This is a genomic window from Arthrobacter sp. NPDC093125, from assembly GCF_044754225.1.
GTDB lineage: Bacteria > Actinomycetota > Actinomycetes > Actinomycetales > Micrococcaceae > Arthrobacter.
In genome coordinates this window covers 1-57,671 of record NZ_JBIVOQ010000012.1, presented here as the reverse complement: position 1 = coordinate 57,671, position 57,671 = coordinate 1, and the positions used below count along the sequence as shown (strand labels likewise).

General features: G+C 65.2%; 51 protein-coding genes (1 of these 51 running past the window's edge). 35 read left to right on the top strand and 16 right to left on the bottom strand.

Features of this window, described 5'->3' with window-relative positions; translation table 11 throughout:
* Positions 1-418: the final stretch of an acyl-CoA dehydrogenase family protein gene (locus tag ACIP9X_RS17640; protein WP_400481054.1), read on the top strand. The gene continues 743 nt to the left of window position 1, outside the view; only the last 418 of its 1,161 coding nucleotides appear in the window; its start codon lies off the left edge, out of view; it ends in the stop codon at positions 416-418.
* Between the two features lie 6 nt (positions 419-424).
* Here ACIP9X_RS17640 and ACIP9X_RS17635 read toward each other — a convergent pair whose 3' ends face one another.
* Positions 425-658, bottom strand: coding sequence for a DUF5703 family protein (locus ACIP9X_RS17635; protein WP_400481053.1), 234 nt, complete (start codon positions 656-658; stop codon positions 425-427).
* Positions 659-696: 38 nt separating this feature from the next.
* Here ACIP9X_RS17635 and ACIP9X_RS17630 point away from each other — a divergent pair, with 38 nt between their 5' ends.
* Positions 697-963, top strand: a complete 267-nt coding sequence (locus ACIP9X_RS17630; RefSeq protein WP_400481052.1) for a hypothetical protein — start codon at positions 697-699, stop codon at positions 961-963.
* Positions 964-1,021: 58 nt separating this feature from the next.
* Here ACIP9X_RS17630 and ACIP9X_RS17625 read toward each other — a convergent pair whose 3' ends face one another.
* Positions 1,022-1,960, bottom strand: coding sequence for an aldo/keto reductase (locus ACIP9X_RS17625; protein ID WP_400481051.1), 939 nt, complete (start codon positions 1,958-1,960; stop codon positions 1,022-1,024).
* A gap of 50 nt (positions 1,961-2,010) precedes the next feature.
* Between ACIP9X_RS17625 and ACIP9X_RS17620 the strand changes: the two genes are divergently transcribed.
* Both ACIP9X_RS17620 and mshC read left to right on the top strand, forming a co-directional pair.
* Positions 2,011-2,844 (top strand): undecaprenyl-diphosphate phosphatase, encoded by an 834-nt coding sequence (locus ACIP9X_RS17620; protein WP_400481050.1) that lies wholly within the window; start codon positions 2,011-2,013, stop codon positions 2,842-2,844.
* 15 nt (positions 2,845-2,859) lie between these two features.
* Positions 2,860-4,137 carry a cysteine--1-D-myo-inosityl 2-amino-2-deoxy-alpha-D-glucopyranoside ligase gene (gene mshC, locus ACIP9X_RS17615; protein ID WP_400481049.1) on the top strand — a complete coding sequence of 426 codons (1,278 nt, stop codon included), beginning with the start codon at positions 2,860-2,862 and terminating at the stop codon, positions 4,135-4,137.
* 55 nt (positions 4,138-4,192) lie between these two features.
* On the opposite strand, the gene ACIP9X_RS17610 is transcribed toward mshC, so the two are convergent.
* A complete protein-coding gene (locus ACIP9X_RS17610) occupies positions 4,193-5,104 on the bottom strand; it encodes a PAC2 family protein (protein WP_400481048.1) in 912 nt (303 codons plus the stop codon).
* Between the two features lie 139 nt (positions 5,105-5,243).
* Here ACIP9X_RS17610 and ACIP9X_RS17605 point away from each other — a divergent pair, with 139 nt between their 5' ends.
* The 18 genes from ACIP9X_RS17605 to ACIP9X_RS17520 all read left to right on the top strand — a co-directional run bounded on the left by ACIP9X_RS17605 (position 5,244) and on the right by ACIP9X_RS17520 (position 26,164).
* Complete coding sequence (locus ACIP9X_RS17605) at positions 5,244-5,969, top strand: HAD family hydrolase (RefSeq protein ID WP_400481047.1); 726 nt, start codon at positions 5,244-5,246, stop codon at positions 5,967-5,969.
* Positions 5,959-7,125, top strand: coding sequence for a site-2 protease family protein (locus tag ACIP9X_RS17600; protein WP_400481046.1), 1,167 nt, complete (start codon positions 5,959-5,961; stop codon positions 7,123-7,125). The genes ACIP9X_RS17605 and ACIP9X_RS17600 overlap by 11 nt, the downstream gene beginning before the upstream one ends.
* A gap of 102 nt (positions 7,126-7,227) precedes the next feature.
* A complete protein-coding gene (locus ACIP9X_RS17595; RefSeq protein WP_400481045.1) occupies positions 7,228-8,301 on the top strand; it encodes a tRNA (adenine-N1)-methyltransferase in 1,074 nt (357 codons plus the stop codon).
* Between the two features lie 82 nt (positions 8,302-8,383).
* Positions 8,384-10,135 carry a proteasome ATPase gene (arc, locus tag ACIP9X_RS17590; RefSeq protein WP_400481044.1) on the top strand — a complete coding sequence of 584 codons (1,752 nt, stop codon included), beginning with the start codon at positions 8,384-8,386 and terminating at the stop codon, positions 10,133-10,135.
* A 50-nt stretch (positions 10,136-10,185) separates the two neighbouring features.
* Complete coding sequence (gene dop / locus ACIP9X_RS17585; protein ID WP_400481043.1) at positions 10,186-11,805, top strand: depupylase/deamidase Dop; 1,620 nt, start codon at positions 10,186-10,188, stop codon at positions 11,803-11,805.
* A gap of 86 nt (positions 11,806-11,891) precedes the next feature.
* A complete protein-coding gene (locus tag ACIP9X_RS17580; RefSeq protein ID WP_400481042.1) occupies positions 11,892-12,092 on the top strand; it encodes a ubiquitin-like protein Pup in 201 nt (66 codons plus the stop codon).
* 83 nt (positions 12,093-12,175) lie between these two features.
* Positions 12,176-12,997 carry a proteasome subunit beta gene (gene prcB / locus ACIP9X_RS17575; RefSeq protein ID WP_400481041.1) on the top strand — a complete coding sequence of 274 codons (822 nt, stop codon included), beginning with the start codon at positions 12,176-12,178 and terminating at the stop codon, positions 12,995-12,997.
* Between the two features lies 1 nt (position 12,998).
* The gene (gene prcA, locus ACIP9X_RS17570) at positions 12,999-13,706 is read left to right on the top strand and encodes a proteasome subunit alpha (RefSeq protein WP_400481040.1); all 708 of its coding nucleotides are present in this window, start codon (positions 12,999-13,001) and stop codon (positions 13,704-13,706) included.
* A 1-nt stretch (position 13,707) separates the two neighbouring features.
* Complete coding sequence (pafA, locus tag ACIP9X_RS17565; RefSeq protein WP_400481039.1) at positions 13,708-15,072, top strand: Pup--protein ligase; 1,365 nt, start codon at positions 13,708-13,710, stop codon at positions 15,070-15,072.
* Between the two features lie 113 nt (positions 15,073-15,185).
* Complete coding sequence (locus ACIP9X_RS17560; protein ID WP_400481038.1) at positions 15,186-16,112, top strand: FKBP-type peptidyl-prolyl cis-trans isomerase; 927 nt, start codon at positions 15,186-15,188, stop codon at positions 16,110-16,112.
* Between the two features lie 41 nt (positions 16,113-16,153).
* A complete protein-coding gene (locus tag ACIP9X_RS17555) occupies positions 16,154-16,549 on the top strand; it encodes an FKBP-type peptidyl-prolyl cis-trans isomerase (RefSeq protein WP_400481037.1) in 396 nt (131 codons plus the stop codon).
* A 141-nt stretch (positions 16,550-16,690) separates the two neighbouring features.
* Positions 16,691-18,676: a helix-turn-helix transcriptional regulator gene (locus ACIP9X_RS17550; RefSeq protein ID WP_400481036.1), complete on the top strand. Its 1,986-nt coding sequence runs from the start codon at positions 16,691-16,693 to the stop codon at positions 18,674-18,676.
* Positions 18,677-18,686: 10 nt separating this feature from the next.
* Positions 18,687-19,076, top strand: coding sequence for a hypothetical protein (locus ACIP9X_RS17545; protein WP_400481035.1), 390 nt, complete (start codon positions 18,687-18,689; stop codon positions 19,074-19,076).
* A 35-nt stretch (positions 19,077-19,111) separates the two neighbouring features.
* Positions 19,112-19,384 (top strand): Sec-independent protein translocase subunit TatA, encoded by a 273-nt coding sequence (gene tatA, locus ACIP9X_RS17540; RefSeq protein WP_400481034.1) that lies wholly within the window; start codon positions 19,112-19,114, stop codon positions 19,382-19,384.
* 48 nt (positions 19,385-19,432) lie between these two features.
* On the top strand, positions 19,433-20,227 hold the full coding sequence (gene tatC / locus ACIP9X_RS17535; RefSeq protein ID WP_400481110.1) for a twin-arginine translocase subunit TatC: 795 nt from the start codon (positions 19,433-19,435) through the stop codon (positions 20,225-20,227).
* Between the two features lie 24 nt (positions 20,228-20,251).
* On the top strand, positions 20,252-23,152 hold the full coding sequence (locus tag ACIP9X_RS17530; protein ID WP_400481033.1) for a DEAD/DEAH box helicase: 2,901 nt from the start codon (positions 20,252-20,254) through the stop codon (positions 23,150-23,152).
* 54 nt (positions 23,153-23,206) lie between these two features.
* Positions 23,207-24,889 carry an amidohydrolase gene (locus tag ACIP9X_RS17525; protein WP_400481032.1) on the top strand — a complete coding sequence of 561 codons (1,683 nt, stop codon included), beginning with the start codon at positions 23,207-23,209 and terminating at the stop codon, positions 24,887-24,889.
* Positions 24,890-25,417: 528 nt separating this feature from the next.
* A complete protein-coding gene (locus ACIP9X_RS17520; protein ID WP_400481031.1) occupies positions 25,418-26,164 on the top strand; it encodes a polyprenol monophosphomannose synthase in 747 nt (248 codons plus the stop codon).
* A gap of 113 nt (positions 26,165-26,277) precedes the next feature.
* On the opposite strand, the gene ACIP9X_RS17515 is transcribed toward ACIP9X_RS17520, so the two are convergent.
* The 4 genes from ACIP9X_RS17515 to ACIP9X_RS17500 form a co-directional block, all read right to left on the bottom strand.
* Positions 26,278-26,625, bottom strand: a complete 348-nt coding sequence (locus ACIP9X_RS17515; protein ID WP_400481030.1) for an RNA polymerase-binding protein RbpA — start codon at positions 26,623-26,625, stop codon at positions 26,278-26,280.
* A 288-nt stretch (positions 26,626-26,913) separates the two neighbouring features.
* Complete coding sequence (locus ACIP9X_RS17510; RefSeq protein ID WP_400481029.1) at positions 26,914-27,864, bottom strand: SPFH domain-containing protein; 951 nt, start codon at positions 27,862-27,864, stop codon at positions 26,914-26,916.
* Positions 27,865-27,966: 102 nt separating this feature from the next.
* Positions 27,967-28,428 carry an NfeD family protein gene (locus tag ACIP9X_RS17505; RefSeq protein ID WP_400481028.1) on the bottom strand — a complete coding sequence of 154 codons (462 nt, stop codon included), beginning with the start codon at positions 28,426-28,428 and terminating at the stop codon, positions 27,967-27,969.
* A 125-nt stretch (positions 28,429-28,553) separates the two neighbouring features.
* Positions 28,554-29,438, bottom strand: a complete 885-nt coding sequence (locus ACIP9X_RS17500; protein WP_400481027.1) for a methyltransferase domain-containing protein — start codon at positions 29,436-29,438, stop codon at positions 28,554-28,556.
* Between the two features lie 114 nt (positions 29,439-29,552).
* On the opposite strand from ACIP9X_RS17500, the gene ACIP9X_RS17495 reads away from it, so the two are divergent.
* Entirely contained in the window at positions 29,553-31,703 is a 2,151-nt protein-coding gene (locus ACIP9X_RS17495) for a S9 family peptidase (protein WP_400481026.1), read from the top strand.
* Here ACIP9X_RS17495 and ACIP9X_RS17490 read toward each other — a convergent pair.
* The 6 genes from ACIP9X_RS17490 to solA form a co-directional block, all read right to left on the bottom strand.
* The gene (locus ACIP9X_RS17490) at positions 31,700-32,365 is read right to left on the bottom strand and encodes a peptide deformylase (RefSeq protein WP_400481025.1); all 666 of its coding nucleotides are present in this window, start codon (positions 32,363-32,365) and stop codon (positions 31,700-31,702) included. The two genes, ACIP9X_RS17495 and ACIP9X_RS17490, sit on opposite strands and share 4 nt — an antisense overlap.
* 18 nt (positions 32,366-32,383) lie before the next feature.
* The gene (locus ACIP9X_RS17485) at positions 32,384-33,517 is read right to left on the bottom strand and encodes an FAD-dependent oxidoreductase (RefSeq protein WP_400481024.1); all 1,134 of its coding nucleotides are present in this window, start codon (positions 33,515-33,517) and stop codon (positions 32,384-32,386) included.
* On the bottom strand, positions 33,510-34,211 hold the full coding sequence (locus tag ACIP9X_RS17480; RefSeq protein WP_400481023.1) for a class I SAM-dependent methyltransferase: 702 nt from the start codon (positions 34,209-34,211) through the stop codon (positions 33,510-33,512). Before ACIP9X_RS17480 ends, ACIP9X_RS17485 begins: the two co-directional genes overlap by 8 nt.
* A 6-nt stretch (positions 34,212-34,217) precedes the next feature.
* The gene (locus tag ACIP9X_RS17475; RefSeq protein ID WP_400481022.1) at positions 34,218-35,423 is read right to left on the bottom strand and encodes a type III polyketide synthase; all 1,206 of its coding nucleotides are present in this window, start codon (positions 35,421-35,423) and stop codon (positions 34,218-34,220) included.
* Between the two features lie 693 nt (positions 35,424-36,116).
* A complete protein-coding gene (locus ACIP9X_RS17470; RefSeq protein WP_400481021.1) occupies positions 36,117-36,791 on the bottom strand; it encodes a haloacid dehalogenase type II in 675 nt (224 codons plus the stop codon).
* 96 nt (positions 36,792-36,887) lie between these two features.
* Positions 36,888-38,072, bottom strand: coding sequence for an N-methyl-L-tryptophan oxidase (solA, locus tag ACIP9X_RS17465; protein WP_400481020.1), 1,185 nt, complete (start codon positions 38,070-38,072; stop codon positions 36,888-36,890).
* A gap of 168 nt (positions 38,073-38,240) precedes the next feature.
* Here solA and ACIP9X_RS17460 point away from each other — a divergent pair, with 168 nt between their 5' ends.
* The 6 genes from ACIP9X_RS17460 to ACIP9X_RS17435 all read left to right on the top strand — a co-directional run bounded on the left by ACIP9X_RS17460 (position 38,241) and on the right by ACIP9X_RS17435 (position 45,886).
* Complete coding sequence (locus ACIP9X_RS17460; protein ID WP_400481019.1) at positions 38,241-39,143, top strand: LysR substrate-binding domain-containing protein; 903 nt, start codon at positions 38,241-38,243, stop codon at positions 39,141-39,143.
* A gap of 337 nt (positions 39,144-39,480) precedes the next feature.
* Positions 39,481-40,293, top strand: coding sequence for an aspartate/glutamate racemase family protein (locus tag ACIP9X_RS17455; protein ID WP_400481018.1), 813 nt, complete (start codon positions 39,481-39,483; stop codon positions 40,291-40,293).
* Between the two features lie 48 nt (positions 40,294-40,341).
* The gene (gene otnK, locus ACIP9X_RS17450; RefSeq protein WP_400481017.1) at positions 40,342-41,628 is read left to right on the top strand and encodes a 3-oxo-tetronate kinase; all 1,287 of its coding nucleotides are present in this window, start codon (positions 40,342-40,344) and stop codon (positions 41,626-41,628) included.
* A complete protein-coding gene (gene otnC / locus ACIP9X_RS17445; RefSeq protein WP_400481016.1) occupies positions 41,610-42,254 on the top strand; it encodes a 3-oxo-tetronate 4-phosphate decarboxylase in 645 nt (214 codons plus the stop codon). Before otnK ends, otnC begins: the two co-directional genes overlap by 19 nt.
* 168 nt (positions 42,255-42,422) lie before the next feature.
* Positions 42,423-42,980: a hypothetical protein gene (locus ACIP9X_RS17440; RefSeq protein ID WP_400481015.1), complete on the top strand. Its 558-nt coding sequence runs from the start codon at positions 42,423-42,425 to the stop codon at positions 42,978-42,980.
* Positions 42,977-45,886, top strand: a complete 2,910-nt coding sequence (locus ACIP9X_RS17435) for an ATP-binding cassette domain-containing protein (RefSeq protein ID WP_400481014.1) — start codon at positions 42,977-42,979, stop codon at positions 45,884-45,886. The genes ACIP9X_RS17440 and ACIP9X_RS17435 overlap by 4 nt, the downstream gene beginning before the upstream one ends.
* Here the strand turns inward: ACIP9X_RS17435 and metH are convergent.
* Positions 45,876-49,529, bottom strand: coding sequence for a methionine synthase (gene metH, locus ACIP9X_RS17430; protein ID WP_400481013.1), 3,654 nt, complete (start codon positions 49,527-49,529; stop codon positions 45,876-45,878). The two genes, ACIP9X_RS17435 and metH, sit on opposite strands and share 11 nt — an antisense overlap.
* Positions 49,530-49,630: 101 nt before the next feature.
* Positions 49,631-50,593 carry a lipid kinase gene (locus ACIP9X_RS17425; RefSeq protein WP_400481012.1) on the bottom strand — a complete coding sequence of 321 codons (963 nt, stop codon included), beginning with the start codon at positions 50,591-50,593 and terminating at the stop codon, positions 49,631-49,633.
* Between the two features lie 103 nt (positions 50,594-50,696).
* On the opposite strand from ACIP9X_RS17425, the gene ACIP9X_RS17420 reads away from it, so the two are divergent.
* A complete protein-coding gene (locus ACIP9X_RS17420; RefSeq protein WP_400481011.1) occupies positions 50,697-52,208 on the top strand; it encodes an MFS transporter in 1,512 nt (503 codons plus the stop codon).
* Between the two features lie 30 nt (positions 52,209-52,238).
* On the opposite strand, the gene ACIP9X_RS17415 is transcribed toward ACIP9X_RS17420, so the two are convergent.
* Complete coding sequence (locus ACIP9X_RS17415; RefSeq protein WP_400481010.1) at positions 52,239-52,871, bottom strand: dihydrofolate reductase family protein; 633 nt, start codon at positions 52,869-52,871, stop codon at positions 52,239-52,241.
* 147 nt (positions 52,872-53,018) lie between these two features.
* Between ACIP9X_RS17415 and ACIP9X_RS17410 the strand changes: the two genes are divergently transcribed.
* The 5 genes from ACIP9X_RS17410 to ACIP9X_RS17390 form a co-directional block, all read left to right on the top strand.
* Positions 53,019-53,783, top strand: a complete 765-nt coding sequence (locus tag ACIP9X_RS17410; RefSeq protein WP_400481009.1) for an MBL fold metallo-hydrolase — start codon at positions 53,019-53,021, stop codon at positions 53,781-53,783.
* 17 nt (positions 53,784-53,800) lie between these two features.
* Positions 53,801-54,226, top strand: coding sequence for an NAD(+)--rifampin ADP-ribosyltransferase (gene arr / locus ACIP9X_RS17405; protein ID WP_400481008.1), 426 nt, complete (start codon positions 53,801-53,803; stop codon positions 54,224-54,226).
* 255 nt (positions 54,227-54,481) lie between these two features.
* Positions 54,482-56,080: a PucR family transcriptional regulator gene (locus ACIP9X_RS17400; RefSeq protein WP_400481007.1), complete on the top strand. Its 1,599-nt coding sequence runs from the start codon at positions 54,482-54,484 to the stop codon at positions 56,078-56,080.
* Positions 56,077-57,009 carry a glutaminase gene (locus ACIP9X_RS17395; protein WP_400481006.1) on the top strand — a complete coding sequence of 311 codons (933 nt, stop codon included), beginning with the start codon at positions 56,077-56,079 and terminating at the stop codon, positions 57,007-57,009. The genes ACIP9X_RS17400 and ACIP9X_RS17395 overlap by 4 nt, the downstream gene beginning before the upstream one ends.
* Positions 57,010-57,102: 93 nt before the next feature.
* Positions 57,103-57,671, top strand: a 569-nt coding sequence (locus tag ACIP9X_RS17390) for an amino acid permease (RefSeq protein WP_400481005.1), incomplete at its 3' end; no start/stop codon positions are given.

Genomic DNA, 57,671 nt, shown 5'->3' with positions numbered 1-57,671 from the left:
CATCGGGGAGCGGGCCCTCACCCTTGGTGTCGACGCGGCGAAACGCCGAAGGTCGTTCAAGTACGGCGGCCGGAGTTATGCCCAGGACCCGGATATCCGGTGGAAGGTTGCCGAGGCGGCGATGGCCATGGACGCCCTCTACCCCCAGCTGTCCCAGGTGGCGCGGGATGTGGACCAGCTCGCGGACCACGGCAGCCAATGGTTCCCGAAGCTCGTGGGACTCAAGGTGCGTGCAACGGAGACAGCCCGGACGGTGGTGGACCTGGCCATCCGCGTCTCCGGCGGCTCAAGCTACTTCCGCGGGACAGAACTCGAGCGCCTCTACCGCGATGTCCTCGCGGGCATGTTCCATCCGTCGGACGACGAATCGGCCCACAACACGGTTGCCAACGCCTGGCTCGGCCCGCTGGAGACGTAGAGCCTGCTAAACCGTCCGCTGGACCTGCGTGACCCGGCGCCGGAGCCAGAAGCGGCGTCCGCCGCCCACATACAGCCGGCTGCGTTCCAGTTCCCACTTGCCGTATTCAGAATGTTCCACCAGGCGACGGCGTGCTTCGGGCAGCGAGTCGTCAGGACCAACCGTCAATACGAGGTACTCGTACTGCTTCACGTAGTCCCGTTCCCGCAGGACCGAGCTGGTCAGAAAATGTTCCTTCATTGCCTCCATTTTCGTCCTTTTCCCGCTAACGTGAAGTCATGAGCATCGATCCGCGTGTCGCGCTTCAGTCCCTGACCTCCGCCCTGGAAGAACATCTGGTAGCAGCCTCAACGCGAAGGGGGGACGGCGACCCCGCTGTCGAAGCAGCATTCTTCGCCGTTGCAGATGCCTTTGAAGTCTACGAGGACGCGCTCTACGAGGCGTACAACGAGGTCACCCCGCTTCAGGTTTTCGAAGAGGAAGAAGACGAGGGAGACGAAGAGCGCCCGGTGGATGACGACGACCTGGAGATCGTCGAGGACTAGGAAGCCCGATCCGGCTCTTCCCTGCGACAGCCGGTTGCCCAGGAGAGCCCGTTCACCTTCAGGACAGGTTGCTCGATACATCCTCAAGAGCCCTGGCAATCTCCGCAGGCAGCGGCGTCAGCTGTGCGTCGAGGATCTCCTTCAGCTGCACCGGCGTCCTCGGCCCAATGATCGCCGTGGCAACGCCATGCTGCGACAGCAGCCAGCTGAGGGCCACATCAAGCGCGGAACGGCCCAGCCCCCGGCCCGCCATGGCCACGGCCTCCACCACCTGCGCCGCAGACTGCTCCAGGTAAACCTCCACATAGGTGGCCAGGCGGCTGCCGGCCGCCCGGGAGTCGGCAGGGACCTGTCCCCGGTACTTGCCGGTCAGCACGCCCCGGCCCAACGGCGCCCAGGCCATCAGCCCCATCCCCGCATCCTCGATTGCGGGAATCAGCTCTTCTTCGGGCTTGCGCCGGAGCAGAGAGTATTCGGACTGGCTGGCCACGACGGGGAATCCGGCAATGGCGGCCGCCTTCGCCGCCTGCCAGCTGTTGAAGTTGGCAATCCCTGCGTAACGGGCCCGCCCGCTGCGCACTGCCAGTTCAAGCGCGGAGAGCGTCTCGTCCAAGGGAACGTTGCGGTCCCATGCCTGGGCAAACCAGATGTCGACATAGTCGGTCCCGAGCCGCGTCAGGCTGGCGTCCAGGGCTGACAGCATGGCGTTGCGTGAGGTGTCCACCCGTTGCCGCGCGTCCGACGCCGACAGGCCGGCCTTGGTGGAGATCACCACTTCCGAGCGGGAGACGACGTCGCCAAGCATTTCCCCCAGCATGGCCTCGGCCATGCCGTCCGCGTACGACGCGGCGGTGTCCACCAGGGTACCGCCGGCGTCAACGAAGTCGTGCAGCAGTTCTGCGGCGTCCTGTTCATCTGTTTCGCGGGCCCATGACATGGTGCCGAGGGAGAGGGCGGAGGCACGAAGCCCACTGTTGCCGACGTAACGCTGCTGCATAGCAGCAAGCTTACGGGGAAACGACCTGTGGCATGACGTAGGGTCTTAGCGTGAACTGGTTTGAAGTGGCCCTGCTGGGTCTTGTGCAGGGACTGACCGAATTTCTCCCGATTTCATCGAGCGCCCACCTCAGGATTGTGGGCTCATTCCTGCCCAATGCGGCCGACCCGGGCGCAGCGTTCACCGCGATCACCCAACTCGGCACCGAGACCGCTGTGATCGTCTATTTCTGGCGCGACATCGTGCGTATCGCAAAGGCCTGGATCGGTTCGCTGAGAGGCCGCGTCTCCCGCAAGGATCCCGACGTGCGGATGGGATGGCTGGTCATCCTGGGCAGCCTGCCCATCATTGTCCTGGGCCTGCTCTTCCAGGACCAGATCGAATCCGTGCTGCGCAGCCTGTGGATCGTCGCGACCACCCTGATCGTCTTCGGCCTCATCCTGGCGGTAGCGGACGCCGTCGGCAAACAGGACCGGGACCTGGGCCGGCTCACGTACAAGCACGGCATCCTCTACGGGTTCGCCCAGGCCATGGCGCTCATTCCGGGGGTGTCCCGCTCCGGCGGCACCATCACTGCCGGGCTCCTGATGGGTTACACCCGCGAAGCGGCGGCCCGCTATTCTTTCCTGCTGGCCATTCCTGCCGTCTTCGGAAGCGGCCTGTTCCAGCTGTACAAGGTGGTGTCGAAGGAAGGCGTGAGCGGACCCTACGGACTACCCGAGACAGCCCTGGCGACGGCCATCGCGTTCGTTGTGGGGTACGTCATCATCGGCTGGTTCCTGAAGTTCATTTCCACCCGCAGTTACCGGCTCTTCGTCTGGTACCGGATCTTCCTTGGCCTCGCCCTGTACCTGCTGCTCGGTTTCAATGTCATCAGCGCCTAGCACTAGGCTTGGGTTGTGAAGTCCTGGATATCCCGCCCCGTTCCTGAGCTCCCCGGCGAAATGCCCGCCGTTCGCCTGTTCGACACGACAGCGCACGGAGTGGTCAGCCTCCAGGCAGACGGCCGGCAGTCCATGTATGTCTGCGGCATTACGCCGTACGACGCCACCCATATGGGCCACGCGGCAAGCTATGTCGCCTTTGACCTTTTGAACCGCGCCTGGCGCGACGGCGGGCAGCAGGTTTCCTACGTCCAGAACGTCACGGACGTGGATGACCCCCTGCTGGAACGGGCAACCCTCACAGGGGTGGACTGGCGTGAACTGGCGGAGAGCCAGATTGAACTCTTCCGGACGGACATGCGGGCCCTGAATGTCCTCCCTCCCGACCACTACATCGGCGCTGTCGAGGCCATGCCGCTCATCGTCCCGGCCATCGAACGGCTGCTCCACCAGGGCCTTGCCTACCGTGTCAACGGGACACCCGGCGAACCTGACGGGGACGTCTACTACGACGTGGAAGCCGCCGGGAAGCACGCTGTCGACGTCGACGCATGGACGCTCGGTGCCGTGTCCGGCCTCCCCGAACCCGAAATGCTTGAGCTGTTCGCCGAGCGCGGCGGGGATCCCGGCCGCGCCGGAAAGCGGCAGGCCCTCGACCCGCTGCTGTGGCGGGTAGCGCGCGACGGCGAGCCCAGCTGGCCCGGCGGGGAACTGGGGGAGGGGCGCCCCGGCTGGCACATCGAATGTACGGTGATCGCCCAGGAATACCTGCCGGCACCGTTCACGGTGCAGGGCGGCGGCTCGGACCTGGTGTTCCCGCACCACGAAATGGGGGCCGGCCACGCCTACTCGCTCTCCGGCGTCCCGCTCGCAAAGCATTTCGCCCATGCCGGAATGGTCGGCCTCGACGGCGAAAAGATGAGCAAGTCCAAGGGCAACCTTGTCCTTGTCTCGAAGCTCCGGGCCGCAGGCGAGGAGCCAGCTGCCATCCGCCTGGCGATCCTGGCCCACCACTACCGCTCCGACTGGTCCTGGACGGACGAAGGATTCTCGGACGCCAAACAGCGCCTCGGCCGCTGGCGCTCGGCGCTGGCGGCTGCACCGGCTGACTCCGCTGCCCCGCTCCTTAATGACATGCGGTCCGCCCTGGCGAACGACCTTGACGCACCTGCTGCACTGGCCGCCGTCGACCGCTGGGCCGACCAGGCCCTGACGGGCCATGCTGATCCGTCCACAGCCGACCAGGCACTGGTGCGCGACGCCGTCGACGCTCTTCTGGGTATCGAACTCTAAGCCGCCGAGACTTAGGGGCGCGGGACCGTAACGGCGCCGGGCGACCTGAAGCGCCCTACTGCTTGTCTTTGCCCCGACGCTTCAGGTACCGCTCGAACTCCCTGGCGATGGACTCGCCGCTGGCCTCGGGGAGGTCTGCCGTGTCCTTGGCCTCTTCCAGCTGGCGGACGTACGCGGCGATCTCCGGGTCTTCGGTGGCCAGCTCATTGACCCCCCGCTCCCAGGCGTCAGCCTCTTCAGCCAGCTCGTGCGTGTCGAGCGGGACCTGCAGCAGTTCCTCGACGCGGTGCAGCAGCGCGAGCTGCGCCTTGGGCGACGGGGCCTGCGCCACGTAGTGCGGGACCGCGGCCCACAGTGACACCGTTGGAATGCCGGCAAGCAGGGCAACCTCGGAGAGGACCCCCACGATGCCCACGGGCCCTTCGTACTGCGAGGCTTCCAGGTTCAGCCGTTCCCGCAGTGCGCCGTCATCCGTTGACGTGCTCACCGGAATGGGACGGCTATGGGGCACGTCGGCCAGCAGGGCCCCCACCAGCACCACGTAGTCAACATGGAGTGCCTCGGCGTGGACCAGCAGCTCGGCCGTGTACGCCCGCCACTTATAGGAGGGCTCGGTTCCCTGGACGAAAATGACGTCGACATTCGTACCGGGTGCAGTCGCCTTGTAGATCCGCGTGGACGGCCACTTGATCTTGCGTTCGCCGGACGCGGTGCGCCGCACCGTGGGGCGGGTGAACTGGAAGTCGTAGTATTCGTCGGCATCAATGGAGGCGACCTTCTTGCCGCCCCACAGCTTGTTCAGGTACCGCAACGCATCGCTGGCCGCTTCCCCGGCGTCGTTCCAGCCCTCGAAGGCGGCGAGCATCACGGTAATGCGCTGTCCCTCCGGAACGGGCTGCAGCAGCTGCTCCGCCCCGGGCGAGGACGTGGCACCGGGTTCCGTGGTATCTCCGTCGAAGCTATTCATCCCTTCACCCTACGTCCAACACCGTTTCCAGTGCAGTGAATGAACCGCCGCACATCCGCTGCATACGCGGATATTCGCCAACGGCGTACGCGGCGGGCTCCGGAAAGGCGCGCGAAAATCGGCCCGTAGACTGGAAGGCATGCAAACTTCAGCTGCCCAGCCCCTGCTCAAAGCCGCTTTGTGGGACATGGACGGCACCATAGTGGACACCGAACCTTACTGGATCGAGGCGGAGCACGAGCTCGTGGCCGCGCACGGCGGCACCTGGTCCCATGAGCAGGCCATGCAGCTGGTGGGCCAGTCCCTCGTCTTTTCGGCCGGCATCCTCCAGGGCGCAGGAGTGAAACTGGAAGCCCGCGAGATCATCGACACGCTGACGGCCCAGGTCATCAGCCGGGTGCGGCAGAACGTCCCTTGGCGGCCGGGCGCCCGTGAACTGCTCGACGAACTTTTCAACGCCGGCGTGCGTTGTGCACTTGTGACCATGTCCGAGACCCCCCTTGCGCGGGAAGTCGTGGCGAGCCTGCCCAAGCCGTACTTTGAATTCCTCGTCACGGGCGACACCGTCACCAAGGGCAAACCCGACCCGGAGGCCTACCTCAAGGCGGTGGAAATGCTCAGGCGGGAAGACCCGGAGCTCACCGTGGACAACTGTGTGGCCCTTGAGGACTCAGCGCCCGGCGTCGCCGCGGCCGTCGCCTCAGGCGCCGTCACCGTCGCCATTCCCCACATCGTGGCGCTGCCCGAGGACCCGCGCCGGGCCCTCTGGGACACCCTTGAAGGCCGCAGCGTTTCGGACCTGCAGGATCTTGTTGCCGCCCGCCACGGCCTCGCCGCCGCAACGGTGCTGGACAATGCCAACTGAGACCGGCAGCAGCCGCCGCGAAGGCATCCCCCTGGGCAGGATTGCCGGGGTCCCGGTCATCCTTGCCTACTCCTGGTTCATCATTGCTGCCTTCACGGTTGTCGCCTACGGGCCGATCCTGCAGATCAATGACCCGTCCCTCGGTGTGGCGGCGTACTACGTGGCCTTCGCTTACGCGCTGCTGCTGGCCCTTTCGGTACTGGTCCATGAACTCGCCCATGCCCTGACGGCCAAGATGTATGGCTGGCCCAGCGAAAAGATCGTCCTCAACCTGTGGGGCGGCCACACCCAGTTTGAAAGCTTCACCGCCACCCCGGGGCGATCTCTTGTGGTGGCCCTTGCCGGCCCGGCGGCCAACTTCGTGCTTGCCGGGGCCACGTGGCTGGTGATTTCCGCCGCCAGCCCAACGGGCGTCGCGGACACCCTGACCAACATCTTCTTCTGGGCCAACCTCGTGATCGGCATCTTCAATGTATTGCCGGGGCTGCCGCTCGACGGCGGACGGCTGGTTGAATCAGCCGTCTGGAAGGCAACCGGCAGCCACGCCAAGGGCACCATTGCAGCCGGCTGGGGCGGACGCATCATTGTCGCTGCCCTGGTCCTGTGGTTCGTCGTCCGCCCGCTGCTGGCCGGCGGCCGCCCGGACACCAGCATGCTGCTTATCACCGTCCTGGTCTGCGGATTCCTGTGGATGGGCGCCTCGGCGTCAATCCAGCAGGGCAGGCTGCGCAGCCGGCTCCATCTGGTGAGCGCGGCGGCACTTGCGGAGCCCGCCGTCGGCATCGCTGAAACGGCAACCGTCGCCGAAGTCCTGCAAGCCGCCGCTGGCGGAGGGGCCGCCGTCGTGCTGTGCGGGCCCGACGGCAGGCCGGCAAGCGTGGTTGAAGCCTCCGCGCTGGCAGCAGTTCCTGCTCCCGTGGCAGCCGCGACGCCGGCAACTGCCGTTGCCCGTGCCCTCGGTGCCGGCGCCTACGTGCCGGAATGGGCGAAGGGCCAGGAACTGCTCCAGTATCTATCCCAGCTGGAGGGCCAGGATTACGCGGTGATCGACCACAACGGACGTGTGACCGGCCTGCTGCGGCAATCCGCTGTGGTGACAGTCATTACAGGCAAGGCGCCGCGGGAAAACAGGCGTCCCCAGGGCCAGAACCGGTAGAGTTACCTGCCGGTCGTGAAATCGGCGGACGGGTCCCAGCGCGAGCCTGTCCGGGCCGCCATGCAGCACGACGTCACAGCTTTACAGGAGCGAGGAACATTCATGAGCAGCGAATCTGCCGCCATCGGGACCAGCACGGACCCTTCCGTCACGGCACACGGCACTGCAGCCGTCACGGATCAGCCGGTCGGCGCGGCGCGGCGCAGGGGACCCTTCCGCGAGGGCGAGCGGGTGCAGCTGACCGACGAGCGCGGCCGCATGAATACGATCAGCCTTGAGGCCGGCGGGGCCTTTCACACGCATCGCGGCTTCCTTAACCACGACGACATCATCGGTAAGGTGGACGGTTCCGTTGTGGTGAACAACGTGGGGCAGCAGTACCAGACCCTGCGCCCGCTGCTCTCCGACTTTGTCCTCTCCATGCCCCGCGGCGCGGCCGTTGTCTACCCAAAGGACGCCGCGCAGATCGTCACCATGGCCGACATCTTCCCCGGAGCCAGAGTCGTGGAGGCCGGCGTCGGTTCGGGTGCGCTTTCCATTTCGCTGCTCCGCGCAGTGGGGGACCAGGGCTACCTGCACTCCTTCGAGCGCCGCGAGGAATTCGCTGCCATTGCGCGCGGCAACGTTGAGACGATTTTTGGCGGAGCGCACCCCGCCTGGAAGATCTCGCTGGGCGACTTCCAGGATGAGGTGGTCCGCAGCGAAGAGCCCGGATCCATCGACCGCGTGGTCCTGGACATGCTGGCTCCCTGGGAATGCCTCGATGCCGTCGCCACCGTCCTTGCGCCCGGCGGTGTCTGGATCAACTACGTAGCCACCGTCACCCAGCTCTCACGCACCGCCGAGGCCATCCGCGCCGACGGCCGGTTCACCGAACCTGACGCCTGGGAGTCCCTTGTCCGCGGCTGGCACCTGGAAGGCCTTGCCGTGCGCCCGGACCACCGGATGGTGGCCCACACCGGCTTCCTGCTGGTGACGCGGCGGCTGGCGGCCGGTGTCACGGGCATCTCGGTCAAGCGCCGGCCCTCCAAAACCGACTTCAACGAGGAGGACGTGAACGCCTGGACTCCGGGCGCGGTGGGTGAACGGACAGTGTCGGACAAGAAACTGCGGAGGGCAGCCCGCGACGCGATTGCGGGAACCAACGTCAGGGATGACCCGGAGATCACAAACTAGTCCGTATTTCGGATGTCTTCAGCAGTACCTGCCAAGTTGGGGCTATGGTCTTAACAGAAGCGCAGGAAGGGGCTGATGCATCATGGAGACGCCAAACAATGACTCCGTGCCTACTCCGGCCGAGCAGTCGGCAGCCAATGAGCTGTCTGTTGCAGACCGGCAGGTCAACATCCTTCGGGATAAGCTGCGGCATATCGACCGCCAGCTGGCCGCTGCCACACAGAACAATTCCAAGCTCGTGGCGATGCTCGAAACGGCCAAGGCCGAAATCCTCAGGCTGAAAAACGCCCTCGACCAGGAGGGCCAGCCGCCGTACAGCTTCGGCACGATCCTCCAGCTGAACCCGCGGCGGCAACCCACCTCAGGGAGCAGCGGGCAGGCCGCCACCGAAGAATCGGCCGACATTTTCAACGCCGGGCGGAAGATGCGGGTGGGCATCAGCCCGCTCGTAAACATCAACCAGCTGGCGGTCGGCCAGGAGGTGCTCCTCAACGAAGCCCTCCTCGTCGTGGCCGGCCTCGGCTACGAGCGGGCCGGCGAGCTTGTGACGCTCAAGGAATTGCTTGGCCCCGACCGCGCCCTCGTCCTCGGCCGTGCCGATGAGGAACGCGTCATCCGGCTGGCCGGACCACTGCTGTCCGAGAAGCTGCGGGTGGGCGACGCCCTGTCCATCGATTCCCGGACCGGTTACGCCCTGGAGAAAGTCCCGCGGTCCGAGGTGGAGAACCTGGTCCTCGAGGAAGTCCCGGACATCACGTACGAGGACATCGGCGGCCTGGGACCCCAGATCGAGCAGATCCGGGACGCCATCGAACTGCCCTTCCTGCACCCGGACCTGTACCGCGAACACGGCCTCAAGGCACCCAAGGGCATCCTGCTTTACGGCCCTCCCGGCTGCGGCAAGACCCTGATCGCCAAGGCGGTGGCCAACTCCCTTGCAGCCCGCGCCGCGGAGCGCTCGGGCAACATCGACCTGAAGAGCTACTTCCTCAACATCAAGGGCCCCGAACTGCTCGACAAGTACGTCGGCGAGACCGAGCGCCACATCCGCCTCATCTTCTCCCGGGCACGCGAGAAGGCCTCGGACGGCAGCCCGGTGGTCGTGTTCTTCGACGAGATGGATTCCCTGTTCAGGACACGCGGCACGGGCATCTCCTCCGACGTCGAGACAACCATCGTGCCGCAGCTGCTCAGCGAGATCGACGGCGTGGAGCGGCTGGACAACGTGATCGTCATCGGCGCCTCCAACCGCGAAGACATGATCGACCCCGCCATCCTCCGGCCGGGACGCCTTGACGTGAAAGTCAAGATCCAGCGCCCGGACGCCGAGGCGGCGGCCGACATCTTCAGGAAGTACATCACCACGGATCTTCCGTTCCATGAGGATGACCTCGTCGAGCATGACGGGGACGTCCAGGAGACGGTGGACGCCATGATCCAGCGCACCGTGGAGGCCATGTACTCCACGGAGAAGTCCAATGAGTACCTCGAGGTCACCTACGCGAACGGTGACACGGAAATGCTGTACTTCAAGGACTTCAACTCCGGCGCCGTGGTGCAGAACGTCGTTGACCGCGCGAAGAAATACGCGATCAAGGACCTGCTGATGACACACCAGAAGGGCCTGCGCATCGATCACCTGCTCAGGGCTGTGGTGGACGAGTTCCGCGAGCATGAGGACATGCCGAACACCACGAACCCCGATGACTGGGCACGCATCTCCGGCAAGAAGGGCGAACGCATCACTTACATCCGCACCATCGTCCAAGGCAAGGCTGGGCAGGAGCCAGGCAAGTCAATCGAGACGATGCCTAACACGGGCCAGTACCTGTGACCCCGGGCTCCGAGGTGGCGCCCGGGGGAGCTCTCCCCCCGGGCGGCGCCATGCGGGTCATGGGATCGGAAACCGAATACGGAATCCACGCCCCGTCCGCCCCGGGCGCCAATGCCACCATGATGTCCGCCCGGGTGGTGCAGGCCTACGCCCAGGTCACTCGGCTGCGCGCAGCCGGGGGTGCAGAAACGCGGTGGGACTACACGGACGAGGAACCGCTGCATGACGCCCGCGGCTGGACGCTTGAACGCGGACAGGCCCACCCGAGCCAGCTCACCGACCAGCCCCCGGTGCTCGACGCCGAGGCCGTCGCCCTCGCCTATGGGCGTGAAGAGCTGGAGCTGGAGGGTGAGGACGAGTCGGGCTCGCTGCTGATGAACATGGTCCTGGGCAACGGCGCGAGGCTGTACGTCGACCACGCTCATCCGGAATACTCCAGCCCCGAAGTGACCAACCCGTCCGACGCGGTGGTCTGGGACACTGCCGGCGACCTCGTGGCGCTGGCGGCCGTCCGGCGGCTGGCAGGGGATCCCGAGCTCCCGCCCATCAATCTCTACAAGAACAACACGGACAACAAGGCGGTCTCCTACGGGTCGCACGAGAACTACCTGATGCCGCGGTCCGTCCCTTTCAGCGACATTGTCCGCGGGCTGACACCGTTCTTCGTGACACGCCAGATCATCTGCGGCTCCGGCCGCGTGGGGATTGGCCAGGACAGCTCGCGCCCCGGCTTCCAGATCAGCCAGCGCGCGGACTTCTTCGAGGCCGAGGTCGGCCTCGAAACCACCATCCGCCGCCCCATCATCAACACCCGCGATGAGCCGCACGCCACGGCGGACAAGTACCGCAGGCTCCATGTGATCATCGGCGACGCGAACCTGAGCCAGGCCTCCAACTACCTCAAGTTCGGAACCACCGCCATGGTGCTGAGCCTCATCGAGGCGGGACTGGCGCCGCGGATTGAGGTCCACGAGCCTGTAGCGGCGCTGCAAAGCATCAGCCATGACACGTCGCTGACGGCGAAAATCCGGCTGGCGGACGGCCGCCGGGTGACGGCCTTGGACGTCCAGTGGATGTACCACGAGGCCGCAGCCAAGCTCGCCCAGGACACCGGCGTCGCCGACGTCGTGGACGGGGACGGCCACACGCATGCCGTGCTCGAGCGGTGGGCCAGCACCCTGACCCAGCTGGACAGCGACCGCGCCGCCGCGGCCTCGTCCGTTGAGTGGCTTGCCAAGCTCTCCATCCTTGAGGGCTACAGGCAGCGCGACGGCCTCGACTGGGGCGACGCCCGCCTTGGGCTCGTGGACCTGCAATGGGCCGACATCCGGCCGGAAAAAGGGCTCTACTACCGCCTGCTCTCGCGGGAGCGCATGCAGCGCATAGTGAACGACGCCGACATCGCCGCCGCGGTGACGGAACCGCCGTCGGACACCAGAGCCTACTTCCGCGGGCGCTGCGTGAGCAGCTTCAGCAAGGACGTGGTCGGGGCGAGCTGGGACTCTGTCATTTTCGATGTTCCCGGCTACGGAAGGCTGCAGCGGGTGCCCACCAGGGAGCCGCTGCGGGGCACAAAAGCCCTCACCGGCCCGTTGTTTGCGCGGCACCGCGAGGCGGGTCCGTTCCTCGCCGAACTGCTCGGATCAACACCTGCTCCGCCACCGGCATAAAGACCCCCGAAGAACCCCTTGGCGTGGCAATATGGGCATACAGGATGTCCTGCCGGAACCGGCAGGACTGACAGAAGGAGATGAACATGGCAGGGCAGGAGCAGCAGCAGCCGCAGCCACGCGACAGCGAGGTTGAAGAAGAGGTCCCCGCGCCGCCCGCACCGGCGGAGGGACAGGCATCTGAATCCACGCAGGGTGTCGATGACCTTCTGGACGAAATCGACGGCGTCTTGGAATCCAACGCCGAGGAGTTCGTCCGGGCATTCGTGCAAAAGGGCGGACAGTAACCCGGCAGCGCCCTACCCCGCACGGGCACGGAGGCAAAGAGGTACCGGATCGCCGCTGAATTACACGTTGAAGGAGTGCATCAGTGCAGGAGACAACAGCCAACAAGGTAGCCGCCAACGCGACATCGTCGTTCACTGAGCATCTCCAACGCGACCGTCCTGACCTGCTTCCATACAACAGGACGCCGGCCGACAGCCAGCCGGCCGGCACGCACCTGCAGGTGCCGCACGCCACCACGATTGTGGCCATGACGTATGCAGGCGGCATCGTCATGGCCGGTGACCGCCGCGCCACCATGGGCAACATCATTGCCAGCCGGCACATCGAGAAGGTCTTTCCCGCGGACCAGTACTCTGTTCTCGGCATCGCCGGGACGGCCGGCATCGCGATAGACCTTACCCGGCTGTTCCAGGTCGAGCTGGAGCACTACGAAAAAATTGAAGGCACGCTGCTGAGCCTTGACGGTAAAGCCAACAGGCTCGGCGCGATGATCCGCGGCAACCTCCCCATGGCCATGCAGGGGCTGGCCGTCGTTCCGCTGTTTGCAGGCTTCGACACCGCGGCGGGTGTGGGGAGGCTGTTTTCCTACGACGTGACCGGCGGCCGCTATGAGGAGCAGGAGCATCACGCTGTCGGCTCCGGCTCCATGTTCGCCCGCGGCGCTTTGAAGAAGCTGTGGCGCCCCAACCTCACCGAAGACGAAGCCGTCTCCGTGGCGGTGGAATCCCTGTACGACGCCGCCGATGACGATTCCGCCACCGGCGGCCCGGACCCAATCCGTCAGCTGTGGCCGGTGGTCTATAGAGTCAACCGCGCGGGCGCCCGGCGCGTCCCGGAGCAGGAGCTGGCCACCATCGCCGGGAACATCATCGAATCCAGGGCTGCCGCCCGGCGGGAGGCCTGAGATGACCCAGCAGTTTTATGTTTCGCCCGAACAGCTGATGAAGGACCGTGCGGATTTCGCACGGAAGGGCATCGCCCGCGGACGGTCCGTGGTGGTGATCAGCTGCGAGGACGGCATCGCCCTGGTGGCGGAGAACCCCTCTCCGTCGCTGCACAAGATCGGCGAGATTTACGACAAAATTGCCTTCGCCGCCGTGGGCAAGTACAACGAGTTTGAAAGCCTCCGCCAGGCCGGCGTGCGCTACGCGGATGTCCGCGGATACTCCTACGACCGGGAGGACGTCACCGCACGCGGGCTCGCGAGCGTCTATGCCCAGAGCCTCGGCGCCGTCTTTACCGCAGAGCAGAAGCCCTTCGAGGTGGAACTTGCCGTTACGGAGGTGGGGCCGTCCCAGGACCGGGACCATCTCTACCGGCTCACGTTCGACGGCTCCATCGCCGACGAACACGGTTTCATCGTGATGGGCGGGCAGGCCGACAAAGTCTCCGGCGCCGTCGAAACCGGATGGCAGCGCGACCTTTCCTTCGCCGCCGCAATACGCCTTGCCGTCAAGGGGCTTGTGACGGATGATGAATCCCCCGATCTTCCCGCCAAAGCCCTGGAAGTTGCAGTGCTCGACCGGGGATCGGAAAGCAGCCGGGGTACCAGGCGCGCTTTCCGCAGGTTGTCCGACACCGACGTCATGGACCTGCTGGCTAAGGAGAGCTGAGATGGACAAGAGGATTTTCGGGATCGAGACCGAATTCGGCATTTCTTATTCGAGCCCCGATTCACGCCCGCTGGCGCCCGAGGAGGTGGCCCGGTACCTCTTCCGCAAAGTGGTGAGCTGGGGCCGGTCATCGAACGTCTTCCTGACCAACGGTTCACGCCTGTACCTCGACGTGGGCTCGCACCCGGAGTACGCCACGGCCGAGTGCGACGACCTCGCGCAGCTGATCGCCCACGACCGGGCCGGGGAACTTATCCTCGATGACCTCGTGGACGAAGCCCAGTCACGGCTGGCCGCGGAGGGCTTCAACGGCACGGTGTACCTGTTCAAGAACAACACCGATTCTGCGGGCAATTCCTACGGCAGCCATGAGAACTACCTGATTCCCCGCCGCGGGGAGTTCACCCGGCTCGCGGAAATCCTCATCCCCTTCCTGGTGACCCGGCAGCTGATTGCCGGCGCCGGGAAGATCCTGAAGACACCGCACGGCGCCACGTACGCTTTCTCCCAGCGTGCCGACCACATCTGGGAGGGCGTTTCCTCCGCGACCACCAGGTCCCGGCCCATCATCAACACCCGGGACGAACCGCATGCGGATGCCGAGTTCTACCGCCGGCTCCACGTCATCGTGGGTGACTCGAACATGTCCGAGACCACCGCGCTGCTCAAGGTGGGCACCGTTGACCTGATCCTGCGGATGATCGAGGCCGGCGTGATCATGCGGGACATGCGGATGGAGAACCCCATCCGCAGCATCCGCGAGATCTCCCATGACCTGAGCGGCCGCGCACTGGTCCGGCTGGCCAACGGCCGGCAGCTGACCGCCTTGGAGATTCAGCAGGAGTACCTGAACAAGGTCACGGCCTTCGTTCAGGAGAACGGCGCGCACAACCCGCACGTCCCGCTGATCCTGGATCTGTGGGGGAGGACCCTGCAGGCCATCGAAAGCGGCGACACCAGCACCATCGACACCGAAATCGACTGGGCGATCAAGAAGAAGCTCATGGACGGTTACCGGAACCGCCACGGCCTGGGGCTCGACTCGCCGCGCATTGCGCAGCTGGACCTGACCTACCACGACATTTCCCGCAGCCGCGGCCTGTACTACCTCCTGCAGTCACGCGGCGCAGTCCGCCGGGTCACTGAGGAAACCACAATCAAGGACGCCGTCGATGCCCCGCCGCAGACCACGAGGGCGAAACTGCGCGGTGACTTTGTCCGCCGGGCGCAGGAGCTCGGTCGCGATTACACCGTGGACTGGGTTCACCTGAAGCTAAATGACCGGGCGCACCAGACCATCCTGTGCAAGGATCCGTTTCGCAGCGTCGATGAGCGGGTGGATGCTCTTCTGGACTCTATGGGCTGATATTCAGGTTCAGGCGTTACTCTGGAATAGGCCGTTTTGCGGCCGGAAGTGCTCGGCCGGAGGCACCCGATGCTCCGGCACGGCATCCATCTTGCCCCGACGAAAGTTCTTACGTGCGCCGACTACTTGCAATTCTCATTCCCGGACTGCTTCTGCTGACCGCTTGCGCCGGGGAGCCTGCAGCCCCGGAACCGACCAGCCAGTCCGCAGGTGAGACAGCAAAGCTGGACTCCCTGAAGCTGACTGAAAACGGAGACAAGAAGGCTCCCAAAGTCGAATTCACCAAACCCCTGGACGTCGCCGAGCCCACGGTGAAGGTGGTGACCGAAGGCGGCGGGGACCGGGTCAAAGCCAACCAGATCGCCGAAGTTTCCGTCCTCGCCCTGAATGGCAAAGACGGATCCACCCTTGATGACGGCTTCCCCAAGGAACCGCAGCCCGTGGAGCTGAACGACCAGCTCAAGACCCAGAGCCCCATCATCTACAACGCTTTTGTGGGCGCGAAGATCGGTTCGCAGCTGGCCCTGGTAGCGCCGGGCAAGGCCGCCGCGGAGGGCGTCCCGGCCCAGCCGTCGCAGCTGCTCATCATCAAGGTCGTGTCCGCCAAGGACGCGCCGAAGGTTCTGGACAAGCCTGAAGGCGACGCCGTCACGCCGCCTGCCGGCCTGCCGAAGGTCACGGAGAAGGACGGCGTGCCCGAACTGGACGTCAAGGGAGTCGCCGCCCCCAAGAAGCTCATCGCCCAGGACCTGATCAAGGGCAAGGGCCCTGAGGTGAAGGCCACGGACACGCTGACCGTGAACTACGTGGGTGTCGCCCTGGCCAGCGGCAAGAAGTTCGATTCAAGCTTCGACCGCAAGGAGAAGGCTTCCTTCCCCTTGAACGGCGTCATCAAGGGCTGGACCCAGGGCCTGACCGGCAAGACCGTCGGCTCCCGTGTCCTCCTCGTCATCCCCAAGGACCTCGCCTATGGCGATGCGGGCCAGGGTGAAGCGAAGGGCGACCTCGTGTTTGTCGTCGACATCCTCGGCGTCAAGTAAGTTCTTTACAGTAGTTCCGTTACCAAACAGAAGGAGCATCCATGTCATTTGGCCAGCGCAACATTGACCGCGAGAAGCCCGAAATCGACTTCCCCGAGGGCCCGGTCCCCACCGAACTCGTCATCACCGACCTCATCGAGGGCGACGGCCCCGAGGCGAAAGCCGGCGACACCGTCTCCACCCACTACGTCGGCGTGGCCTGGTCCACCGGCGAAGAGTTTGACGCATCGTGGGGCCGCGGCGCTCCGCTGGACTTCCGCGTCGGCGTCGGCCAGGTCATCCAGGGATGGGACCAGGGTCTCCTCGGCATGAAGGTCGGCGGCCGCCGCCGCCTGGAAATCCCTTCCGAGCTGGCCTACGGCTCCCGCGGCGCCGGTGGAGCCATTGGCCCTAACGAAGCCCTGATCTTCGTCGTGGACCTCGTTGGCGTCCGCTGACCCACTCACTTCCTGCTGCACCCCTGGTCCCTGACCGGCACCGGGGCACAGCTGAAGGCGCGGTAACAATCGGAAGGCAATTTCCGAAGTGTTGCCGCGCTTTCGCGTTTTTCAGAGACCGGCTTTAGTAACGTAACCAGAGTGTCCGCACAACGTACAGAACGCCTGCTGAACCTCCTGATCGCCCTGCTGAACTCCCGGTACGGGCTGCGCCGCAGTGAGCTTCGGGAGAAGATCTACGACGCCGCTGCCAGCGACGCGGCCTTCAGCCGGATGTTCGAGCGGGACAAGAACGACCTGCGGGACTTCGGCTTTGAAGTGGAAACTGTCACCGATCTCGGCTGGAGCTCCGACGATCCGGCCACCACCCGATACCGGATCGGTAAGGAATCGAACCGCCTTCCGGACGTAGAACTCACCCGGGACGAATGGACGGTGCTGCTGCTGGCCTCCCAGCTGTGGGAGCAGGCCGCGCTGGGTCCTGCCGCCACCAACGCCATGCGCAAGCTGCAGGCTTCCGGCAGCCTTGCCGACGTGGAACTTCCCGCCGGGCTGCAGCCCCGGATCAAGCCGGCGGGACAGGCGTTCGAGGACCTCGTGGCGGCCATGCACAGCCAGCATGCCGTCCAGTTCAGGTACCTGGCCGGCAGTACCGGCAGGGAAGAGGAACGCACGGTAGAACCTTGGGGCTTGGGCAGCCGGTTCGGTCAGTGGTACCTGGTGGGCTTTGACCGGGGCCGCGGCGCGCAGCGGTTCTTCCGGCTCTCCCGCTTCACATCGGCAGTTTCGGTGCTCACCAAGGAAACCTTCACGCCGCCCGCGGGCTTTAACGTCCGGGCCGAACTGGACAGCCTCCCCGAGCTCCCGCTCCAGTCCGCCGTCGTCGACGTCCGGAAGGACCGCCTGCTGGGGCTGCGGAAGCGGGCCGCGCCGGTTTTGGATTCTCCCGACGGCGGAACCCCCGACGGCGGGTGGGACCGGCTGTCTGTCCCGTACCGGGACGCCGAGCTGCTCGGCGAGGAACTGGCGTCCTACGGCCCGAACGCCAGGGTGGTGTCCCCCGAGGACCTCGCCACTGCAGTGCAGCGCCGGCTTGAGGCCGCCGCTGCCTTCCTGGCCGCGCCTGCGCCCTCCTATATGTTCTCGGACGGCAGCTCAGGAAAGCGGGCCCGCACACGGACCTCGGAGGACCAGCTGAAGCGCATGCTCCAGCTGGTGCCCTTCCTAGTCCACAACCAGGGACTCCACATCCAGGACGTGGCCGACAGGTTCGGAATTACGCGGCGTGAGCTCGAAGCCGACCTGCTGATCCTCATCTGTTCCGGACTTCCACAGGGCTACCCCGATGAGCTCCTGGATATCCAGTGGGAGGATGACCACGTCTTCATCACCCAGTCGCTGGAGCTCAACAAGCCTGTCCGGTTCACGGTGGACGAGGCCTGCGCCCTGCTGACAGGCCTAGAGACACTCAACGGCCTGCCCGGCGTCGCCGAAGGTGGGGCCTTAGAGTCCGTCACCCTCAAGCTCATGGCGGCCGCCGGTGAGGAAGGGCTGCGTGCGGCCTCTCTGTCCGGTCCCGAAGTGAGCCCCGCCAACACCGCCAGCCTCGAGACGATCCGCGGTGCCATCGCCGCCGGAGAGCAGCTCCACCTCGTCTACTTCTCTGCCCAGAAGGATTCCCTTTCAGAACGCGACGTGGACCCCCTGCGGCTCTACTCCATGGACAACACCTGGTACTTCGAGGCCTACTGCCACTCCGCGGCCGGCGTGAGGAACTTCAGGCTCGACCGTATTGAGGATCTTCAGCCGACCGGGAAGCCTGTCTCACCGCCGGTACTTCCCGACGGCGGATTTCCGGCCAAGCTCTTCACCCCGAACGACGACGACACCCTGGTGACCGTTCAGCTCACCGCCCGCGGCGCCGGCCTGGCGGACGACTACTACGCTGAGCGGACTGCTGCCTTGCCCGACGGCGGCCTGGTGGCAGAGATCCGGTTCGGCAGCACCGCATGGCTGCCGATGTTCGTGGCCCAGCATGGCGGGGCGGTGCGTATTCTGGAGCCTTCGGTGCTGGCCGACGCCTCGCGGGATTGGATCGAAGCAGCCCTGGCCCGGGACGCCGGATAGACTACTCAGCATGCCTTGGTGGTCATGGATCCTGATCTGGATAGCGCTGATAGCGCTTTCCCTGCTTTTCTATCTGTTGCTGGGAATCCGGCTGTTCCGGAAATTCATGGTGACCGTGCGGGAACTGGGTGCTGCCGGAGAGAAGCTGGGCCATCTGCCGGACGCCAGCCCCGTTCCCGGTAACCCCGGTGCCTCCGACCCCGCGGATGACCCAGACGGCGACGCCGCGTTCCGGCCGCACCTGGCGCCGGGAGCTGCAGTCTTTGCCTCACCGCACCGGATGCGCCATGATTACCACGCATCCAAAGCTTCCCGGGCCGAGGCCCGGCGGCAGCGCCGGATCCGGCGCAAGGCCGGCCGCGGACAGCCCCAGAGGCTGCGCGACATCGAATTGGGATAAACGTAGGATGTACTTAAACGAAAGGACCACCCGCCATGAGGCTTGAAGGCTGGCATCTCATCATCATCATCGTTCTGGCATTGGTGCTTTTCGCTGCACCGAAGCTTCCCGGCATGGCCCGGAGCCTCGGGCAGTCAATGCGGATTTTCAAGTCGGAAGTCCGCGAAATGAAGAAGGACGACACCGCCGCCGGCACCCAGGAGGGTACGGGACCGGTTGAAGGCCGCGTCGTGAACCACCCGCGCTCCACCACGCCGGACAGCAATCCGTCTGACGGTAATGAAACCCAGCCGCCCAACCGCGCCTAAGTAAATATGGCAGTAACCATGAGTCGTCGATCAAATCCTGAGGGACGGATGGCTCTGCTTGACCATCTGAAAGAGCTCAGGAACCGGCTGTTCAAATGCGCCATCGCGGTAATCCTTGCCACTGTCGCGGGATTCCTGGTCTATCAGCCCATGCTTGCGGCCCTGATCAAGCCGATCGACGACCTCAACCGGAATGAGGGCCGCCAGGCGAGCCTCAACTTTGATGGCGTGGCCAGCTCGTTCGACCTCATGATCCAGGTGTCAGTCTTCCTGGGCCTGATCATCGCCAGCCCCGTATGGCTCTACCAGCTGTGGGCCTTTATCGTGCCTGGCCTCCACAAAAAGGAACGCCGGCTCGCGTTGTCGTTTGTAGCGGCGGCCGTGCCACTGTTCGTCGGCGGTGTCACCCTCGCATGGCTGGTACTGCCGAACGCTGTCCGTGTCCTGACTGACTTCACGCCCACCGGCGGATCCAACTTCATCAGCGCCCAGGTCTACCTGTCGTTTGTGCTGCGGCTGCTGCTGGCCTTCGGTGTGGCCTTCTTGCTGCCTGTTGTCCTTTTTGGATTGAACCTGGCGGGAATCCTCCGCGGCGAACAGCTCGTCAAGAGCTGGCGCATCACTGTCTTCCTCGTATGCCTGTTCGCAGCGATGGCAGCTCCCGGAGCGGACGCCATGAGCATGTTCTATCTTGCAGGTCCCATGCTTGCGCTGTTCTTCGCCGCCATCGGGCTGTGCGTGCTCAATGACCGCCGGCGCGACCGCAGGGCCGCGAAGCAGGCGGCGGAGACAGAAGCCACAGCCGATGTCGGAACTCCGGGCAGCGAGCTGAAGAATCTCTAGGCCGCACCCCGCTAGGCTTGAGACATGTCCATATCACCGGATTCACTGTCGCCAGCCGAACGATACAGGGCCAGCGCTGAACGGATGGCGGAATCCAAAACCCATATCGGATCATTCGCCCGCACCCTGGGCTTCGAACTGGACGACTTCCAGCGACAGGCATGCCGTTCCCTTCAGGAGGGCAAGGGAGTCCTCGTGGCCGCGCCCACCGGCGCCGGCAAGACCATTGTTGGTGAATTCGCCGTCTACCTGGCGCTGCAACGGGGGCTGAAAGCTTTCTACACCACGCCCATCAAGGCCCTTAGCAATCAGAAATACACCGAGCTGGCCGAGAAGTACGGCCAGGACAACGTCGGGCTGCTGACGGGCGATACCAGCATCAACGGCGACGCTCCCGTTGTGGTGATGACAACCGAGGTCCTGCGGAACATGCTGTACGCCGACTCCGCCACCCTGGACGATCTTGGCTTCGTGGTCATGGACGAGGTCCACTACCTTGCCGACCGCTTCCGCGGTGCCGTGTGGGAGGAAGTCATCATCCACCTCCCCAGTGAGGTCCAGGTGGCTTCGCTGAGCGCCACCGTATCCAACGCCGAAGAATTCGGTGCGTGGCTGGACACCGTCAGGGGCGACACGGACGTCATCGTCTCCGAGCACCGCCCCGTGCCTCTTTGGCAACACGTCATGGTCGGCAGGGAAATAGTCGACCTGTTCGCCGGAGAAACCACCTTCGACGAGATTGCTCCGGCGGGCAACCCCGGGGTGGTCTCTGCCGTGCCCGAGGCGCCTTCCCCGGACGACGCCGGCCGCCGCGGCTTCGAAGTCAATCCGGAGCTGCTGACGCTATCCAGGGCCGAAAGCCAGCTGAACTTCCAGGGCCGTTTCGGCCATGGCGGACGTAGCCAGCGGCGGCAGCAGCGCCAGCGCAATGACGACAGGCCCCAGCAGGAGAGCAGGGGCACCGTGCGCAGGGCAAGCAGGCCCCAGGTGATCGCAAGCCTGGACCGGCAGGACCTTTTGCCGGCGATCACGTTCATTTTTTCGCGCGCAGGCTGTGACGCGGCCGTTTCCCAATGCGTGGCCGCCGGCCTGTGGCTCACCACGGAGAAGGAACAGCGCATAATCGCCCAGCGCGTCGATGAGGCAGGCCAGGACATTCCCACCGATGACCTGGAAGTGCTGGGCTTCTGGAACTGGCGCGAGGGCCTGCTCAAGGGCATTGCAGCCCACCATGCGGGGATGCTGCCGACGTTCAAGGAGGTCGTGGAGAAACTCTTCGCCGACGGCCTGGTGAAAGCCGTCTTCGCCACGGAAACCCTGGCGCTTGGCGTGAACATGCCGGCCCGCTCGGTGGTCCTCGAAAAGCTGGACAAGTTCAACGGCGAGGCACACGTGGACATCACGGCCGGTGAATACACCCAGCTCACCGGACGGGCAGGGCGGCGGGGCATCGACGTCGAAGGTCATGCCGTGGTCCTTTGGCAGCCCGGCACCGACCCGGCGGCGGTTGCGGGTCTCGCTTCGCGGCGGACCTATCCGCTGAACTCCAGCTTCAGGCCCACCTACAACATGAGCATTAACCTTCTCGCCCAGTTCGGCCGGCCACGGGCCCGGGAGATCCTCGAGTCCTCGTTTGCCCAGTTCCAGGCCGACCGGTCCGTGGTTGGCCTGGCAAAGCAGGTGCGGAGCCGCGAGGAATCGCTGGCGGGGTATGCCAAGTCCATGACGTGCCATCTCGGCGACTTCACGGAGTACGCCCGTTTGCGGCGTGAGCTTTCCGACGCCGAGAACTTTGCCTCGCGCGGCAAATCCAGGGCGCGGAGGGCGCTGAATGAGGATTCGCTGAGCCGGCTTCTGCCCGGTGATGTTGTGGATGTCCCTGCTGGCCGCGCTCCGGGATATGCGGTGGTGTTGAGCTCGGACCACACCTCGCGCGAACCGCGGCCCGCCGTGCTCACCCTGGAGAGCCAGCTGCGCCGGATCGGCGTCGATGATCTTGAGGGTCCCATCGTCCCGCTCACCAGGATCCGGATTCCCAAGTCTTTCAACGCGAAAGTTCCCAAGTCACGCCGCGATCTTGCTTCGTCCGTCCGCAACGCCCTGCGGGAGAACCGGCCGCCTACCCGGGGCAGCAGCCGGAACACGGACTTCGGCCTCGGCTCCGCGGTCCAGAACCAGGAAAAGAAGATCGCCGAACTCCGGCGCGCCCTGCGCGCGCACCCCTGCCACGGCTGCAGCGAACGCGAGGACCACGCGCGCTGGTCGGAGCGCTGGTGGAAACTGCGGAAGGAAACGGACGGCCTGGTCCGCCAGATCCAGGGCCGGACCAACACGATCGCCAAGACCTTTGACCGGGTCTGCGACGTCCTGTCGGCCTACGGCTATCTGGAGTCTCCGGAGCCGGGCACGCACACAATCAGCCCGGACGGCCAGCGGCTGCGCCGGATCTACGGTGAGAAGGACCTGCTGATTTCGCAGTCCCTGCGCCAGGGCGCCTTTGATGACCTCGACGCCGTGGAGGTGGCCGCCCTTGCCAGCGTGCTGGTGTACCAGGCCAAGCGTGAGGACCGCGGCCTGCGCCCCCGTATGCCCAGCGTCTCGCTGGAGACATCTGTGGACATCGTGGTCCGCGAGTGGTCTGCGCTGGAGGATATTGAGGAACAGAACAAGCTGCCCCTCACCGGTGAGCCGGAGCTCGGTCTGGTCTGGCCGATTTACAAGTGGGCCCGCGGCCGGCATCTCCAGGACGTGCTCAGCGGCACGGACCTCGCCGCCGGCGACTTCGTGCGCTGGGTGAAGCAGGTGATTGACCTGCTCGACCAGCTGGCCAAGATACCGGGCCTGGAGCCCCGCCTGGCGAGGCTGTGCGGCGACGCCATCAAGATGATCAGGCGGGGAGTGGTGGCCTACTCAACGGTCGCCTGACCTGGCTTCCTGATCCGCACACCAAAAACCAACAAGCAAGGAGTCCCGCCCCGCATGACCGATGCACCCTCCAGCGGAACGGCCGGCACACGCCGCGCCGCAACGCTGTACCGCAATGGTTCCGTCTACACCGCCGCCGATCCTTTCGCCACCGCCATGGTGGTGGACGGGGACACCGTGGCGTGGGTCGGGTCCGAACAGGCAGCCACGTCGATTGCCGACAGTTCAATGGAGGTTATTGACCTCCGCGGCGCCCTCGTGGCCCCCGGATTCGTTGATTCCCACGTGCATCTCACGGACACCGGCATTGCGTTGGAGTCCCTCGAACTCGGAAGCGTCCGTTCCGCCCGGGAACTCCTGGACGCCGTGGCGGGGGCAGCAGCCGGAGGCTCGGGGCCCCTCCTTGGTCACGGCTGGGACGAATCCCTGTGGACCGATCCAACTCTCCCGGGGCAGGCCGAGCTGGAGCGGGCCGCCGGCGGCCGCCCGGTCTACCTCTCGCGTGTGGACGTGCACTCCGCCCTCATTTCGCCGTCACTCGCCGCGGCGGTCCGGGCCGAAGAGTTTGACGGCTACTCCGACGACGGGCTGGTCAAGCGCCAGGCGCATGCGGCCGCGCGGCTGGCTGCCCGGGACCTCCCCGAGGAGACACTCAGGGCCTTCCAGAAGCGGGCCCTGGAAGAGGCTGCGGCCAACGGCTACGTAGCCGTTGCCGAAATGGGCGCGCCCCAGATCGGCAGCATGCTCGACCTGCAGCTCGCGGCGGGTTGGAACGCCACCGGGGATACAGCGGCTGGAGACACGATAAAGACCCGGCCGGAGATCCTGCCCTACTGGGGACAGCTGGTCGCGTCGGTCGCAGAGGCCGAGACGGTGCTCGCGGAACTGGGCGTACCGGTGCGCGGCCTGGCCGGTGACCTGAACATCGACGGTTCGATCGGTTCCCGGACAGCCGCCCTCAGGGCCCCTTACGCCGATGCACCGGGGGAGCGGGGCGCGACTTACCTTTCCACGGACGAGGCCGCCGCACACCTGGCTGCCTGCTCGCTCCTGGGAATCCAGGGCGGCTTCCACGTTATCGGCGATGCCGGTCTGGATGCCGCCCTCGATGCCCTGGATCTGGCTGCCGCCGAAGTCGGGGAGCAGCGCATCCGCGCCGCGGGTCACCGCTTTGAGCATGTCGAACTGGCTGATGCCGACGCGATTGAGAGGCTCGCCAAGTACTCCATCACTGTGAGCGTCCAGCCTGGTTTTGATGCTGCCTGGGGCGGCCCCGGCCGGCTGTACGAGCAGCGGCTCGGCAGCAGGGCTGCTGACATGAATCCCTTTGCCTCGTTCTACTCTGCCGGTGTTCCCATCTGCTTCGGCAGCGACAGCCCGGTGACGCCGCTGCGTCCATGGGCAGCTGTGCGGGCATGCTTGGAGCACAGCAACCCGGCTCAGCGGATTTCCGCCCGGGCCGCCTTCCTCGGGCACACCCGGGCCGGCTGGCGTGCGGCCCGGCAGGCCAATCCGATGGCGGGGCAGCTCGTGCCGGGTGCGCCGGCGTCGTTTGCCGTGTGGGACGTCGAGGAGCTCATGGTCCAGGTTGCCGACGGGCGGGTGCAGTCCTGGAGCACAGATCCACGCGCACGCACCCCGCTGCTGCCGGCCCTCGACACCGGTACTGATCCGCGGTGCCTGCAGACAGTGCGGGACGGCCTGGAACTGTACTCCGCCGAAGCTTTGCGCTCCTGAGCCCACGCTCGCGGGCCACGCAGGCGAACCTCCCAGCTCGCGACGGACCCGGCTCCGCTGGAACCCGGGTCCGCAACAATGCGGGTCCCCAACAATCCGGGTCCGCAACAATCCGACGCGGAAGCGGTTTTTGGCCTGCTGGTGCCGTTCGGAAAGGCCGCCCTGACCTGCGGTGATCCATGAAGGAGCAGGTCAGGTGCCGGTTGACACTCAATTGCCGGTCCGTAGCATTGAGGATCACGGACGGGCGCAGTTGGACCGGTGTCAGTCCCGGCCACTCGCGGCGGTGGCGTTTCGTGGGCGGGTCCATGGCGCAGCAGAAAACAGTTCCCCTACCGGCATCGCGTGTTCCGGAACTGGCCCGAGGCGCCTGGACCCGCCCATGGCAGCGGGTCCCCATGACAGCGCATCGGTCGCGCAAAACCGGGTAGAAAAACGACCTTATAATGGAGAGTTGCGTTTTCCGGGCCGGACTCTTTATCTCCGCCCCTGCGCACAGACCGCTCCCATCCAGGAAAGGCCTCCCGAGTGCGTGTCCTCACCATCATTCCCACCTACAACGAGCTGGAGTCGCTTCCCATAACCCTGGGTCGCCTGCGTGCTGCAGTGCCGGCATCCGACGTCCTCGTTGTGGATGACAACAGCCCGGACGGGACCGGACAGCTCGCCGACCGCTTTGCCGCCGAAGACAGCCAGGTCCACGTCCTGCACCGCAAGGGCAAGGAAGGGCTGGGCGCCGCGTACATCGCCGGTTTCAAATGGGGTCTCGAGGCCGGCTACGACGTACTGGTTGAGATGGATGCGGACGGCTCCCACCAACCCGAACAGCTGCCCCAGCTGCTCGACGCTGTGGAACAGGGCGCCGACCTGGCCATGGGTTCCCGCTGGGTGCCCGGCGGCAGCGTCGTCAACTGGCCGATGTACCGGCAGGCGATTTCCCGCATCGGCAGCACCTACGCCCGCATCATGCTGGGCGTCAAGATCAAGGACGTGACCGGAGGCTACCGCGCCTTCCGCCGCACAACCCTTGAGAAACTCAACCTGGACCAGGTGGAGTCAGTCGGTTACGGGTTCCAGGTGGACCTGGCGTGGCGGGTGGCGAAACTGGGCCTGAAAATCGTGGAATGCCCCATCACGTTCGTGGAGCGTGAACTCGGGGCTTCGAAGATGAGCGGGCACATCGTAGTCGAAGCCATGATCAACGTGACCAGGTGGGGCCTCGCTGCCCGCTGGGACAAGCTGAAGGCCCGCAAGCCAGTCACTGCTGGAAGCTAGCCGCCGGCAAGGCAAAGGCCGGATCCGCTGCGCATGCTGGGGATCCGGCCTTGTGCGTTGAACCGGGCTGGTTCGAACTGGACTACCCGACCCGGGCTAGGTGGGTAATACAGCTAGGCTGAGCGCCTCTCGCCACGACGTTCACGCAGGATGGTCAGGCGGTCTTCGAGGATCTGCTCGAGCTCGGGCAGCGTACGGCGTTCCAGCAGCATGTCCCAGTGTGTACGGACAGCCTTTTCATTGCTGGTGTCCGGGCGTTCGCCATCAACGAGCAGCGCTTCCTTGCCGGTCTTGGAAACCCAGACTGGGGGAATTTCGGCCTCGGAGGAAAACGTGACAAAAACCTGTTCGCCGTCCTCGCACCTGTATTCAACCCGCTGGCGCGGAGCCGGCTCCACACCGGACTCAGTCTCCATGCTTTGGGCGCCAAGACGCATGCCCCGCAGGCTGCGATCGCTCATGATTTCTCCCTCTGGTCGGTTCGCGGAGCGGGCTCCGCGCTAGCCGGAGGTTTCAAAGCTGCCTCCGGACTACGTTGTGCTCTACGTAGCATCTCTAAATGGAACGCTTTGCCAAGCAATGTTGTTCCGACCGGAGTGATCCGACCGGACAAATATCCTATTATACCTGATCGTGCGGCCGCCAGCAACGGAAGCAACGGAAGCAACGGAAGCAACGGACCACCGGCAGCAACGGATGCCCGCTTCCGCCCCTGGCGGCGCTGCCAGAGGAGGGGCGGGAACCTAGCGCTAAGACGCCGGCTGCTTTCCGGTGTCCTCGGACGGGCCGAACAGGTCCCCGGACCGGGGATCCATGGCAGTTCCACCAAGGGCGTTGCCGATGCCCTTCAAAGCTTCGCCGACTTCGCTCGGGATGATCCACAGCTTGTTCGAGGAACCCTCAGCGAGCTTGGGAAGGGTCTGGAGGTATTGGTACGCGAGGAGTTTCTGGTCCGGGTTGCCCTTGTGGATGGCGTCGAACACCTTTTGAATCGCCTGCGACTCACCGTCCGCCCGGAGGATGGCAGCCTTGGCATCGCCCTCTGCCTTGAGAATGGCCGCCTGCCTCTGGCCTTCGGCAGTCAGGATGGCGGACTGCTTGGTGCCCTCAGCGGTGAGGATGGCGGCCCGCCGGTCGCGCTCGGCCCGCATTTGTTTTTCCATCGAATCCTGGATGGAGTGCGGGGGGTCAATGGCCTTCAGTTCAACCCGGGAGACGCGGATGCCCCAGCGCCCGGTTGCCTCGTCCAGTACGCCGCGGAGCTGGCCGTTGATCTGGTCGCGTGAGGTCAGTGCCTCTTCCAGATTCAGTCCGCCGACCACGTTGCGCAGCGTGGTGGTGGTCAGCTGTTCCACGGCCTGGATGTAGTTTGCGATTTCATACGTCGCAGCGCGGGGGTCGGTCACCTGGAAGTAGACCACTGTGTCGATGGACACCACGAGGTTGTCTTCGGTAATTACGGGCTGCGGCGGAAACGAAACCACCTGCTCGCGGAGGTCCAGCAGCGGCAGCAGGCGGTCCACGAACGGTATCAGGAGAGTCAGCCCGGGATTCAGGGTCCGCTGGTACTTCCCGAGGCGTTCGACCACGCCCGCCCGGGCCTGAGGCACGATCCGCACTGCACGCACCAGCACGATGACAACAAAGACAATCAGGACCAGCATCACAATTGTGAGGGCGGCTCCTCCTGGACTCTCCATACTTCTCCTTCATTCCCCATATTTAAGTGAAGCTCTGCCGGAGGCGGCCTGGCCGCCGTATCTGCCGCTGCCGGACTGCGCGCAGCAGAATCTTGGGTGGCGCTATTGGACGGCGGATTCCGACTGAGGTGCCACAACCGCCGTCGCGCCTTCAATGGCAGCGACGATGACACGCTGGCCTTCGGTGAGGGTTCCTGAATCGGATCGTGCGCTCCAGATGTCGCCGCCGATCTTCACGCGGCCGCCTGTGGCGGACACCGCCTCCATGACCAGCGCGGTTTCGCCGATCAGGCGGTCAACATTCGTGCGCTGTTCAGCGGGTCCCTTGTGCAGGTGTTTGAGCGTGACGGGCCGGACAAAGGCGATCATGAGCAGGGACACGACGCAGAAGACAACGATCTGGAGCCACAGATCGGCGCCGGCGAAGTCGGCTACGAGCGCGGCGAGTGCGCCGCCGCCGAGCATGATGAAGAAAAGATCGAGGGTCAGCATTTCCACGGCTGCGAACGCGAGGAAGACCGTGAGCCACAAGGCCCACCAGTTTTGGCCCAACCATTCAAACATTCGTTACCCCCTTGACTCCGGGGGCTGCGGGGCAGACCCTCAGTGACTTTCTTCCATCCTAGACCGAGGGGGCGACACCCGGCAGGGGAGCGGCGCCATCCGGAAGAACGTGGCCGAGCCGTTACTTAAGCAACCGGCTGGCGGGGGAGAAAGACGCTGATTCTGAACCTGGCGGCGACAAGGGTCGCGGCTGGGAGGCCGGACAGGCGCACGTCCAAGGCGGCACGGTCGGTATGGTGGCCCGCCGGTCCCATCAGGGCCACGTTGGCCACGTCCACGGGCGAGAGTTCCAAATCAAGATCGAGGTCCTCCGCGCCCAGCAGCTCGAAGTGCCCGGCCAGTGACTCAGCAAGCCGCTCCTCCTTCGCCGGCTCGATTCCGAGCATGCCGGCCTGGCTTGCGATGTCCTGAAGGTGCCCCGGGCGCGGCGTGACGACCACCAGCCGGCCCCCAGGCCGCAGGACCCGCGAAAATTCTGCGGCGTTCCGGGGTGCAAACACCACGGTCACGACGTCCATGGAAGCATCCGCCACCGGCAGCGGCTGCCATATGTCGCACACCATGTTCACCGCTTCGGGGTTGAGCCGTGCGGCGCGCCGCAGCGCGAACTTCGAGATGTCCAGTCCGACGGCGGCCGGAGGAGCGTCCGCGCGGGGAAGATCGAGGATGGCGCGCAGGTAGTGGCCCGTGCCCGTGCCGGAATCGAGCACCGCCGGATCCGCTCCCTGCAGGGCTGGTGCGGCGGCGGCCGCAACGGCCTCTGCCAGCGGCCGGTAATGCCCGGCGTCGAGGAAGGCTGTACGGGCGGCGACCATGTCGGGAGTATCTGCCTCGAACGATGTTCCCTTGCCCACCAGCAGATTGAAGTAGCCCTGTTTGGCGGCGTCGAAGCTGTGGCCATCGCTGCAGACGAGGGCGCGGATGCGCGGGTTGGCAGCCGTGTCCGCAGGCAGGGGCGAGAGTGTATTCCGGCAGACCGGACAAACCAGGGGCGGCAGGCGGGGAGGCATGAGGACAATCCTAGGGCCGCCGCCGGAGCGTTCCGCACAGAGTCTTCCGTTGAGGGCGGCGCGGGGATGGTGAGGTGTTTCACACGCCTGGGGTGAAGCGCTAGGCTCACGTGGGTGAAGCCTGAACACCTGCCGCTGCTTAAGTCCGTCTCCGCTCCCGCCGTCCACCCGGACGGGACCCGCGCCGTTGTTTCCGTGATTCGTGCCGATTTCGACGCCGACACTTACGTTGGCCAGTTGTGGTCCGTGCCGCAGGATCCGGAAAGACCGGCCCGGCGGGTGACTCGCGGTTTCCGGGACACGGCACCGGCTTTTTCACCGGACGGCCGCGTTCTCGCCTTCCTGCGCTCCGCTCCCGGCGGCAAGCCGCAGCTGTACATGGTGGAGGCGGCGGGCGGTGAGCCGCAGGTCCTGACAGACCGGCCCCTCGGGGTTTCCTCCTTCGCCTGGTCACCCGATTCACAGCACATCGTCTTTGGTTCACGCGAACCTGAGGACGGCCGCTACGGCACAGTGGACGGCGTTGGTCCCGGCGGCGAAGATGCCCGCTTCATCACCAGCTTCAAGTACCGGATGAATGGTGTGGGCTATACCCAGGACAAGCCGCTGCAGCTGTTCGTCCTGGAGGTCCCGGATCTTGGCGCGGAGCCGCCGGTTCCCTTGGCAGGGCGCGCCCTCAAGGCCAGTAAGTCAGCAGACGGCGGCGGGCAAAAGGACAAGGCCGGCGGGGCCGAGGGTCAAGCCCAAGCGCCAGGAGAACCAGCCGTTGCCGCCGGACTTCCTGACGCGAAGCAGCTCACATCCGCCGCCACGGACCATACCGGCGAGTCCTTCAGCGCGGACGGTCAATGCGTGTACTTCGTGGCCTCCCTCCATCCCACGGAGGATGAAGACCTCGTAAGCGGCATTTACCGGGTACGCGTTGGCGGCGGGGAACCGGAACAGGTCCCGGTGACCACCGCGGACCCCCAAAGCATTCATGATGTCCGCGAGTCGCAGGACGGGAAATGGCTGTTCTTCACTGCCCAGGACCTCGGCGCTTCCGGCCGTGATTTCGTGGCCAAGAACACCGTCCTGCACGTCATGCCTGCCGGCGGCGGCGAGGATCGCGCCCTCAGCGACGCCGAAGCCATGGATGTTGCCGCTCCCGGAAGCCACATCGGGCTCCGGGGCCGGGATGCAGCACTGGTTCTTAACAACGCCCAGGGCACAGTGGAGCTGCTCCAGTTCAGCGCCACGGGCGACCATGCCCTGCTGGTTCATGGCGACCGCGTAGTCACCGGGGCCGGTGTTGCGGGAGATTCCGTCTTCATCAGCTTCACTGATGCTTCCACGGCAGGCGACGTTGCCTGCCTCGACCAGGGCCAGCTGCGGCTGCTGTCTGACTTTTCGGCGGAGCTCCGGACTGAAGCGGGCATCATCGAGCCCCAGGAGCTGGTCTTTCCGTCCGCCGACGGCCACGAGGTGCACGGGTGGGTGGTGATGCCGCCGGGGCCGGGGCCGCATCCCGTGCTGCTCAACATCCACGGCGGACCCTTCGCGCAGTACTCCGTGGGGCTGTTCGACGAGGCCCAGGTCTACGCGGAAGCCGGGTATGCAGTGGTGATGTGCAACCCGCGCGGCTCCGCCGGTTACGGACAGGCGCACGGCCGGGCCATCAAGGAGCGGATGGGCACTGTGGACATGCAGGATGTCCTGGCCTTCCTGGACGGGGCCCTGGACAAATTCGCTGCCCTGGACTCCGGCGCTTTGGGAATCATGGGCGGCTCCTACGGCGGCTACCTGACGGCGTGGACCATCAGCCAGGACCACCGGTTCAAGGCTGCGATCGTGGAGCGGGGCTTCCTCGATCCTGTCAGCTTCACCGGCTCATCGGATATCGGCTGGTTCTTCGGCGGCGAGTACACCGGGCTCCTGCCGGAGCAGGTCGCAGCGCAAAGCCCGATGGCCACGATCTCGGACGTGCGGACGCCCACGCTGGTCATCCACAGCGAGGATGACCTCCGCTGCCCGGTGGAGCAGGGGCAGCGGTATTTCACGGCGCTGAAGCAACAGGGCGTCGAGTCGGCGTTCCTGGTGTTCCCGGGCGAGGACCATGAACTGTCCCGGTCCGGCACGCCGCACCACCGCCGCCAGCGTTTCGAGCATATCCTCGCATGGTGGGCACGGCACCTTCCCACAGCATCAAACCGCGCGGAGGATGACCAGGACAGACTTGCCCGCACCGGGGATGACCGGGCCGGGGAGGGCCAGGCAGCGGGCTAGGGGAGATCCGGCAGGAACCCGAGCTCTTGGCGGGCCTGCTCGATGCCCGGTTCCGCCCACCGTGCCGCGTACTCGCTGGTGGTGGTGAGGGACCGGAGTTCGGCCCTGTCGATGTACAGGGTCCCGTGGAGGTGGTCCGTTTCGTGCTGGACGATCCTCGCCTGCCAGCCGCTGAAGTCACGGGAGGTGCGTTCTCCGTCCGGAGCCGTGTAGTCGAGCCGGATGCTTTGGGCGCGTTCCACCACCGCCTGCAGCCCGGACAGGGACAGGCATCCCTCGAAGAAGGTTGCAGTCCCGGCTCCCAGGGGCGTGTAGGAGGGATTCAGGACGGCGAAGAATTCAAGAGGTTCCCGGCCCCGTGCAGCAGCGATCTCCTCATCAATCTCGAACTGGTCTTCCAGGACGGCCAGCTGCAACGGGATCCCCAGTTGCGGTGCCGCCAGACCCACTCCGGGCGCCGCGTGCATGACATTCCTCATCACACCGATCAGAGCGGAGAGTTCCGCCGCATCCAGCTGCCCCTCGAAGGGTGCTGAACGTTGCCGAAGGGCGGGGTGGCCGGCTTGGACAATGGCCGGCAACGCGTCGGACGTCAGCAGTTCATGCACCATCTCCCGGATCTGCGCGGAGGAGCTGGACGTGGGCGGCGGCTCGGGGTTCATGGAGCCAGCCTAATGGGGTCACTGCATGGTGAAGCGCCGGGCGATCAGGGTGTTGAGCGCCGGAACGGCCGCGATCCGTGCCACCGCCCCGTTCCTCAGCCGCAGCGGACGGCAGGAAAGCGGCCTGCCGAGCGCCATGTTGATCTCGGCCTGGCGCCTTGCCCTGCCGGCTGCCCGCCGGCGTGAAGCGTCAAAGCAGCGGAGCCCGGCTGCCACTGGCCTGCCCTGCAGGGCGTCCAGGATGAGGGGCTGCAGGGCTGCCGCGTCCAGCCAGCCGAGGTTCATGCCCTGGCCGCCGATGGGGCTGATCTCATGGGCCGCGTCGCCGATGAGCGCCGTCCGTCCGGCAACCATCCGGGCTGCCAGGCGGGAACGGACGCCGAAGCTGCTGAGCATGCTGTTGCCGCCCGCATCAACAGCGATGCCGGTCCGCTCACGGACCAGCCCGGCCAGCACGTGCGCGTCGGGATTAACCGGCGGGTCGGGCAGCCTGACCACCCAGCGCCGCACAGCGCCTGGCAGGGGAAAGGATTCGACGATCCCGCCGGCTTCGAGAAACAAGGCGGCATCCTGGCCGTACGCGGTGGATTCCGGAAAGTCACCCATCAGGTAGTGCTCCGGGTACCGCTTCGCGGCCGCCGGTACCCCCAGCAGCTGCCTCACAGTGGAATTGGCGCCGTCGGCACCCACGGCAATCAGTCCCGCAAACCTTCGCCGGGCGCCACCCACGGCGGCGTCCACGGTGACCCGGGCGCCGTCGTCGTGCATGTCCGTGACCTCGGCCCCGCGCAGCAGGGCACTGCCGTCCAGCTCCAGCACGCGTGCTTCCAGTACCGCCTCGGTGACGGGCTGGGGAACGGCCAGGACAAACGGGTAGCGTTCGGAGACAGGGGCGAACGGCATGTTGGCGATGTCCCGGCCGGCCCAGACGGCGTGGCCGTGCCGGATGCGGATGCCCCGGTCAATCAGTGGATCGGCTGCGCCGATGCGGTCCAGCGCGGCCAGCGCCGGGGGGTGGATGCCGATGGCCCTCGTGTGCGCGCTTCTTGCGGTGCGGCGTTCCAGGATCCGGACGGTGACGCCGTTCTGCAGCAGCAGTGCGCCGAGGTACAGCCCGACGGGTCCGGCGCCGACAATGAGGACGTCAGTCACTGTCACCGTCCGGGCGGTGGCTGAGCAGGCAGTGGAAGGGTGAGTGGGGTTCTGCTGTCCAGCCGGGGGGCACGACGGCGGCCAGTTCAGCAACGGTGTAACTGCGCCTGATGGAGGTCAGGCCGTCCCTGCGGATGTACGAGCCTGTCAGGGGCAAGGCCCCGGCGGCGAACAGCGCGTAGGCGAGGCCGCTGCGGCGCAGGTCGTTGTGCAGGGACAGGCGCCGGGTGAGCTGGGCGGAATCGTTGAGCAGTCCCTGCAGCTCCGCGGCGTCCAGGTGGTGCAGCACATGGTTGGAGATCGTGAAGTCGAAGGTGGCGCCCTCCGAGACGAGCTCGGCGCTCATCGCCTGGCGGAACGCCACCCGCGACACCGGCGGCCTGCCGGCGGCGAAGCGGTAGGCGCGCGGATCCGGATCGATGCCGGTGATGTCCAGCTGCAGTCCGTCCCGGACAGCCCACCCGGCGAGCATCAGCGCCAGGTCTCCGCCGCCGCAGCCGATGTCCAGCAGCGTTGCAGGCGCTGACGGCGACAGCAGCGGCCGGAGCCTGCTGCGGTAAAGGCCGCGCCAGCCGGAGATCGTGCGGTTGACCAGCGCGAACTGCCGGTACGTGCGGTCGAGGCGTTGCGGATCGCAGTCCGGCCTGTCCATGTCCTCGACGGCGTCGACCAGGCGGGGGCCCAGCAGTGTCATGGCTGCTCAGGCCAGGGAGGACTCGGACTCGTCGGCCGTCCGATCGCGTGTGGTCGGCTGGCTGATCTTGGTGAACAGGCCCGTCTCCACCGTCAGGCCAGGCCCGAAGGCCATGGAACAGATGCGTTCGCCGCTGCTGTCCTGGGCGCTTTGCTGGGGGCCTGCCTGCTGCGGCAGGTCCAAAATGTGTTTGAGGACGAAGAGCACTGTGGCGCTGCTCATGTTGCCATAGTTCCTGAGGGTTTCGCGGGCGGGCACCAGCTGCTCATCGGTGAGGTCCAGCCGGGACTGCACCTTGTCCAGGATGCTGCGGCCGCCCGGGTGGATGGCCCAGTGGGTGATGTCGCGGTAGGGGAGTTGCCGCAGGGAGGCGTCACGGGCCAGGAGGGGTTCCAAGGCGCCGACGATGTGATCGTCAATGATGTGCGGAACGTAGTTGCCCAGGACCATCTCGAAGCCTTCGTCGCCGATGTTCCATGCCATGGAGTCCTCACCGACGGGTGTCAGGACGGTTTCGAAGTGGTCCAGCTGCAGGAGCGCCGATGATTCGGGTACTTCACGCGCGGTCACGACGGCGGCAGCGGCGCCGTCCGCAAAGAGGGCCGAGCCCATGATGGTGTCGGGGTCGTTGGAGGTGCGGACGTGCAGGGAGCACAGTTCGGCGCAGACCACGAGAACCACGGCCTGGGGGTCGGCTTCGCAGAAGGATTTGGCTGCCCGGAGCGCAGGGAACGCCGCGTAGCAGCCCATGAACCCGAGGTGGTAGCGCTGTACCGCCGGGTTGAGCCCGAGTGCGCGGACGATCTTGTAGTCCGGGCCCGGGTTGAAAAAGCCGGTGCAGGAGACGGTGATGAGATGAGTTATGTCAAGTGGATCGATACCGGGACAGTTGGAGACGGCGGAAGATGCCGCTTCAATGAAGAGCTTGGTGGCTTCCCGGGCGAACAGGTCGTTGCGCGCCTTGGTGCTCGGGCTGCGCAGGAGTCCGGTGGCGGGATCGAAAAACTGCGGGTCCTCGGATCTAGACTCCATCGTCAGTTCGTCCACGGCGGTGTAGCGGGTATCGATGGCCGCAGAGTCGAAGCATGTGGAGACCAGCCGTGAGCCGAGCCTTGTGAGCCCTGGCTGGGCGCTGAACACGTCGCGTGCTTCCGTCTGGATGAGCACTGTGGGCGGAACTGCAGTTTCAAGAGCTCTCACGTAGACCGTCATTCGTTCATTCTTAACGAGAGCGCCTGTTAAGACAATGGATTGGTTAAGACAATGGATCGGCCGGGCGCCTCCGAACTCACAGCGCGAACGGACACTTGCGGCCCTGCCATCCGGGCCATAAGTGTCCGTTCGCGCTTTCTGGAAAACAAGCCCTGCAGCCCCTTCCACCAACTCTTCTAAAACGCCGATAATCCACATTATGTAAAGTAGTTCAAGACCGGTGCGTTTGAGGCCGGCTTCTCCTGCTCCCCTTCATCCCAAATGGGCCCCGTTGCCCTAAGTGTGAGCCCTCCACCGATCTGCGCATGGTTCATTCAGCCAATGCGATGTAACGGAGGTTCTGGCGATCGGTTCAGCGGGACGCGGTGCTCGGCTTCAGCGGCGCGCGTCTCCTTTATTCCAAGGATCGCGTGTTCGCCCAGCTTGACCCTCGTTTCCGAGACTGCGCTGAACCGGCAGTTCGACCGTTACGGCGAAGACCGGGGGCCTCTCCCCCGGCCTGCACTGAATTCCCCGTTGTCTCGATCCTGCAACAGACTAAAAATCAAGCACGCAGATTTCGTAGGGTCTGTCTCGCTGAGCAGGAACCTGCTGTCATTGCCGCGCAGGCGCAGCCACCCAGCCGCACTGTTGGAGCTGCTGCAACAGTGCGGCTGGGCAGAACGTCTGACGCTCTAGGATTTTGAACCGGGTTCAGAGGCCGAGGTGTTGGTTGAGCTCGTCCAGGGACTTCACGGTGGTGATGTCGTAGCCCTCGGCGAAGGGTTCAGCGCCGCGGTCCAGCATCACAAGGTCGCGGAAGCCCATGTTGTGCATCGGGATGTGGTCGTACAGGGGGTGCGAGGAGACATGCAGGAAGTCCTCCGGGGTCGCATTGAGCTGGTCCAGCATGTACTCAAACGCCTGCAGGCGCGGCTTGTAGGCCCGGGCCTGCTCAGCGGTAAATACTGCCTGCCACTCTGCACCGAGCTTGGGAATGCTGATGTCCAGGAAGCTGTTGTCCGCGTTGGACAGAGCCACCAGCTTGTAGTTGTCGCCCATGAGCTTCAGCGCAGCCGGGACGTCCTCGTGGGCAACGGAGTTGCGTACAGCCTCAGCGAGCTCTGCGCCGGCACCGGGGGTCGGCCCAATGCCAAACCGCTTGCATGCGCGGTCAAAGGCACTCTGAAGGATCTGCTCGTAGGGCTTGTACTCCCCGTTGACCTCGTCGAACCGGTACCCGCGGAAAACTTTCTTGAAGGCCAGCCACTGCTCTTCCGGGATGCGGCCATCGAGCAGGCGCTGTGTGGTGGGATAAATGTTGAAGTTGATCAGCGTGCCGTAGACATCATAAGAGATGTACTTCGGCCGGAAGTTCGTGTTTGCCATGATTAATCCGTTCCTTGTTATGTGTATTTTTCTAGGGGCTGTAGATTTCAAACAATGGCGATAGGTAGCGGGTCACCTTTGTTGAATGACTGATACTTAGCTCAGAGCCAATGTCGTGAGTCGCGTGTCTGGTCCGAGGAACCTGGCAGGGTTCATGAAACTGACGTCGGTGGCCGTTGTTCCGTCCAGCACGAGGTCGGCGGCAATAGCTCCCAGTGCAGAAGCCATCTTGAAGCCGTGGCCGGAGAAGCCGGCCGCCACGACGACGCCTTCCATTCCGGGCACTGTGCCGAACAGCCCGGTCGCGTCAGGTAAATGACCGTCCGCACACACGGCAACCCGTAGCGGCTCTGGAATCAGTCCCGGAATGAATTCCCGGACCCATGCCCGGATGGTGTCCAAGTGCTTAGGGTCCCAGGTAGGAGGCTTCTCCATGGATTCAACCTCATCCAGAAATATGCTCGCGACGACTTTCACCGTCCAACCGTCAGCACTCGGGAATCCGTAGAACTGGGCTTTGTCCGGCCTCCCGTCTTCCTCCGCCCTCCTGAGGAAGACCGCCATGTCTTCCCTGCAGAATACTGCTGGGTCCGCGGCCGGGAACCAAGTAAGGATCTGTGGCAGAACGGAAAGGTGAACACCGAGTTCCTTACAGACTGCTCCCGCACCGTTGCCCTGCGAGACGATCACCCGGGAGGCAATGATTTCTTCTTGATCGGTCCGGACGATGTACCGGTCACCGTACGGCTCAACGCTGTGCGCTTTCCGGTTTCCCAGGAACTGAGCACCAAGGCGGGTGGCTTCTGCCAGGGCGGCCGTTACGGCCTTCTCTGACTTCAAGTAGCCTCCCTCAGGATCAAGGATCGTTACATCCGTGTCCCTGATCACATGTTCGGGATACTTTGCCCTGGCTTCGTCGCCCCGGAGAAACTCGTAGTCGAGGCCATTGTCTTTGCCTGCTGCAAGGAGGGCTGCCAATCGCGGATTGTGCTCGTCATAGATCGTGACGGCGCCTGTAGCGTTGAGCAGCTGGGTGCCGGTGACTTTCTCCAGATCACGCCAGAGGTCCTGCGACCTCTGCAAGATGGGCGTGTAATGCCCTCCTTCCGCGTATACCTTGCGGAAAATGCGCGATTCCCCGGCGTAGGCAGAAAAGGGGCCGGGGATCGAAAACCTGTCTACTCCAATGACCCTCTGACCACGGGAGGCGAGCTGCCAGCTCGCCATGCTTCCTACCGAGCCGACACCGACGATTACAACGTCGGTTTCGAGTGCAGTCATGTTTCTACCTTGCCTTCCCTTATTGCACGCCGTCGTCCCGATTCCGGGCTGCTCCTGAAGGGCAATGCCTTCGGCGGTGCTTCCAGTCAGACCAGCGTAAGCGACAAGAAGACGCGGATTAAGGGCCCATGAGACAATGCATTGTTTCCAAGAACGAAAGAAGCAGAGATGGACCTTACATCGATCGACGATTTGGAGTTTTTTGAACAAATCTCCCGTTCCCAGAGCCTTACTGCAGCGGCCAGGAACTGGGGAAAGTCGGTGTCAGCGGTAAGCAAACGCCTTGCCGGGCTTGAGTCGCGGCTGGGGGTACCCCTGGTCCGGCGCAGCACCCGTCGGCTGACCCTCACCGAAGAGGGGCAGCGCTATGCGACAGGCGCCGTGGCCATCCTGCAGCAGAAAACTGATCTCGAAGAAGCCTTGTCCGTGCAGCATGGTGAGCTCAAGGGACGCATTAGTGTGCATTCGAGCCTGGGGATCGGCCGTAAGCACATTGCGCCGCTGTTAGGGGAATTCGTCCGGCAGCACCCGTTGATCCAGATAGACCTGGAGCTCTCCCCGCTGCCTTTGAATATCTCGGGTACGAGTTTCGATATCGCCATCCGGGTCGGAGGACTGTCGGACTCCAGGCTCAAGGCAAAACTCCTGGCACGGAACCGGAGGATTGTGTGTGCGGCGCCCAGCTACATAGACAGCGCCCCGCCGCTGCGGACCGTCAGGGACCTGGAACAGCACAACTGCATCGTCCTGCGTGAAAACAGCGCCGACTACTCACTGTGGCGTTTTGGCGAGAAGGAGCAGGAGTACGTCGACGTCAGGGGCAGCATGATCAGCGACGACGGGGATGTAGTGACCGACTGGTGCATCAAGGGCCTCGGCTTGATCATGCGCTCCACGTGGCACGTCAACCCGCTGATCCGGCAGGGTGCTCTTCAGCAGGTCCTTCCAGACGTCCCGACACCCAGCGCTGACATTTTTGCTCTCTACCCCGCCATGGACAGGACACCCCGCAGGATCGCCGCGGCCATTGAGCATCTTCGCCAGGGGCTTGCGGCGAGGATAGGTTCCTAGTGAATGCCAGGACCGCACCCCAGTAGCAGGTGCGGCCCTCCTGCCTTCTGAAAGAGAGCCCGGGACAGCTGCCGCTGTCCCGGGCTCTCTGGTTCCCGTCCCGCTCAGAATCTGGCAGATCTCGTCGTAGCCGGGCCGGGTGCTCTTGAATTCCCCCGGAGCTAACTCCCACAGATGCCCGTTTTGAAGTCGTTGCTGGCCCGCCCTTGTCGGGAGTAAGGTTCCATATCCTGCTTCTCTCGTTTCCGGAAACAATGCGTTGTCCCATGCGCCCTTAATCAACGTCTTCTTGTCTCATACGCTGGTCTGACTGGAAGCACAGCCAAAGGTATTGCCCTTGAGAGGCAAACCCGGAATCGGGACGACGGCGTTCAACAAGGGAAAGACAACCATGACCAATATCCAGCGCATCGACCTCGCCCCAGCACGGGCGGCAGGCGTTGCAGCGCCCCTTCCGGCAGCAGGACTGAACTTGAACCACACTCCGGTGCTTGCAATGCTGCACACGGTCCCCGGCCTTGTAACAGACATGGAAACCCTGGCCTCGGACATGGTTCCCGGGCTCCGTGTCCTGCACTACGTGGACGAGTCCTTGCTCCAAGACACCATTGCCAAGGGAACAACGCCGGGACATGTTCGCCGGCGGCTGGTCAACTACGCCCGCTACGCCGAGGAATCAGGTGCCGAGGCATTGTTGGTGAGCTGCTCCTCCATTGGCGAAGCGGCAACCGCCGCCCGGGACTTTGTCTCCATTCCTGTCCTGCGCATCGACACCCCAATGGCCGAAGTCGCCGTAGCATCCGGCGACAGGATCGGCGTGCTCGCGACCCTGTCTGCGACCCTTGGACCAACCACACGGCTCGTCCAAGACTCCGCCAAAAGGCAGAACAAAAAGCCCATCATCACCGCCAGAATAGTCGACGGCGCTTTCGACGCCCTGCGCGCAGGCAACCGGGAGATGCATGACAGCTTAGTTCTCACCGCTTTCTCAGGACTGGCAGCGGAGTGCGACGTCGTCGTTCTCGCACAAGCGTCCATGGCGCGGGTCATTGAGCACACGCAGGGCCAGACCGGAGGACCGACGGTCCTGGCTTCCCCCGACTCCGGAATGACCCAGCTCAGCACTGTTTTCCCCTCCAAAGACTCATAACCCTCCAAAGACTCATAAATAGAGTCCCTACCCGAGAAAGATCCGGCCATGACAAAGACTCAGACGAAAGCCAATTTTCCATGGCTGGGAGTTATCGCCGACGATTACACGGGCGCCTCCGATGTGGCCGGCACCCTCGTGGACGCTGGGATGCGGGTAGTGCAGACCTTCGGCATACCTGACCCATCGAGGCAGCTGCACGACGTTGACTGCATAGTTGTTTCCCTAAAGACCCGCAGCGTGCCTGCGCCAGAGGCTGTAGAAGAGTCCCTGGCGGCGGCACGGACCCTCAAATCCCTTGGCGTCCAGCAGCTCTACTTCAAGTACTGCTCCACGTTCGACTCCACCCCGGAAGGCAACATCGGCCCTGTGGCCGACGCCCTGCGCAAAGAGTTCGTCCCTGCCGGCCAGCTCACAGTCGTCGCTCCCGGAACCCCTGCACTCCGTCGGACCGTATACAACGGTGTGCTGTTCGCAGGAACCCACCTGTTGCAGGAATCATCCATGCGCCACCACCCGCTGACCCCGATGTCCGATTCGAACGTGCCAAGGCTGCTCCAGGCCCAAACCAAAACCCTCGTGGGCCACATCGGCTACAGCGCAATAGAAGCCGGTGCGGCCGCAGTTCAATCGCTGTTCCAGAACCTGAGCGCTGAGGCTACCGGGTACGCCGTCGTCGACACACTCACTGACCGCCACCTCGCAGTGCTGGGCGCTGCAGTGCTCGATCACCCGCTCGTCACCGGCGGATCAGGACTGGTCGGAGGGCTGGCAGCCAGCCACGGGTCCCGCTTCCAACGAGAACCGGCGCACGACGCACGGCCAACGGGCCCGGCCGCGGTCGTCGCTGGCAGCTGCTCGGAGATGACGAGGATGCAAATCGACGCGTTCCGCCAGTCCCGCCCCTGCTTCCTCGTCGACCCCGTCGCCATCGCAGAAGGACGCGATGTGGTCGCCGAAGCGCTGCTGTTCGCGCGGGAAAATCTTGCGGACGGCCCGATCCTGATCCATTCCACTGCTTCCCCGCAGGAAGTCTCGAGAGCACAAAAGAAACTAGGTCGAGCTCAGGCCGCGGAAATAACCGAAGATAGCCTTTCCACGATCGCCGAAGGGCTCGTCGGGCTAGGCTGCCGACAACTTATCGTCGCCGGCGGAGAAACCTCCGGCGCTGTCGTCCGCAGGCTGGGCATCACCACAGCCCATGTCGGCAGAGAAGTCTCCCCCGGCGTGCCGTGGCTGAAAACGGAAACCGACCCCGGGCTGTCTATCCTGCTCAAATCCGGAAACCTCGGAAAGCCGGGACTCTTCCTTGACGCATGGGACCACAACCGGTGAGCGACGTGGACAACCGCAACGAACTCGTCCGACTGGCCAGGTCCCTGCACCAAAGAGGTCTAACCAGGGGAACCTCCGGAAACCTCAGCCTGCGAGTGAAAGGCGGAATGCTGGTCACCCCCACCAACGCCTCCTTGGGTGAACTCACAACAGAGGATCTGTCAATGGTCGCCGAAACCGGCAGGCACCTGTCCGGCGCCCGCCCGTCCAAAGAGGCATTCCTGCACCTGGCCATGTACCGGGCGAGGCCGCAGGACCATGCGGCAGTCCATCTGCATTCCACCTACGCCACCGCTCTTTCATGCCTGGACGACCTGGACGACGGTGACGTTCTGCCACCCTTGACTGCCTACTTCGTGATGAGGGTCGGACGTCTGGTCCGGTTGCCATATTTCGCACCCGGAGACCAAGGCTTGGCCGAGGCTGCCCAAAAAGCCGCAGCATCGACCCGGGGCCTGCTGCTGGCGAACCACGGACCGATCGTTTCCGCGCCGTCCCTCGCACAGGCTGTGGATGCTGTTGAGGAAGTAGAAGAAACAGCACGGCTGTTCTTTCTCCTCCAGGGCCGCGCGACGCGCCCCCTCCAGCCTGCCCAGGTCGCCCAGCTCTCAGCAAGCCGCACTTAGGCCGATGTCATGCATGACGTCGCCTCCACCAGAATGACCCTGGTCTTTTGTCCACGCGAAATGGGCTTCGCCCGAGAGTCCGATGGCTCCGTCTTCATGAACGGGCCCCTAACGTCACACAACGCGACGGCATCCGCATCCGGGCAAACTACGCCCTACCCTTGACAGGTGACATTGACTAAGATTCGCACCGCCGCCGCGAGCTCCCTCGCCGCCGCAGGTCTCCTGTTTACTCTCGCCGCCTGTTCCGCGCCGGCCACCACCCAGCAAACTACCTCCGCACCGCCTTCCCCGGCAACGGCTTCATCCAGCGCCGCCGCGGAGCCCTGCGCCGGTGTGAAGGTCATCATCGATTCGGGCGCCCTGAAGCAGGCCGCCGCTGATGCGTCCGTTTGCGTCCCTGTGGACGCGCCGACTCTCGCTTCCAAGGTGCTCGAGGAGGCAAAGGTGAAAACCGAGGGCACTGCAGCGTATCCCAAGGAACTGGTGTGCCGTGTGAACGGTGTGCCCGCCGCAGACTTCGACATCGCCCACAAGGGCGGCACCTACCGGGAAGAATGCAAGAAGATGCCCGCCGCCTTTGCCTACTGGGCGCTCTGGGTTAAGCCGGCCTCCGGTGCCTGGGCATACGCGCAGGAAGGCCTCGCCACCCTGAAGGTGAGCCCGGGACAGAGCCTGGAACTGCTCTTCACGGTCGACGGCGCACCGGCCGCCCCCGCGGCGTGACCTTTCGACCCGCGCCGTTACGCGCAGGGGCGGCTCTGGCCGTCGTCTTCATCGCGGCGCGGGTCATCTACCGCATCCTTTTCAACGGGGCGGGCACCGGCGGCCCGGTTCTGCTCAACCTACCGCCGGTGCTGCTGCCTCCCCCGTACGCACATGTGGTCCTCCTCGGTCCCGTGACGGCCTCCGGCCTGTGGGAGGCGGTCCTGTCCGCCCTGCCGATTGCCGGGATGATCCTCGGTTTCGGCATTCTCAACGCTTGGGTGGACGTGGCCCGCGGCTTCGTGCACCTGGCCCGCGGCGGCCCCATGCAGGGCGTAGCCCGGATGCTTGTGGTGGCTTGGGCGGCGCTCCCGGCGCTCTCCGACGCCGTGAACTCCGTGCGCCTGGCTTTTCGGTTGCGGGGCGAACGCTTCGGACCCCGTGCCCTTGTCCCCGTGCTCGAGCGCACCCTCGAGCACGCGGGCCGGGTCGCCGCGGCCCTGGAGCTGCGCGGATTCGGGAGCCGGGCAGCACACCAACCCGGCCGCGGCACTGAAACACCGATTCTCGTCCGGGACGCACAATTCCGCATTGGTGACACCCGGGTGCGCGTCGCCGGGTTCGCGCCGTCGAACGGGTCAATGACGGTCATTACCGGGCCGACAGGCTCCGGCAAGTCCACGATCCTGCGGGGTATAGCTGGCCTCCTCTCCCACGTTGACGGTGGAGAAATTTGCGGCACTGTGCGCGTCGTCGGAGCGGACCGCGCCACCACGCCGCCACGCGATACAGCCCGCCTCATCGGCGTCGTATTGCAGAATCCCCGCGCCGCATTCGCCAGCACTCGGGTCCGGGACGAAATCTCCCTCGCACTTGAGTTGCGCGGCGTGGCCTCCGGTATAGCCAAGGCACGGGTGCTGGAGATCGCGGAGCATATCGGGGTCTCGGCGCTGCTGGACCGGAATGTCAGCACCCTCTCGGCGGGTGAGGCAACGCTTGTGGCCATCGCCGCTGCGGTGGTGGATCATCCGGTCCTGCTCCTGGTTGACGAGCCGCTGGCCGACCTCGATACCGCAGCACGCGGACGCGTCGTCGCCGTGCTCAACGCCCTCGCCCGGGAAGCGGGTGTGTGCGTCGTCGTGGCGGAGCACCGTGCCGAACCGCTGGTACGCGTTGCAGACTCGTGGTGGAACATCGACGACGGCGCCCTGGTGCCGGGTGTTGCGCCCGCACCTTCGCCCCCGGTCTTTGTCCGTCCGACGCCGGCCCAGCCGCCCGTGCTGCCGGTACAGCACGCCCCTGTGCTGACTGCGACAAACCTCGCGGTGCACCGCGACGGCAAGCCGCTGGTGCGCGCCGCGTCCCTGACCCTGCACCGCGGTGAAGTGGTCGCCCTGGTGGGGCCGAACGGTGCGGGGAAGTCGTCGCTCCTTGTGGCACTCGCCCTCGGTGAAGGCACATCCGGTGAAAGTACGGCCGACGGCGGCCGCATCGCCCTTGTCCCGGACGCCTCTGACGACCTCTTCACCAGGGATACCGTCGCAGCAGAGCTCCGCGCGGCAGAGCGACGCCAGGCGCGCGCTTGGCGTCGCGCAGAACAGAAAAACGCAGGCCGGCGCCGCACGGGCAGCGACCAGCTTCCCCCAAGGCCTGCGGACTCACGCCTTGCCCGTTTGCGGGGAGATGTTCGGATTCCCATTGGACACGAGCATCCCAGGGACCTCTCCGCAGGCGAACGGAGGATCCTTGCCATCGCGCTGCAGACCACGGACGACCCGCAGGTACTCCTGATCGATGAGCCGACCCGCGGACTCGATCCTGCGGCGCGCGCAGCAGTCTCGGCGGCACTGCGCGCCGCAGCAGACGCTGGTGCGGCGGTCCTGGTCGCCACCCACGACCTTGATTTTGCGCACGGCCTCGGCGCCCGGATCCTCCCGATGCGTGACGGCGTTGCCCCCTCATCCGGAACAGAAGCCGCCCCGGCCAGCGCCGCCACAGCACAAGGCCTCGCAACACCGCCCACCGCAGCACCACGGTTCATCGACCGGCGAACAGACATTCCCGCCGCGGAAAAAGCCCGCCGCATCCGGATGCCACGAGCTGCAGAGCTCGCAGTTCTCGCAGTTGCAAACCTCCTGGCTCTCGGTGCATTCTGCTGGCCCTTGCTCGCTGCAGCGTTCCCGGAGGATGCCGCCGCGGCCGTCCCCTACGCGGCGATGGCTATCGCACCCCTTGCAGTCATTGCCATCGTGGTCTCCCTCGACGGCTCGGTCCGCTCCGCACACACGCTGGCGCTGCTCGGCGTCCTGGCTGCCGTCGGCTCGGCGGTACGGGTGGCAAGCACCGGCGTCGGCGGCGTGGAGGCAGTCTTTATCCTGCTGATCCTGGCCGGCCGGGCCTTCGGCGCCCGTTTCGGCCTGCTCCTCGGCGCCGCCACTATCGCCGTCTCCAGTGCTTTGTGGAGCGGCATCGGCCCCTGGTCACCGTTCCAGATCTTCGCCTGCGCGTGGGTGGGCGCCGGGGCAGGCCTGCTCCCCCGACGCGTGCGGGGTAAAGCGGAGCTCTGGATGCTGTGCGGCTACGGCGTCGTGGCGTCCTACGTGTTCGGCCTGCTGACCAATCTGTGGTTCTGGCCCTTCGCAGTGGGCGCCGGCACCGGCATCTCTTACGTGCCCGGCGCGCCGCTGGGCACCAACCTGAGCAGCTTCCTGCTCTACTCTCTTTTGACGTCGACGGCGGGCTGGGACACCCTGCGTGCCGTCACCACGATCATCGGAATCACGGTGGTGGGGCGGGCGATCCTCGCCGCGCTGCGGCGGGTAAAGCCGGTCTCCAGCCCGGGCGGAAGCGCGAGTGGAAGCGCGGGCGGGCAAGCCGCCCGGGCTCAATCCTCCCGGGCCAGGGACCGGCGTCAACTCACACCTTGAAGTACTTCGCCTCCGGGTGGTGGAACACAAACGCGTCGGTGGACTGTTCGGGGTGCAGCATCAGCTCGTCGCTCAGGACCACGCCCATCCGCTCGGGGTGCAGCAGTTCCACCACCTTGCGGCGGTCCTCCATGTCAGGACATGCGGGGTATCCGAGCGAGAAGCGCGCACCGCGGTAGTCGAGCTTGAACAACCCGGCCTTGTCCTTCGGATCCTCGGCCGCGAAGCCCAGCTCCGAGCGAATGCGCGCGTGCCAGAACTCGGCAAGCGCCTCGGTGAGCTGCATGACCAGGCCGTTGAGCTCGTAGTAATCACGGTAGTGATTGCCCTTGAACAGCTCCGCGGTCACCTCATCGACATTCCCGCCGGCGGTGACCAGCTGCACCGGCAGGACGTCGATCTGCCCCGATTCGCGCGAACGCACAAAGTCCGAAAGGCACAGGTGCCGGTCGCGGCGCTGGCGCGGGAAGTCGAAACGCAGCCGCTCGGTGCCTATCGGACCGCCTGAACCGCCGTCGGGTGCGAGAAGTCCCGCGGTGCCGAGTACGCCGTCGGGATCCGTACCGTGGTGCAACACCACCACCTGCTCGCCCTCGGAGACCACCGGGAAATAGCCGTACGCGACCGAGGCGTCGAGCATTTGCTCGGCGAGGATGCGGTCCATCCAGTACCGCAGGCGCGGCCGGCCCTCACGCTCCACCAGTTCCTCATAGGAGGCGCCGTCCTCGCCGCGGCCGGGCTTGAGCCCCCACTGCCCCATGAAGGTGGCGCGCTCATCGAGGAACGCCGCGAAGTCGTGGAGTGCGACACCGCGCACGATGCGCGTGCCCCAGAATGGCGGCGCAGGCACGGGGTTATCGGAGGCCACGTCGGACCGCCCGGGCATCGCCTCCGGCTCGGTCAACGTGACCTTCGCACCCGTTCGATGGATCCGCTTCTTCAAAGCGGGGAGTCCGACGGCGTCCGGCGCCTCGCCCCGCGCGACGCGCACCAGCGGCTCCATCAGCGAAAGGCCTTCGAAGGCATCCTTCGCGTAACGCACCTCGCCGTCGAACTGGCCGGCCAGGTCCTGCTCGACGTAAGCACGGGTCAGGGCTGCGCCACCGAGGATCACCGGCCACTTCTTCCCAAGGCCACGCGACTGCAGTTCGGCCAGGTTCTCTTTCATCACCACGGTGGACTTCACCAGCAGCCCGGACATGCCAATGACGTCCGCGTTGTGTTCCTCGGCCGCAGCGATGATGTCGGCGATCGGCTGCTTGATGCCAAGGTTGATCACCTTGTAGCCGTTGTTGGTGAGGATGATGTCCACCAGGTTCTTGCCGATGTCGTGCACGTCGCCGCGCACGGTGGCGATCACCATGGTGCCCTTGCCCGAAGAATCCGACTTCTCCATGTGCGGCTCGAGCAGCGCAACCGCCGTCTTCATCACCTCGGCGGACTGCAGCACGAACGGCAGCTGCATTTCGCCGGCGCCAAATCGCTCGCCGACCACCTTCATGCCCTCGAGCAGCTGATCGTTGATGATGCCGAGCGGGGTCATGCCTTCGCTGCGGGCAAGGTCGAGGTCCTCCTCGAGGCCCTTGCCCTCGCCGTCGATGATGCGCCGCTGCAGGCGTTCGCCGGTGGGCAGCGCAGCAAGCTCCGCTGCGCGCTGGTCGCGCAGCGCCGCAGTGTCGACGCCGGCGAACATGTCCAGCATGCTCGCCAGCGGGTCGTACGTGGTGTTGCCATCGGCGTCGTATTCGCGGCGGTCCCAGACGAGGTCCAGCGCCACCCGGCGTTGCTCCTCCGGCAGCGAAGCGAGCGGCACGATCTTGGCAGCGTCAATGATGCCGCTGGACAGGCCAGCCTCCACGGCCTCGTGCAGGAACACCGAGTTCAGGACGATGCGCGCTGCCGGGTTCAGGCCGAAGGACACATTCGAGACGCCGAGCGTGGTGTGGATGCCGGGATACTTCGCGGTGATCTGGCGGATGGCCTCGATCGTTTCGATGCCGTCCCGGCGGGTCTCTTCCTGGCCGGTGGCGATAGGGAAAGTCAGGCAGTCGACGATGATGTCCTCTACGCGCATCCCCCATTCACCCACCAGGGCGTCGACGAGGCGCGAGGCGATCGCCACCTTGCCCTCGGTGGTGCGTGCCTGGCCGTGCTCGTCGATGGTCAGGGCGATCACGGCGGTGCCGTGTTCCTTCACGAGCGGCATGATGCGCGCGAAGCGGCTGTCCGGACCGTCGCCGTCCTCATAGTTGACGGAGTTGATGACCGGGCGCCCGCCGATGTGTTCGAGCCCGGCCTGCAGCACGGGCGGTTCGGTGGAGTCGATGACGAGCGGGAGCGTGGAGGCCGAAGCGAAACGTGAGACGACCTCCTTGATGTCCGCGACGCCGTCGCGCCCTACATAGTCAATGCACACATCGAGCAGGTGCGCGCCTACGCGGATCTGCTCGCGGGCAATATCGACGCAATCATCCCAGCGCTCTTCGAGCATCGCCTGCCGGAACGCCTTCGAACCGTTCGCGTTGGTGCGCTCACCGATGGCGAGGTAGGAGGACTCCTGGTCGAAATTTACATGCTGGTAGAGGGAGGCGATGCCTGCTTCCCGTTCGGTGGGAACGCGGCCGCCGCCGGGGGCGGAGCTGGTCCCGCCGCTGCCGCCGGACTCACTGCGGAAAGGCGCAAGGCGCTCGACGACGGCGGCCATGTGTTCCGGCGTCGTACCGCAACATCCACCCACCAGACCCAGACCGAACTCCCGTACGAACTGCTCGTGCGAGGTGGCGAGTTCGGTGGGCGACAGCGGATAGTGCGCGCCGTCGGCGGTGAGCACCGGCAGACCCGCATTGGGCATGCAGGCGATCGCCACGGAGGACTGCTTGGACAGGTGGCGCAGGTGCTCGCTCATCTCGTCGGGACCGGTGGCGCAGTTCAGGCCGATGGCGTCGACGCCGAGCGGCTCGAGAGCGGTGAGCGCCGCGCCGATTTCGGATCCCATCAGCATGGTTCCGGTGGTCTCGACGGTCACCTCGACGAAGATCGGGAGCCGGATGCCGCGGGCCACGATCGCCTGCTTGCAGCCGTTGACAGCGGCTTTAGTCTGCAGGAGGTCCTGGCTCGTCTCGATGAGGAATGCATCCGCTCCCCCGTCGATGAGCCCTCCGGCCTGCAGCGCGAACGTCTTCTTGAGGTAGTCGTAGCTGGTGTGCCCCAGGCTGGGGAGCTTTGTCCCCGGTCCCATCGAGCCGAGAACCCACCGCATCCGTCCGTCTACTGCCTCCGCAGCCTCCGCACGCTCGCGGGCGATCTCTGCGCCCTTCCGGGCGAGCTCTTCAATCCGGTGGTCAATGCCGTAGTCGGAGAGGTTTGACCAGTTCGCGCCGAAGGTGTTGGTTTCCACTGCATCGATTCCCACGGCGAAGTACGCGTCATGAATGTCCCCGATGACATCCGGCCGCGTGGCATTGAGGATCTCGTTACAGCCTTCCAGCCCCTGGAAATCGGCCTCGAGCGACAGTTCCCGGTCCTGCAACATGGTGCCCATCGCCCCATCGGCGATGACGACCCGATGGTTCACTGCATCCAGAAGCGATTGGGAACGAACGGGACGAGGGACAGAGTCGATATCGAGCGCAAAACGAGGCATGTGAACAGACTACGGCCGGGGCCCGTAACAGTGCCCCATGTTTCCATGTGCTACGACGGCGGGTGGTCGCCTTGTTGTCCATTACCGAGGCCAATCGATTATCAGCTGGACGGGCCCTCGCGAGGGGCACGCCGTCCGTCAAGCGATGCGCTGCTGCTGCTCTGCGGTACCACGACGTGCACGGCGTTGCGCTCGACGGTGAAGTCCGTCGGCGTGGCAGCGGCGATCTCGCCGTCGAGGTTCACCGACAGCCGCGGCTCGGTGACCAGCCGGACACGTCGGCTGGTCAGGTGGTGCACGCGCTCGTGCTCGACGAAGCTTCCGTCCCTGAGGGACCGCGCGATCTTCACGTGCTCCCGCAGCCCAGCCATTGCGATGGCGTAGACGTCAAGGGTGTGGTCGTCGATCCCCGCGGTCGGTGAGACCGTGTTGCCGCCGCCGTAGTGCCGGCCGTTGCCGATGGCGACCTGGAGCAGGTTCTCGAGCTCTATCGGCTGGTGGTCCCCGTCCGGGAACTCGAGACGGGCCTGGAATGGCTGGTGCCGGCGGTAGGCGCGCAGGGTGGCGATGCCGTACGCCAGCGGCCCGATGTACCGCTTCAGGCGGTGGTTGAGAGCCTCTGTGACGCCCACGGACAGGCCAACCGAGGCGACATTGAGGAAGGGCGCGCCGTTCGCCCTGCCGAGGTCGATGTCGACCACCTTCCCGTCTGCGACGGCAGCGCATGCCTCGGCGAGGTCTTTCCGTATATCAAGGGTGCGGGCGAGGTCGTTGGCGGTGCCCAGCGGAAGGATCCCGAGCGTGACGTCGGTGCCGGCAACCCTGCCGGCGGCGCAGCTCACCGTCCCGTCGCCACCGCCGACCACGATCAGGTCGTGCCCGTCCGCGACCACCCGGTCGAGCGTCCCAGCCAGCTCCGCTCCCGACAGAACGTGGTGCACCGAGGTAATCGGCACACCTGCCTTGTACAGCAAGTCCACAGCACGTTCGTGCGCGGCCCCGCCGCGGCGTGATCCGGCGTTAATCACCACGGCAGCAGAGCGCGCCTCTCGGGCAACCTTCATGCCGGACATGTTAGGTCCTCGACCTGAGAAGTCCCTGCAGGCCGCGTCAGCAACGAGGCCGCGACCGTGTTCACGCCGGCTGGTTGTCAGTACACTGGGACGCATGACCGAGCAGGAACCGGCCCTGCCAAGGGCCGCTGCGGCTTCGGGCGGCGGTGCTGACTTCCCTGAGGACACGTCTGTAACCTCGGGGACGGTCGGGGATGGTGACGCCACTGGCCTGGCGAATCCGGAGGCTATCGACACGTCCTTACGCAGTCCGGCGCAGCGGAACCGCACCTTCGCCGGGATCCTGGTGAACACCGCCGTCGCCAACATCACGACCAGCTACCTCTGGTTCGCCCTGACGTTTTGGGTGTATCTGGAGACACGCAATGTGATCGCCACGGGCGTGGTCGGCGGTGCGTACATGCTGTTAATCGCCCTTTCGAGCATCAGCTTCGGCACCTTCGTGGACCGCTACCGCAAGCTGACCGTAATGCGCTTCGCAGCAGCGTTCACTCTGGTGATGTTCGTGCTGTCCGGGGTCATGTTCCTGCTGACGCCAACCGACCGGCTGCTGGACCTGGGCCAGCCGTGGTTCTGGATCTTCACCCTGATCATCCTGGTCGGTGCGGTGGTGGAAAACATGCGCAACATCGCCCTCTCCACCACCGTCACCATACTCATCGAGCCGGACCGCCGGGCCAACGCCAACGGCATGGTGGGCATGGTGCAGGGACTGATGTTCATCGTCACCTCGCTGCTCTCCGGGTTGTCGGTCGGGCTGCTGGGTATGGGGTGGACGATCGTCGTCGCCCTGGTGCTTACAGCGCTCGCCTTCGCGCACCTGATCACCCTGCGCATGCCCGAGGAAGTGCGCGCGGCCGCCACAGACGCGCAGGGCAGCTTCGATCTGCGCGGCTCACTCGCTGCCGTGCTTGCCATTGCCGGGTTGTTCGCGCTCATCCTGTTTTCAACGTTCAACAACTTTATCGGCGGCGTCTACATGGCGCTGATGGATCCGTACGGCCTGGAAATGTTCTCCGTGGAGATGTGGGGGGCCGTCTTCGCGCTCGGCTCCACCGGGTTCATCGTGGGCGGCGCGCTGATCGGCAAATTCGGGCTCGGGAGCAACCCGCTGCGCACCATGCTTATCGCCGTGATCGTCATGGGGTTCCTCGGCGCGGTGTTCACGCTGCGGGAGTGGGCCTGGCTGTACGTCGCCGGCATCTGGCTGTACCTGGTCCTTATTCCTTTCGTGGAGGCCGCCGAGCAGACCGTCATCCAGCAAGTGGTTCCGCTGCCCCGCCAGGGCCGGGTCTTCGGATTCGCGATGGCGTTCGAGTCTGCGGCAGCGCCGATCACCGCGTTCCTCATCGCGCCGATCGCCCAATTCTGGATCATCCCGTACGCGCGGTCCGCTGAGGGCGCCGCACAGCTGGCCCCGCTGCTGGGCGAGGGCATTTCCCGGGGCATCGCCCTGGTATTCCTGATCGCCGGGATCATCATGATCGCCGCCGCGCTGCTGGCTTTCCTGACCCCGGTCTACCGCCGGGTCTCGGCATCATATGCGCGGTCGGCTGCAGAGGAGCCTGCTACGGTGCCAGCGCTCCCCCGTCCTGAGGATGAGTAAGAACGCGCTGCGTCCGTACCCGCGGCGGAGCTAGAACACGTCTTCGGGGTCGACAGTGGACGTCGCGTACTCCGGACGCCCGCGAGGGCGGTAAGTCTGGATCGTGATGCCCCGGGACGTGGTCCGCGAGCTGACCAGATCGAGCGCGATGTCCGGACCGGATTCGGGGAACAGCCGCGTCCCCTGGCCGACGATGACGGGATATGTAACCAGGTCGAGCTGGTCGACCAGGTCATTGGCCAGTAGCCATCGGACGAGGACGCCACTGCCCGGCACCAGCACATCGCCGTCGTGATGGGCCTTCAGATTACCGAGGGCCGTGGCGACGTCGCCGTGCAGGACAGTCGTCCCTGCCCACTGGGGGTCGGCAAGGCTGGTGGACACAACGTACTTGGGCCGGCTGTTCAGCGCCGCGGCTATCGGGTTCGTGCTCGGATCGGCCATCGCTCCCCAGTAGCCGGCGAAGATCTCGTACGTCCGCCGGCCAAAAAGGAACGCGGCCGCGCCGCCGTACACCCGGTTCAGATAGTCCCCGGCTTCAGCGTCGAGAAGTGGTATGGCCCATCCGCCGCGGTCGAAGCCGCCGGAGCGGTCCTCGTCAGGTCCGCCCAACCCCTGCATTACACCGTCCACCGAGACGTTGGTTGTGGTCGTCAACCTCATGTCGTGTCACCTCGTCGCCCAACGGCCGCAGACCTCTTCTCGATCCGCGCTGCTTGCTACAGACAAGCACACTTGCAGGAGCCGCGCGAGGGCGGGGCCGTCACCGACGCACAGCCGCTGCTCCGGAGCGGTGGCTAGGATGTGCATGTGAAGCATCCAACCCGCGGCTGGAAACTCTCCGCCAGCATCTCGCAACCTTCACCCGGGGTGCTTTTCGTCGAAGGACCGGCGTCGAATTGGCTCGTGGTCCGCGACGATAGCGGATTTATGCTGATCGACAGCGGCTATCCCGCGGACCGTCCCCTGGTCCTGGAGTCCATCCGGCATTTGGGGCTGCGGCCGGCTGACGCCCGGGCCATGCTCATCACGCACGGCCACGTCGACCACACCGGTTCAGCGGCCTACTTCTCGGAAGCTTATGGAACGCCCATCCTGTGTGCCCCCGAAGAATTGGACCACGTCCAAGGGAGGGAAAAGCACCAGGTCACGTTCGGCCAGGTCATCGTCCGCGCCTGGCGGCCCCGCGTCTTCCGCTGGATGATGCATGCCATCAGGGCGGGAGCGATCAAGGCGAAGCCGGCAACGCGCGCCCAGGCCTGGAGCACCGAGACGTTGAAGAACCTGCCCGGCAAGCCTGAAGCCGTCCTGCTGCCAGGGCATACACCTGGCAACGTCGCGATAGTTCTTCCGGACGCAGGAGCGATAGCGGTCGGTGACTCCTTTGTCACCGGCCATCCGCTGAGCCAGAAAGACGGACCACAGATGCTGCACCCTATGTACCACGCCGACCCTGCAGGGGCGCTGGCAGCAACCCGCCGCTTGGACGGCATCGACGCCTCGGTAGTGCTGCCGGGCCATGGCTCTGCTCTTCGTATGTCCCTGGCCGACGCTCTGGCAGCGCTGCGAAGCTAGGCCAGGTGTGCCAACTCATGGACCTCACCCATACTGCTGGCAGTACAGACTCCGGACCCTTTTACCACGGCACCAAAGCCGACCTGAACCCCGGGGACCTACTGCAGCCCGGCTACAGCTCCAACTATGGAGAGCGGAAGGAGGCGAACTTCCTGTACCTGACCGCGACCATGGATGCGGCCATTTGGGGAGCGGAATTGGCGGTGGGCCAGGGCCCCGGCAGGATCTACCGCGTGGAACCCACCGGCGCCATCGAGGACGACCCCAACCTGACCGACAAGAGATTCCCGGGGAACCCGACAAGGTCCTACCGCACGCGGCGGCCACTGCGGGTGGTCAGCGAGGTCCCCGACTGGGAGGGCCACCCTCCGCATGTACTCCAAGCCATGCTGGACCACCTCGAAGAGCTTAAGCGGCTTGGCGTCGAGGCCATCAACGACTGACCCCAGCGCCCGCACGTAGGAGGCATTGCTTCTGCCCACGGTCAGGCAGCACGTCAAGAGCCCCTCGCCGGCGGCCATGACTGTTGCCGTGCACTGCGCAAGGCTCACACTGGCTGAAGCACGACCTGCTTTAGACGGCAAACCAAAAACCTGCATACATGTTTGGATCCCGTCCTATATTTTGACCGATATCGGATCGCTACCATGAGGTGACCGGACAACGCCGTCCGGGTGGATCGAAGCAGAAGGAAACCCATGGCCGCGGTTACGGTGGACGATATCCTCTCGGATCTCCCTCTGGGGTTCGCCACCCTTATCCTGCGGCCCGCCCCCGACCGGTCGGTGATCGAACGGTTCCTGATCGTCGACGCCGATGATGAAACGTCCGACGCCGGTGCCGCCTTTGTCCTGCTGATCGGTGTCCGCGGGCGCTCGGCTTTGCCCGCGCTGCGTCGGCTCCTGAGGAACCCGCCGCCGGTCGTAGCCGTCAAGGGAAGCCGCGAAGAACTGACCGACGCCGAAGAGCTGCTGAGCGCCGCAGGATCCGGGCTGCTGCTGGTAGACCCCGCCGCCGACTGGGACAGGCTGTTGTCCATCGCCAAAGACCGGATCCAGCCGCGCAGCTATCAGAGCGAAGTGCTGACGCTGCTCGAAGAGGACCTGTTTGCCATTGCACAGACCACCGCCCGGCTGACCTCCAGCCACGTCGTCATCGAGGACGCCGCCAACAAGGTCCTCGCCTACTCCACGGTCTCCAACGACATCGACGAACTGCGCAAGGCGTCCATCCTTGCCCGGCGGGGACCGCGGAAATACGAACTGCTGCTCAAGGATCTCGGCGCCTACCGCGAACTGCACAGAACCAGGCTGCCCGTGCGGGTACCCGCCCGCCCGCAGGACGGCCTACGGGAACGCGTCGCCATCACGCTTTTTGCCGGGGAGCGGATCATGGGTTACATCTGGCTGCAGGAAACCGGGGACGGCTTCGGCGCGGACGTCGACTACGTGTTGACAGGATCCGCGGCCCGGGCTTCCGCCGAACTCATCCGCTATCGCAACCAGCAGTCCGTGCACATGCGCGAAGACCGTATTGCCCGGATCCTGTCGGGTCCCGCGGAGGCCGCCGCCAGTGCCCACAGCGGAAAGATCCCCGCAGACCGGCCCGCGGCGCTGATCCTGATCGGCATGTCCCAGACGGACTCCCAGGCTGATGACGCCGCACTGAAGCACGGCGAGCTCGCCAGCCTGGCGTCCATCCATGCCGCCGCTTTCAAGGCTTCGGCCGTCGTCGGTCAGTTCAGGGGTGACACCGCCGTCATCATCCCAGGCCTGCAGTCCGCCGCAGCGGAACCGGGGCTGCGCAGCATGGCCGAATCCATAGTCGGCGACGCAGCTAAGCATTTGGGCATCAGCCCTTTCGCCGCCGTCGGCCCGGTGGTCCCTGACCTGCTGGCCCTCCACTCCGTCACACCGATCACCGAGGCCCTGCTGGACTGTGCCGGGACATCCCGGGAGTCCTCAGTGGCCACGGTGCCGGATTTCGAGGGTGAAATCCTCTTCCGCGACGCCGTCCGGAGCTTTCTGTCATCCTCGTTCCGCCACCGCAGCCTGTCCGCCCTTTTGCACGACGACGGCGAACTCGCAGAAACCCTGCGTGTGTACTTCGATGCCTCGCTCGACGTTGCCGAGTGCGCCAAACGCATGGCACTGCACAAGAACACGGTCTACTACCGGATCAGCAAGGCCGCCCGGGTCACCGGACTGGACTTCGGCAACCCCCGCGATGGGCTGGTGGCCCTGCTGCATATCCATGAATGGGCCGATACCCATAAAGAACCACAAGGCAGGAAATGACCACAGCACTCGATGCGCCGCCCCTGGACCCGATACTCGATGACATCGTCCGCACCCACAGGCCGCAGAGGGAAGCCGGCTCAGTCCCGACCCACATTCCGTCCTTGGCAGCGGTCCCCTATAACAGGTTCGGGATAGCTGTCGCTACCGCATCCGGGGACGTCTTCACTTCAGGGGACGCCCATATTCCTTTCTCGATCCAAAGCATTTCCAAGGTGTTCACCCTCGCCATGGCCCTGCAGCGAGGCGGCACATCGTCGGTGTGGTCCCGGGTGCTGCGTGAGCCGTCGGGCACCGCCTTCAACTCCCTGGTCCAACTGGAAGTGGAACACGGCATCCCGCGGAACCCGTTCATCAACGCCGGGGCCTTAGTGGTCACCGACCACCTCATGGAGGAAACCCCCGACGCGGCCTCCGCGCTCCTGCGTTTCCTCGCCCGAGAGGCGGGCGGACCAGGGCCGTTCATCGACGAAGCAGCGGCGGCCAATGAGCTTTCCAACAGCAGCCGCAACCTGGCCCTTGCCCACTTCCTCAAAGACTTCCGCAATCTCCGGCAACCCGCCGAGTTCGTGGTGGAGAACTACGTGCGTCAGTGCTCCATCATGATGACCTGCGTGGAACTTGCCAGGGCCGGGCTCTTCCTCGCACGGGAGGGCCACGGAACCTCCGGGACTGTGCTGTCCCGGAACGAGGCGAAACGCATCGGCTCCATCATGCTGACCTGCGGCATGTACGACGCCGCCGGCGAATTCGCCTTCCGTGTGGGACTGCCCGGAAAAAGCGGCGTTGGCGGCGGCATCCTGGTCATCGTCCCCGGACACTGCGCAATCTGCGTCTGGAGCCCCCGCCTGGACGCCAAAGGCAACTCCCTGGCGGGCAGCGAGGCCCTCGCCGACCTGTCCGACCGCACCGGCTGGTCCGTTTTCTGACCTGCCCGGCTCTTCCCGCGCCACCCCGGACGGCTTCTTCCCCACTCACAGCTCTCCACCCAGTCCGATCTTTCCCGGATCGAAAGGAACACCATGCCTCACAACAACCCCAATGATGCGGTTGCTTTGCACCAGGCTGTCCCGCAGCAGGCACATGCTTCGGAAGCGGCATTGCACGCGGAGGATAAGGGCTATCACAAGAGCCTGAAGCCGCGGCAGATCCAGATGATCGCGATCGGCGGTGCCATCGGTACCGGCCTGTTCCTGGGTGCCGGCGGCCGCCTGAACGCCGCGGGCCCCTCCCTCGTCATCGCCTACGCAGTGTGCGGGTTCTTCGCGTTCCTGATCCTGCGCGCCCTGGGCGAACTCGTCCTGCACCGTCCTTCCTCGGGCTCGTTCGTCTCCTACGCCCGTGAGTTCTACGGCGAGAAGGCCGCGTTCGTCTCGGGCTGGTTCTACTGGATCAACTGGGCCACCACCACCATCGTGGACATCACCGCCGCGGCCCTCTACATGAACTTCTTCGGCAACTACGTCCCCTGGATGGCAGCGGTGCCGCAGTGGGCCTGGGCGCTGATCGCGCTCGTCGTCGTGCTGTGCCTGAACCTGGTCTCGGTGAAGGTCTTCGGTGAGATGGAGTTCTGGTTCGCACTGATCAAGGT

What these genes read in the sequence shown, in the direction of transcription:
- ACIP9X_RS17510 (WP_400481029.1), bottom strand. Translation starts at nt 27,864, where the DNA reads ATGGAGAGTCCAGGAGGAGCCGCCCTCACAATTGTGATGCTGGTCCTG.
- solA (WP_400481020.1), bottom strand. Translation starts at nt 38,072, where the DNA reads ATGACTGCACTCGAAACCGACGTTGTAATCGTCGGTGTCGGCTCGGTA.
- ACIP9X_RS17600 (WP_400481046.1), top strand. Translation starts at nt 5,959, where the DNA reads ATGCCAACTGAGACCGGCAGCAGCCGCCGCGAAGGCATCCCCCTGGGC.
- ACIP9X_RS17500 (WP_400481027.1), bottom strand. Translation starts at nt 29,438, where the DNA reads ATGCCTCCCCGCCTGCCGCCCCTGGTTTGTCCGGTCTGCCGGAATACA.
- ACIP9X_RS17490 (WP_400481025.1), bottom strand. Translation starts at nt 32,365, where the DNA reads ATGAACCCCGAGCCGCCGCCCACGTCCAGCTCCTCCGCGCAGATCCGG.
- ACIP9X_RS17460 (WP_400481019.1), top strand. Translation starts at nt 38,241, where the DNA reads ATGGACCTTACATCGATCGACGATTTGGAGTTTTTTGAACAAATCTCC.
- dop (WP_400481043.1), top strand. Translation starts at nt 10,186, where the DNA reads ATGCGGGTCATGGGATCGGAAACCGAATACGGAATCCACGCCCCGTCC.
- prcA (WP_400481040.1), top strand. Translation starts at nt 12,999, where the DNA reads ATGACCCAGCAGTTTTATGTTTCGCCCGAACAGCTGATGAAGGACCGT.
- tatC (WP_400481110.1), top strand. Translation starts at nt 19,433, where the DNA reads ATGGCTCTGCTTGACCATCTGAAAGAGCTCAGGAACCGGCTGTTCAAA.
- metH (WP_400481013.1), bottom strand. Translation starts at nt 49,529, where the DNA reads ATGCCTCGTTTTGCGCTCGATATCGACTCTGTCCCTCGTCCCGTTCGT.
- ACIP9X_RS17630 (WP_400481052.1), top strand. Translation starts at nt 697, where the DNA reads ATGAGCATCGATCCGCGTGTCGCGCTTCAGTCCCTGACCTCCGCCCTG.
- ACIP9X_RS17470 (WP_400481021.1), bottom strand. Translation starts at nt 36,791, where the DNA reads ATGGCAAACACGAACTTCCGGCCGAAGTACATCTCTTATGATGTCTAC.
- ACIP9X_RS17545 (WP_400481035.1), top strand. Translation starts at nt 18,687, where the DNA reads ATGCCTTGGTGGTCATGGATCCTGATCTGGATAGCGCTGATAGCGCTT.
- otnK (WP_400481017.1), top strand. Translation starts at nt 40,342, where the DNA reads ATGACAAAGACTCAGACGAAAGCCAATTTTCCATGGCTGGGAGTTATC.
- ACIP9X_RS17505 (WP_400481028.1), bottom strand. Translation starts at nt 28,428, where the DNA reads ATGTTTGAATGGTTGGGCCAAAACTGGTGGGCCTTGTGGCTCACGGTC.
- ACIP9X_RS17515 (WP_400481030.1), bottom strand. Translation starts at nt 26,625, where the DNA reads ATGAGCGATCGCAGCCTGCGGGGCATGCGTCTTGGCGCCCAAAGCATG.
- ACIP9X_RS17610 (WP_400481048.1), bottom strand. Translation starts at nt 5,104, where the DNA reads ATGAATAGCTTCGACGGAGATACCACGGAACCCGGTGCCACGTCCTCG.
- ACIP9X_RS17530 (WP_400481033.1), top strand. Translation starts at nt 20,252, where the DNA reads ATGTCCATATCACCGGATTCACTGTCGCCAGCCGAACGATACAGGGCC.
- ACIP9X_RS17625 (WP_400481051.1), bottom strand. Translation starts at nt 1,960, where the DNA reads ATGCAGCAGCGTTACGTCGGCAACAGTGGGCTTCGTGCCTCCGCCCTC.
- arc (WP_400481044.1), top strand. Translation starts at nt 8,384, where the DNA reads ATGGAGACGCCAAACAATGACTCCGTGCCTACTCCGGCCGAGCAGTCG.
- ACIP9X_RS17595 (WP_400481045.1), top strand. Translation starts at nt 7,228, where the DNA reads ATGAGCAGCGAATCTGCCGCCATCGGGACCAGCACGGACCCTTCCGTC.
- ACIP9X_RS17400 (WP_400481007.1), top strand. Translation starts at nt 54,482, where the DNA reads ATGGCCGCGGTTACGGTGGACGATATCCTCTCGGATCTCCCTCTGGGG.
- otnC (WP_400481016.1), top strand. Translation starts at nt 41,610, where the DNA reads ATGGGACCACAACCGGTGAGCGACGTGGACAACCGCAACGAACTCGTC.
- ACIP9X_RS17415 (WP_400481010.1), bottom strand. Translation starts at nt 52,871, where the DNA reads ATGAGGTTGACGACCACAACCAACGTCTCGGTGGACGGTGTAATGCAG.
- ACIP9X_RS17605 (WP_400481047.1), top strand. Translation starts at nt 5,244, where the DNA reads ATGCAAACTTCAGCTGCCCAGCCCCTGCTCAAAGCCGCTTTGTGGGAC.
- ACIP9X_RS17635 (WP_400481053.1), bottom strand. Translation starts at nt 658, where the DNA reads ATGAAGGAACATTTTCTGACCAGCTCGGTCCTGCGGGAACGGGACTAC.
- tatA (WP_400481034.1), top strand. Translation starts at nt 19,112, where the DNA reads ATGAGGCTTGAAGGCTGGCATCTCATCATCATCATCGTTCTGGCATTG.
- ACIP9X_RS17580 (WP_400481042.1), top strand. Translation starts at nt 11,892, where the DNA reads ATGGCAGGGCAGGAGCAGCAGCAGCCGCAGCCACGCGACAGCGAGGTT.
- arr (WP_400481008.1), top strand. Translation starts at nt 53,801, where the DNA reads ATGGACCTCACCCATACTGCTGGCAGTACAGACTCCGGACCCTTTTAC.
- ACIP9X_RS17555 (WP_400481037.1), top strand. Translation starts at nt 16,154, where the DNA reads ATGTCATTTGGCCAGCGCAACATTGACCGCGAGAAGCCCGAAATCGAC.
- ACIP9X_RS17480 (WP_400481023.1), bottom strand. Translation starts at nt 34,211, where the DNA reads ATGACACTGCTGGGCCCCCGCCTGGTCGACGCCGTCGAGGACATGGAC.
- ACIP9X_RS17420 (WP_400481011.1), top strand. Translation starts at nt 50,697, where the DNA reads ATGACCGAGCAGGAACCGGCCCTGCCAAGGGCCGCTGCGGCTTCGGGC.
- ACIP9X_RS17425 (WP_400481012.1), bottom strand. Translation starts at nt 50,593, where the DNA reads ATGAAGGTTGCCCGAGAGGCGCGCTCTGCTGCCGTGGTGATTAACGCC.
- ACIP9X_RS17475 (WP_400481022.1), bottom strand. Translation starts at nt 35,423, where the DNA reads ATGACGGTCTACGTGAGAGCTCTTGAAACTGCAGTTCCGCCCACAGTG.
- ACIP9X_RS17395 (WP_400481006.1), top strand. Translation starts at nt 56,077, where the DNA reads ATGACCACAGCACTCGATGCGCCGCCCCTGGACCCGATACTCGATGAC.
- pafA (WP_400481039.1), top strand. Translation starts at nt 13,708, where the DNA reads ATGGACAAGAGGATTTTCGGGATCGAGACCGAATTCGGCATTTCTTAT.
- ACIP9X_RS17525 (WP_400481032.1), top strand. Translation starts at nt 23,207, where the DNA reads ATGACCGATGCACCCTCCAGCGGAACGGCCGGCACACGCCGCGCCGCA.